Source organism: Actinoplanes sp. NPDC023714, from assembly GCF_040639855.1.
Lineage (GTDB): Bacteria > Actinomycetota > Actinomycetes > Mycobacteriales > Micromonosporaceae > Actinoplanes.
Map to the genome: position 1 here is coordinate 799196 of NZ_JBFAAR010000001.1, position 57671 is coordinate 856866.

Consider the following 57671-nt stretch of genomic DNA (forward strand, 5'->3'; position numbering starts at 1 on the left):
AGATCGAGGACCTGCCGGCCCAGTACGACCGGGTCCGCGCCGCCAGCGCCGCGATCGGCCGCACCGAGCCCCCGGCCTTCTCCGCCGCCGCCGTCCTCTGCGTGGGCCGCGACGACGCCGAGGTCCGCCGCCGCGCCGCCGCCATCGGCCGCGAGGTGGAGGAGATGCGCGAGAACGGCGGCATCGTGGGCACCCCCGCCGAGGCGGTGGAGACCATCAAGAAGTACGGCGAGGCCGGCGCGACCCGGCTGTTCCTGCAGGCGCTCGACCTCGCCGACATCGACCACCTCGACCTGGTGGCGGCCGAGGTCGCCCCGCAGCTCTGACCCTCGCCCCCGGGCCGGGGTGAGACCCGGCCCGCGGTGGGACCCGGGCCGGGGTGAGACCCGGCCCGCGGTGAGACCCGGCCCGCGGTGAGACGCGGCCCGCGGTGAGGCCCGCCCCGCGGTGGGACCCGGCCCGGACGGGTGACTCAAGCTCTCAACCGCAACCCCCGAGGTGTGGCCCGGAACCCCGCCGCCGTCAGCGCCTCCCGCAACGGCGAGGAGTTGACCGACTCGCCGTCGGCGCGTTCCACCGACAGCGTGCCCAGCGCGCCCGACCGCACGGCCCCGGCCAGCGCCGAGCCGGCCGCCGTGAGCTGTTCCGGATCGTCGGCGAAGGAGAGCAGCGTCTTGCCGCCGCGTTCGACGTAGAGCACGAGCTCGCCGGCGACCAGGACGACGAGCGCGCCCGCTTTCCGCCCGGCGCGGTGGCCGGCCTTCGCGACCGGTTCGCCGTCGCCGCTGTCGACGACCCGCTCGGGCCAGGGCAGCGCCGCGCCGAAGGGGTTGCCGGGATCGGTGGCGGCCAGCACGAGAGCCGTGGCGCCGGTGCGTTTGGCGAGCTCGGCCGGTTCGGCCAGGGCCCGCAGCCGGTCGACCGCGCCCGGCACCGCGAACTGCGCCGCCCCGAGCCCTTCGACGAAGTAGCCCCGGCGGGCCGCCCCGCGCTCCTCGAGCGCGGACAGCACCGGGTAGACCCCGGCGAACCCGCCGGTCACCCCCTCGGCCATCACGGCGCCGCGGGTGACCACCCCGTGCCGTTCGAGCAGCAGGTCGGCGAGCGCGGCCGCCCGGCGGGTCGGGTCGGGGTCGCGGTCGGGCAGCCGGGACCAGCGGCCGACCATGTTGAGCGGGCCGGTGCGGGACGGCATGGTGGGCCGACCGGGCCGGCGGTATCGCGAGCGGGCCGGCGCGGCCTTGGCCCGGTGCGCCCCGCTGCCGCCGAGCAGCGCCCGCAGCGGGGCGAGCGTGTCGTTGGTCAGATGACCGGCCCAGACCAGGTCCCACACGGCGGCGGCCAGATCGGTGTCGTCGGTGGAGCCGACCCGGTCGGAGAGGTTCCGGAAGAAGAGCGCCTGCCCGTCGTCGAGCGCCGCCAGGATCGACTGGTGCAGCGGGGTCGCCGCGAACTCGTCGTCGGGCGGGGGCAGCAGCAGGGGAGCGCTGTCGGCGTATGCCAGGGTCACCCACCCGTCGCCGCCGGCGATCGACCCGGACCCGGCCCAGAGCACCTCGCCGCCGGCGCAGAGCTCGTCGAGCTGCGGAGGGGCGTAGTCGGCGACCCGGGCCGGCAGCACCAGCCGCTCCCAGGCCGAGGCCGGCACCGCGACACCCTGGACCTGCTCGATCGCGGCGGCCACCGCGTCGACCCCGCGGGCGTTGCCGCCGACCTGCTGCCAGCGCGGCAGGAACGCGGCGAGCACCCGCGGCGGCACCGGCTCGATCTCCCGGCGCAGCGCGGCGAGCGACCGGCGCCGCAGCATCCGCAGCACCTCGGCGTCGCACCACTCGGTCCCGGCGCCGCCCGGGGTGAACTCGCCGGACGCGACCCGGCCGGTCGCGCTCAGCCGTTTGAGGGCCTGCTCCACGACGAACACGCCGAGCCCGAACCGGGCCGCGCAGGTGGCGGCCGGGAACGGGCCGTGCGTACGCGCGTAGCGGGCCACCAGGTCACCGAGCGGGTCGGCGACCGGCTCGAGGTAGGCCTCGGGGATGCCGACCGGCAGCGCCACCCCGAGCGCGTCCCGGTAGCGGCCGGCGTCGTCGATCCCGATCCACCGCTCCTCGCCGGCCACCCGGATCCGGATGGCCCGGCGCGCGGCCTCGAGGCTGACCGCCCACTCCTCGGGCACCCCACGGGTGGCGAGCTCGGCCGCCGAGAGGTCGCCGAGGAGGCGCAGCAGCTCGGCCGTGTCCTCGGCGTCGCGGGGCGTCCGCTGCTCGGTCCGCCACTGCAGCTGGAGCTCGGTCTCGGCGACCACGGCGGGATCGAGTAGCTCGCGCAGGTCGACCCGGCCGAGCAGCTCGCCGAGCAGGGTGGAGTCGAGGGTGAGCGCGGCGGCGCGGCGCTCGGCGAGCGGGGCGTCCCCCTCGTACAAAAAAGCTCCGACATATCCGAAGAGCAACGATCGGGCGAACGGTGACGGCCGCGGGGTCTCGGACTCGACGAGGCGCACCTTGCGTCCCGAGATCTCCCGCATCAGGCCGACCAGGCCGGGCACGTCGAAGACGTCGCGCAGGCACTCGCGGGCCGCCTCGAGCGTGACCGGGAAGTCGGCGAACTCGCGGGCGACGTCGAGCAGCTGCGCCGACCGCTGGCGCTGCTGCCAGAGCGGCTGCCGGCGGCGCGGATCACGGCGGGGGAGCAGCAGGGATCGGGCGGCGCACTCCCGGAAGCGGGACGCGAAGAGCGCCGACGTGCCGACCGACTCCTCGACGATCTGCGCGATCTCCTCGGGGTCGAACGCGACCAGGTCGGCGCCGGGCGGCTCCTCGGCGGTGTCCGGCAGCCGGACCACGATGCCGTCGTCGGAGGGCATGACCTGGCCGTCCACCCCGTAGCGCTCGCTCAGCCGGCGGCCGATCGCGAGCGCCCACGGCGCGTTGACCCGGGCGCCGAGCACGCAGTGCACGGTCATCCGCCAGTCGCCGAGCTCGTCGCGGAACCGCTCGACCACGACGGTCCGGTCGTCGGGCAGGTGGCGGGTCGCCTCCCGCTGCTCACGGAGGTAGGCCACCAGGTTGCCGGCCGCCCAATCGTCGAGACCGGAGTCCCGCAGGGTGGCCGTCGCCTTCTCGTCGCCGGCCCGGGCGAGCCCGCGCAGCCGCGCCCCGATGGCCCGGCCCAGTTCGACCGGCCGGCCGGGGGAGTCGCCCTTCCAGAACGGCATCCGGGCCGGCGCGCCGGGAGCTGGGGAGACCAGGACCCGGTCGGGGGTGATGTCCTCGATCCGCCAGGACGTGGAGCCGAGCAGGAAGACGTCGCCGACCCGGGACTCGTAGACCATCTCCTCGTCGAGCTCGCCCACCCGGGACGCCTTCTCCGAGCCGGCCAGGAAGACGCCGAAGGTCCCGCGGTCGGGGATGGTGCCGCCGCTGGTCACGGCGAGGCGCTGGGCGCCGGGCCGGCCGGTGAGCTCGTCGGTGCCGCGGTCCCAGACCAGCCGGGGGCGCAGCTCGGCGAAGGCCGTGGACGGATAGCGGCCGGAGAGCATGTCGAGCACCGCGTGCAGCGCCGAGTCGGGCAGCTCGGCGAAGGGCGCGGCCCGGCGGACCAGGGCGGCCAGCTCGTCGACCTGCCAGGCGTCGAGCGCCACCATCGCGACGATCTGCTGGGCCAGCACGTCGAGCGGGTTGCGCGGGTAGCGCAGCTCCTCGATCGCGCCCTCGCCCATCCGCTCCGCCACGACGGTGCAGGACAGCAGGTCGCCGCGGTGCTTCGGGAAGACCACGCCCCGGGAGACCGCGCCCACCTGGTGCCCGGCGCGGCCGATGCGCTGGAGGCCGGCCGCGACCGACGGCGGCGCCTCGATCTGCACCACGAGGTCGACCGCGCCCATGTCGATGCCGAGCTCGAGGCTCGAGGTGGCGACCACGGCCGGGAGGGTGCCGGACTTGAGCGCCTCCTCGATCTGCTTGCGCTCCTCGCGGGAGACGCTGCCGTGGTGGGCCCGGGCCACCACCGGGGGAGCGCCCTGGGTGGCGCCGGCCTGCGCCATGATCGCGGCCGGCAGCTTGGTGACCACCGGCGCCGGCTGCTCCGAACGCTCCGCGACCAGCTCGTTGAGCCGGGCGCAGAGCCGCTCGGCGCCGCGCCGCGAGTTCGTGAAGACGATCGTCGACCGATGGGCCTCGATCAGGTCGAGCACGCGCTCCTCGACGGCCGGCCAGATCGACGGCGAGTGCCGGTTGCCGCCCGGATCGTCGGCGTCGAGGTCGGGCACCTCGTCGAGGCGGGTCATGTCCTCCACCGGGACCTCGACCGCCACCTCGATGGTCTTGGCGCTCGGCGGCTGCACGATCTCGACGGCGTGCGCCCCGCCGAGGAAGCGGGCCGTCTCGTCGATCGGCCGGACCGTCGCGGACAGGCCGACCCGCTGGGCCGGGCGATCGAGCAGCGCGTCGAGCCGCTCCAGGGAGAGCGCGAGGTGGGCGCCGCGCTTGGTCGCCGCGACCGCGTGCACCTCGTCGATGATCACCGTCTCGACCCCGCGCAGCGAGTCGCGCGCCGCCGAGGTGAGCAGCAGGAACAGCGACTCGGGCGTGGTGATCAGGATGTCCGGCGGGGTGCGCGCGAAGAGCCGCCGCTCCTCGGCCGGGGTGTCGCCGGTCCGCATCCCGACGGTGATCTCGGGCGGCGGCAGCCCGAGCCGGCCGGACGCCTGCCGGATGCCGGTGAGGGGGGCGCGCAGGTTGCGCTCGACGTCGACCGCGAGGGCCTTGAGCGGGCTCACGTAGAGCACGCGGCAGCGCCGGCGGGCCTCCTCGGGCGCCTCCTCGTGCGCCAGCTTGTCGAGCGACCAGAGGAAGGCGGCGAGCGTCTTGCCGGAGCCGGTCGGCGCCACGACCAGCGCGTTCCGCCCCGCGCCGATCGCCCGCCACGCTCCGGCCTGGGCGAGCGTGGGCGCGGCGAAGGCGGCCGTGAACCACTCGCGTGTGGCCGGTCCGAACGTCTCGAGCACCTCTGGCATGCCGACCATCCTGCCCCGGGGGTGTGACAGAAAACCCGCGTCGGCGCCTTCCAGGCGATTCGGTTCCGCTTTCTCCTTTTGTACGAGGGGAGCAAAGGCCTTCGGTACGACGGGAGCACGCGCCCCGCCGGCCGAACCGCACGCGGGGACCGGGTGATCGTCATTCCTTGGGCGGTCTGTGGCTGATTATCCTGATACCCGACTTGATGGGTGGGTGCCGATGGCGGTCAGGCAGATGCTCGTCGCCGGCCGGTACCGTCTTCTGGAACCGGTCGGCGCAGGTGGAATGGGACGCGTGTGGCTCGCCCACGACGAGATGCTCCACCGGGACATCGCGATCAAGGAGATCGTCCCGCCTGACTGGATGAGCGGCGCCGAGCAGGACCGGCTCCGGGAGCGGACCCTGCGCGAGGCCCGCAGCGCGGCCCGGCTCAACCATCCCCACGTGGTCCGGATCTACGACGTGGTGCACGCCGCCGGCCTGTCCTGGATCGTCATGGAGTACATCCCGTCCCGCTCGCTGCACCAGGTCCTCAACGAGGAGGGCCCGTACGACCCGGCCGGCGCCGCGCGGATCGGCCTGGCCGTCCTCGACGCGCTCGACGCCGCTCACGGGGCCGGCGTCCTGCACCGCGACGTGAAGCCGCACAACGTCCTCATCGGCGCCGACGGCCGCGTCGTCCTGACCGATTTCGGTCTCGCCACGTTCGTCGACGACGGCACCGTCACGATGCCCGGCCTGATCGTCGGCTCCCCGCAGTACGTCTCGCCGGAACGCGCCCGCGACGGCGCCTCCACCGTCGAGTCCGACCTGTGGTCGTTCGGGGCGACGCTCTACGCGGCGGTCGAGGGCCAGTCGCCGTACGCCCGCGAGACGGCCATGGCGACCCTGGCGGCGCTCGCCACCGAACCCCCGGATCCGCCGCTCCGGGCCGGTCCGCTCACCCCGATCCTGCTGGGCCTGCTCCGCTTCGAGCCGGCCGCCAGGCTGACCGCCGCCGAGGTGGAGCGCGGCCTGCTCGCCGTCGTCGCGTCCGATCACCGCGGCACGCCACGCATCCCCGGCCAGCGGGACACGGGCCCGGCCCCCCGCCGATCCCCAGCCCCCCGCCGATCCCCGGCAGCCTTCGCTTTCGACGACGGCCCACCTCTGGCGGCGCCGAGCCCGTCCGGCCGCCCCGGCCTCGACTCCTCCGCCCCGCTCACCGACGTGTCGGGCGAGATCTGGTACCCCGCCGAGCCCGACCCGCCGCTCGACGACGGCCCGCTGAGCGTCGGCGACTGGCACACCGAAGACTCCGGGCTCCTGTGGTCCGGATCTTCTTTGCGGCGCGGCCGTCACCGAGAGGACCCGGTCGTCGAGGAACCGGCGGAGGAGAGATGGCAGGACATCCCCGAAACCGGCAGTGACCCCTATCTGACCGGCGTCATCTCCCTCTACGGGAATCCACCGGTCGCGGCCCCCATACCGGGGACGTTCCTGGTTCCCGCCTTCCCACCGGGAGCCGCCTCCGTCCCGATCACCCCGGTCGCGCCGGTCATCCCGGTCGCTCTGGCTCTTCCCGCTGCGCCAGTCCTTCCCGCCGCGCCGGCCGTCCCGGTCACGGACGACCCGGACGAGCACGCTCCCGACCCTTCGCCCGAACCGCAACGCTCTGAGCCCGTACCCCCGCTCGCGAAGACCGACCCCCCACCCACCGCGACCGACCCTCCCAGCCGGGAGATCGTCTTGGCGGTGCCCGCGCCGCCTTTCACCGGCACGATCCTCGAACACGACACCCCGTCGAGAGCCGCCCGAGCCCGGGCGAGATCGGCCATGGCGGCGGTCCTGATAGTCCTGCTGGGTAGCGGCATTCTCGCCGTCCATCTATCCCAGACCCGCGGCCCGGACCCGAGCGTCGTCCTGCCCCCGGCCAACACCGTGCTCCCGAACCAGTCACCCCCGTCCGGAAAGCCGTCCCCGCAGCGGTCCGCCCCACAGCAGTCAGCCCCGCAGCAGTCCGCCCAGCCGAAGCCAGCCCAGCCGAAGCCCGCCCAGCCGAAGCCCGCCCAGCCCGGCCCAGGCCAGCCGACGGCCACCCAGCCCGGCCCGGGCCGACCGGCGACCACCCAGCCCGCCCCGGGCCGGCCCACCACCGGGACCACCGCCGGCCCTCTCGCGACCGCCCCCATGACCGCGAGCCGCTCCGCCCCCGAAGGCCTGCCGAGAACCCCGGAGAAGGGCGCCGCCCGAGGCGTGAACGGCTGGACCCTGCCCGCCGGCTGGTCCTATTTCACCGACGGCACCGGCACCCACCTGGCCGTCCCCGACGGCTGGACCTATCAGCGCGCCGGTGCCACCTATTGCTTCCGCAGCCCGGACGGCGCCGGCGTCATCAGCCTCGACCTGGGCCGCAACCCGTCGGCCGACCCGCTCGAGGCCTTCCGCGCCGAGGACCAGCGCCTGCGCCGGGAGGGCGGGATCACCGGGTACGACACGGTCGGCATCGAGGCCGTCCCCCTGCTGTACCGGGCCGCCGACTGGGACGTCCGGTACCGCACCGGCGACGGCGTGCTCCGCCGCGCCACCACCCGATGGCTCACGATCGGCGACCGCGCCTACGCCATCGGGTGGTCACTGCCGGACGCCCAGTGGAAGAAGCGTCACGGCGAACTGGACATGGTCCGCACCACCTTCTATTCCACGACCCCACCGGCCGGCCCCGGAGCGGCGGCCCGCCGGGAATGACCGTTCCTGATCAACCCGCGCCGGCCGTGGCCAGCTTGATCCCGAACCCGACGAACAGCGCGCCCACCCCGGTGGCCGCGCCCGCCGCGAGCCGCCGCCGCTCCCGGAATTGGCCGGCCAGGAAGCGGCCCCCGAAGATCAGCGCGCTCAGGTAGAGCAGGCTGAAGAACTGCACGACCGCGCCGAGCACCAGGAACGACAGCTCCGGGTGCGGGTATCCCGGCTCGACGAACTGAATGAAGAACGAGATGAAGAAGAGGATCGCCTTCGGGTTGAGCAGGCTGATCACGGCGGCCCGCCGGAACGGGTGCCGCACCCCGGGCGGCTCCTCGGCCACCGACGCGGCGAGCGGCGCCGCGCCGGCCCGGTCGCGCCACCGCCGCCACGCGCTGCGGATGATGTTGACGCCGACGTAGGCGAGGTAGGCCCCGCCCGCGTACTTCAGCACCATGAAGACCGTCGGGTAGGTGTTGAGCAGCGACGCCACCCCGGTCGCCGACAGGATCATGAGGACCGCGTCGCCGACGAAGACGCCGCCGGCCGCGAGGTATCCGGCCCGGACCCCGCGCCGCGCCCCGACGGTCAGCACGAAGATCGAGTTCGGGCCGGGCAGCAGGATGATCGCCACCACGCCGAGCACGTAGGTCCAGAAGTCGGTGATGCCCAGCACGGTCATTCCCCTCGTTCCGCGGTCGCCAGGCGGTCGCGCAGCCGCTGCGCCGCGGCCGGCCACTCGTCCCTGGTCAGCGCGAACATCACGGAGTCGCGCCAGGTGCCGTCCGGGCGTAGCCGATGCCGGCGGATCACCCCGTCGCGGCTGGCGCCGAGACGCGCGATGGCCCGCTGGGAGCGCTCGTTGCGGATGTCGGTGTACCAGAAGACGCGCTCCGCGCCGAGAACGTCGAACGCGCGCTCCAGCAGCAGGAGCTTCGCCTCGGTGTTGACGCCGGTCCGCCACCACTTGCGGCCGATCATGGTGTGCCCGATCCCGAGGGAGCGCCGATCGACGTCGATGTCGTGGTAGCTGGTGGTGCCCACGACCGTGCCGCTGACCGGGTCGACCTGCGCCCACGCGGACCGGCCGCCGTCCCACTGGTCGCGCAGCGCCGTGGTGATGACGGCCTCGACACCGCTCACCCCGGCCGGCCGCGGAGTGGGGAGGTGCCGCCACACCTCCTCGTCGTCGAGGGCCTCGAACAGCCCCGGCGCGTGGCCCGGCGTCAGCGGCTCGAGCCGCACGTGACGGCCCTCCAGCACGACGGGCGTCTGCCACGCCGAGGGCGACCCCGGCAGGTAGGCCGGCGGCGCCTGGGTCACGCCCGGCTCGGTCAGCGGCGGGCCGGCCACCGTACGCAAAGGCAGCACCCCGGCCCAGTGCGGCAGATCCATGTCCTCGGGCTCGTCGATCACGCCCCCGGTCCGCTCCCGGACCGACACCTCCACCAGCGGCAGTGCCATGACGGCGGTCTGCGCGAGCTCGCGCCGATCGCCCGGACGGCTGTCGGCGGACCGGCCGGCGCCGATCTTGTCGGCCAGGGCGGCGAGCACCCGCGCCTTCTCCGCCTCGTCGGTCACCGGGCGGGCGATGCCGTGCACGACGACCGAGCGGTAGTTGGCGCTGTGGTTGAACTGGGACCGCGCGTAGACGATGCCGTCGAGCAGGGTCACCGAGACGCAGAGCGGGATGCCGCCGTCGCGCGCCGCCAGCCCGGTCCGCGAGCCGGTGGAGCCGTGCAGATAGAGGGTGCCGCCGATCCGGACGTGCAGGTTGGGCAGCACCCGGGGCTCACCGCCGACGACGAACCCGACCGCGCAGTCGAACGCCTCGTCGAGGACGGCGTGCGCCGTCTCCTCGTCATACCGCATCTTCTTGCGGTTGCGGAGAGGCGTGGTGCGCTCGGTCGGGGTGTAGAGGTCGGTCATCGGGGAGCCTCCTTGCGGCGAGCCCTGTGCTAGTACAGAATGGCGTCTGTGGCAGAACAGTATCAGGTCGAGGGCGAGAGCGCCGCCGAGATTTCGGCGAGCATCGAAGCGGGCGTCCTGCGCGGCGACTGGGTGTCCGGCGCGGCGCTCCCGCCGGTGCGGGTCCTGGCCGGCTCACTGCACGTCAGCCCGGCCACGGTGGCGAAGGCCTACCAGGAGCTGCGCCAGCGCGGCGTGATCGAGACGGAGGGCCGGCGCGGCACCCGGGTCCGCTCCCGGCCGTCGGTCGCGGTCCTCCGCGCCGACCTCGCCCCGCCGATCCCGGCCGGGGTCCGTGACGTCTCGTCCGGCGAGCCCGATGTGCGGCTGCTCCCGCCGCTCGGCCCGGCGCTGGCCGCGGTCGCCGCCGAGACCGGCCGGCCGCAGGGCTACGCGTCGGCCGTGACCATGCCCGAGCTGATCGAGGCGGCCCGTCCCCGGCTGCTGGCCGAGGGCGTGCCGGTGGCCGGCGCCGCGATCGCGGTGACCGCGGGCGCCCTCGACTCGATCGAGCGCCTGCTCGCCGCCCACCTGCGTCCCGGCGACCCGGTCGCGGTCGAGGACCCGGGCTGGGGTGGCCTGATCGACCTGCTCGCGGCCCTCGGCCTGCGCCCGCTCCCGGTCGCCGTCGATCGGGAGGGGATGGATCCGGCGGCGCTCGGGGAGGCGCTGCGGTCCGGCGCCCGGGCCGTCGTCGTGACGGTCCGCGCGCAGAACCCGACCGGCGCGGCCGTCTCGGCGGACCGCGCGGCCGCGCTGCGTGACCTGCTCGGCGGCCATCCCGACGTGCTGGTCATCGAGGACGATCACGCCGCCGAGCTGGCCGAGCTGCCACCGCACTGCATCGGCCCGGTGACCCGTTCGTGGGGTTTCGTCCGCTCCGCCTCGAAGCCGTTCGGTCCCGACCTGCGGATCGCGGTGCTGGCGGGCGACGAGACGACGGTGGCCCGGGTGGTCGGCCGGATGCGGATCGGGATGGGCTGGGTGTCCACGATCACTCAGCGCCTGCTGCTCCGGCTCTGGCGCGATCCGCAGGTCACCGAGCTGGTGGCCGAGGCGGCGTGCTCCTATGCCCGCCGCCGGGGCGCCCTCCGGTCCGCCCTGCTGGAGCAGGGCGTTCCCGCCTTCGGCGAGACCGGGATCAACGTCTGGGTCCCGGTCCGCGACGAGGCGCAGGCTGTGGGGGCGCTTCGCGATGCCGGGTACGCGGTAGCGCCCGGTTCCCTTTTCCGGATCCGTTCGGCCCCCGGGATCCGGATCACCGTCAGCACCCTGTCCGACGAGGAGATCCCGATTCTGGCCGGCGCGGTCGCGGTCGCCGTCCGGATGTCCGGCGCCGCCCTGCCGTTCCGCTGACGATGTCCCCCGTGAGGGTCGGCATTCTGTCGCACCGTACGGGTAGAACAGTCGGATGGCATCGACCGAACCGCCGCCCGGGGCACAGGAATGGGTGCCGCCGCACCCCCGGAGCATCGCCGAGCTGAAGGACGCGGCCGCCGGCTGCCGGGGTTGCGAGCTGCACGAGAACGCGACGCAGACGGTCTTCGGCCGGGGCGCCGAGCAGGCCCGGATCGTCTTCGTCGGCGAGCAGCCCGGCGACGTGGAGGACCAGCGCGGCCTCCCGTTCGTCGGCCCGGCCGGCCGGCTGCTGCGCGAGGCCGTCGACGACGCCGGCATCGACCCGGCCGAGCTCTACATCTCGAACGCGGTGAAGCACTTCCGGTTCGAGATGCGGGGCAAGCGGCGCATCCACCAGACGCCCGGCCCGGCCCACATCACCGCCTGCCGGCCCTGGCTGGTGGCCGAGTTCTCGCTGCTCCAGCCGGAGCTCGTGGTGGTGCTGGGCGCGACGGCGGCCAAGGCGCTGCTCGGCCCGTCGTTCCGGGTGACCCGCTCGCGCGGCCGGTTGATGCCGTGGCCGGCCTCGGCCGAGCACCCGGAGGACTTCCCGGTCGCCGAGATCCAGGTCCTCGCCACGATCCATCCGTCGGCGGTGCTGAGGGCCGACAGTCGTGAGATCGCTTACCGGGGGCTGGTCGACGACCTCAAGGTGGCGGCCACCGCCTGAGTACGCTCGTACGGTGCGGTTGACAGATTTCTGGGGACGTCTCGAGGAGACATTCGGGGCTGCGTATGCGCGGAGCATCGCGGCCGATCACGCCTTTTCGGCGCTGGGCGGGCGGACCATCGATCAGGCCATTGCACAGGGTGTCGAGACCGTCACGATCTGGCGAGCAGTGGTGGCCGCGTACCCCGATCGGGTGCCTTCCCGCCTGCGATGACGTTGTTTTCGTACGCCTGTTCTGGCGTGTCACTCGATAGTCGTACAGGTGTTCGGCTATTGTCCACAGCGGCTCGGTCATCCACAGGCCGGAGCGGGGTGGGAGATTTTTGTCGTACCCACCGCCTAACGTGTCGGCCGTGGTGAACAGAAGCTCTTCGGCGAAGACCGCGAACGCGAAGTCGAATACAGGGGTGGCGGCAATGGCAGGACAGGATCGGGAAAAGGCGCTCGAACTGGCGCTGGCACAGATCGACAAGCAGTTCGGCAAGGGGTCCGTGATGCGGCTCGGGGAGCGGCCGGTCGTGCAGACCGCCGTCATCCCGACGAGCTCGATCGCGCTCGACGTGGCGCTCGGCGTCGGCGGCCTGCCGCGGGGCCGCGTCATCGAGGTCTACGGCCCCGAGTCCAGCGGTAAGACGACGGTCGCCCTGCACGCCGTGGCGAACGCGCAGAAGGCCGGCGGCATCGCGGCGTTCATCGACGCCGAGCACGCCCTCGACCCGGAATACGCCCGTGCCCTGGGTGTCGACACCGACGCCCTGCTGGTCTCCCAGCCCGACACCGGTGAGCAGGCCCTCGAGATCGCCGACATGCTGATCCGCTCGGGCGCGCTCGACATCATCGTCATCGACTCGGTGGCCGCCCTCGTGCCGCGTGCCGAGATCGAGGGTGAGATGGGTGACAGCCACGTCGGTCTCCAGGCCCGCCTCATGAGCCAGGCGCTCCGCAAGATCACCGGTATTCTGAACAACTCGGGCACCACCGCGATCTTCATCAACCAGCTCCGCGAGAAGATCGGCGTGATGTTCGGCTCGCCCGAGACCACGACCGGTGGCCGCGCGCTGAAGTTCTACGCGTCCGTCCGTCTCGACGTGCGCCGCATCGAGAGCCTGAAGGACGGCACCGACGTGGTCGGCAACCGGACCCGGGTCAAGGTCGTGAAGAACAAGGTGGCCGCGCCGTTCAAGCAGGCCGAGTTCGACATCATGTACGGCAAGGGCATCTCCCGCGAGGGCTCGCTCATCGACGTCGGCGTCGAGCAGAGCATCATCCGCAAGTCCGGTGCGTGGTACACCTACGACGGCGACCAGCTCGGCCAGGGCAAGGAGAAGGCGCGGGAGTTCCTCAAGGAGAACCCCGACGTGGCCGCCGAGATCGAGAAGAAGATCCTGGAGAAGCTCGGCGTGGGCCAGACCACCGGCGATGCCGCGGGCGGCCCCGAGCTCCCGCCGGTCGACTTCTGATGCGGTGAGCCGTCATGGCAGGACGACGTGGTGCGCGGTCCGGGCGCGGGTGGGATGCCATCCCGCCCCGGCCCGCGGACGACTCCGAAACCGGCGCCGAGCCGAAACGCTCCCGCCGGCCCGCTAATCGGTGGGGCAACAAGCCCCGCCGCGCTCCCCGAGACGGCGAAGTCCCCGACTCCACCGTCTTCGGCGCCGACTCCTCCGAGCCCGCCGAGTCCGGGGGAAGCGGAGTCCCCGCAGACGACGGCCCGTCGCCGGCGGGCCGCTACTACCTGGGCGGCCCAGGCGGCCCCAACCCGGGCGGTTCCAGCGCCGGCGGCGGCCCAAACCCGGGCGGTTCCAGCGCCGGCGGCGGCCCAGGCGGCTACCACCTGGGCGGCCCCGTGGGCTCCGGCCGAGGCGACGCCGGTGGCTCGGGCGGCTATTACCTCGGCGGCCCGGGCAGTCCCGGCGGCCGTGGTGACCGTGACGGCTTCGGCCGCCGCGAGGGCTTCGGCGCTCGCGATGGCGCCGGCGGTGGTGCCGGCGGGCCGGGCGGTGGCGATGGCACGCGGGGGCGGGGCGGCGAGCGTCGTTCCGCGGAGCAGCAGTCCGAGCCGGAGCGGGCGCGGGAGATCTGTATCCGCCAGCTGGCGGTGCGTCCGCGCACGCGTGCCGAGCTGTCGAAGGTCCTCACCCGCAAGGGCATCTCCGACGAGGTGATCACCGAGGTGCTCGACCGCTACGACGAGGTCGGCATCATCGACGACGCCGCGTTCGCCCGGGCCTGGGTCTCCAGCCGGCATCACGGGCGCGGCCTGGCCCGTCGCGCCCTCGCGAACGAGCTTCGCCAGCGCGGGGTCGACGCCGAGGTGGCGAGCGAGGCCCTCGAAGCCGTCGACGACGAGGCCGAGGCCGAAGCGGCCCGCGCCCTGGTCGACCGCAAGCTCCGGACGGCCACCGGAACTCCCGAAGCCGTCTTCCGCCGCCTCGTGGCGATGCTGGCCCGCAAGGGCTACCCGGCCGGCATAGCGTTCCGCGCCGTCAAGGATGCGCTGGCCGCCCGCGACGCCGAGGCAGCCGAGTTCGCCGACGCCATCGACGAGGACGCCCTGGCCGACGAGGCCGGCCCCAGCGCCTGAGGCTCCACCGGGTGCCACCAGGTGAAGCACCCCGCGAGAGGGGAAGCGGCCGGGCGGAATGAGGCGCCCCGCCGTGCGATGGCGGCCGGGCCGCGTGAGGCGCCGTGCTGCGTGCAGGCGGCCGGGCCGCGTGAGACGCCGTGCTGCGTGCAGGCGAGCCGGGCCGCGTGAGGAGCCGGGCCGCGTGAGGCGCCCCGCTGGAGCGTGCCGGCCCACCCCGGCTAGCGCCCGCACATGGCGTTGATGGCGATACCGGAACCCCTCACCGATATAGTCCTGATGTGAGGCCTGAACCCCTTTCGCGGGGATCTGGGGGGCGGAACCCCGCGCCGTCACAGCTACGCAGAGCGACGCACGACCGCGGCGACGCCAACGACGATCATGTCGTCGGTTGCGAGTTGATAACGACGACCGAGGCGTCATCACACGGTACGTCGGAAATGTCCCGGAGAGATCGTGAGCTGGGCGTAAGCACGTCTGTGCCGTACGTCCTATCCGCTGCCGAATCATGAGTCCTTGACCGAAGCGGTGCTCGCGACCTAGCCTCGCGTTACACAAGGTTTGTTCGACCATCGCAAGCTACAGACACAACATAGATCGCATCACATTACGGCATCACTTGAACGCTTCACCCGCACTCGCCGGTGTCGTCACCGACCGCGACCCACGCGGCCGGCGACGAGGGCGGCAGGCGGCCCACAACTCCACACGCTCCGGCGGCGGCTGACACAGCCGGCTGCCTCACTGCCGATTCGTCCGATTCGGTGATCAGCGCCTCGGAACGCTGACCGCCGCCGCGGACGCGACCCCGGAGGCTCGTGACGAGCCGACCGGCGCCGAGCCGTACCCCGGAGAAGGCAGGGAGAGGAGACGTGGGCTGCGGGAGAGGCCGTCCGCGATCACTGCTTTGGTCGGGCATCCCGCAGGATGGCCGCGCGCGTTGACCACCGCGCCGGCGGCGAAGGGAGACGCGGCGAGATGACCCCCCTGGACTGGGTGCTCGTGATTGCTGTCATCGTGCTCGCCGCATCGGTGATAGCCGGGCTGGTCCTCGGGGCGCGTGCGCTGCGTCAGATGCAGTCCGAGCGCCACGACGCCCACGAGCGGCAGGAGCAGGAGGTCGGCGCCGCGCAGGCGAAGGTCGCCGACGCCAATGCCAAAGCCGCAACGGTACGGGCGGAGACCGCCGCCGCGAAGGCGGAGGCCGGGGCGGCGAGGGCCGAGGCCCGGCGCGTCCTGGAGGCCGCCCACAGCGAGGCCGACACGATCCTGGAGCACGCGCACCGGCAGGCCGAGGCCGACGCCGAGCAGTTGCGCACCCAGGCCCGCCGGTCCGGCGAACGCGAGATCGCCCTGCTCAACGCCACGGCGAAGGAGCAGGCCGCCGAGGTGGAGCGCCGGGCGGCCCGGATCGACGAGCGGGAGCGGCTGCACGCCGAGGAGGTGGAGCGCCTCGTCGAGCGGGAGCGCCGCCTCGCCGCGCTGGAGAGTGACCTGTCCACCCGGGAGGCGACCCTCACCAAGCGCGAGGCGGAGATCGCCAAGGTGGAGGAGACGAAGCGCCGCGAGCTGGAGCGGATCGCCGCGCTGACCGCCGAGACGGCGAAGACCGAGCTCATCGAGTCGATCGAGGGGCAGGCGAAGCGCGAGGCGGCGATCCTGATCCGGGACATCGAGATCGAGGCGAAGAGCACCGCGGACACCCGGGCCCGGCACATCGTGGTCGACGCGATCCAGCGGATCGCCAGCGAGCAGACCGCGGAGAGCGTGGTCAGCGTGCTGCACCTGCCGAGCGACGAGATGAAGGGCCGGATCATCGGCCGTGAGGGCCGCAACATCCGGGCGTTCGAGTCGACCACCGGGGTCAACCTGATCATCGACGACACCCCGGAGGCGGTGCTGCTCTCCTGCTTCGACCCGGTACGCCGGGAGGTCGGCCGGCTCACCCTGGAGAAGCTGGTCCTGGACGGCCGGATCCACCCGCACCGGATCGAGGAGGTCTTCGACAGCGCCAAGAACGAGGTGGAGGTCCTCTGCGACCGGGCCGCCGAGGAGGCGCTCGTCGACGTCGGCATCACGAACATCCACCCGGAGCTGGTGAAGCTGCTGGGCCGGCTGCGCTACCGCACCAGCTACGGCCAGAACGTGCTGAAGCACCTCGTCGAGACCGCCCACATCGCCGGGATCATGGCGGCCGAGCTGGGCCTGGACGTGCCGACGATGAAGCGGGCCGCGTTCCTGCACGACATCGGCAAGGCGCTCACCCACGAGGTGGAGGGCAGTCACGCCCTGATCGGCGCGGACCTGGCCCGCAAGTACGGCGAACACGACGACGTCGTGCACGCCATCGAAGCGCATCACAACGAGGTGCCGCCGCAGACCATCGAGGCCGTGCTGACACAGGCGGCCGACGCGTGTTCCGGGGGACGGCCGGGCGCCCGGCGGGAGAGCCTGGAGGCGTACGTGAAACGCCTTGAACGAATCGAGGAGATCGCCGGGGGCAAGGTCGGCGTCGAGAAGGTGTTCGCCATGCAGGCCGGCCGCGAGATCCGGGTGATGGTGCGGCCGGACGACATCGACGACATCGGCGCGGCGGTGCTGGCCCGCGACGTGGCGAAGCAGATCGAGGAGGAGCTGACCTATCCGGGCCAGATCCGCGTCACGGTCGTCAGGGAGTCGCGTGTGACGGAACTGGCCCGGTAGGGACGTCAGTCCCCGGCGGCCTCGCCGGTCTGCACCAGGCCGGCCGGAACCGGCTGCCCGGTGCCCCGCGGCGCCTTGCCGCCCCGCCGGGTCCGGCGCTCCAGCAGGCCGGCCAGAGCGGTCAGCGCCGAGTTCACCAGGATGAAGATGATCGCCACGACGATCGCGGCCTGGACCACGTTGCCGAAGTTCGCGGCCACGTTGTTCACGCCGTACTGGAGAAGCTCGCTGTAGCTGATGATGTAGCCGAGCGCCGTGTCCTTCACCAGGACGACCATCTGGCTGACGATCACCGGCAGCATCGACCGGGCGGCCTGCGGGACGAGGATCTCCCGCATCACCTGGCTCTTGCGCATGCCGAGCGCGTACGCCGCCTCGCTCTGCCCGCGCGGCACCGCGAGGATGCCGGCCCGGAACGCCTCGGCGAGCACCGACCCGTTGTAGAGGGTCAGGCCGATGACGACGGCCCAGAAGATCGACATCGGCTGCTCGGTGAGGAACGGCACGCCGAAGAAGATGAAGAACATCAGCAGCAGCAGCGGCACGGCCCGGAAGAACTCGACGACGACGCCGGCCGGGACCCGCACCCACCAGTGGTCGGAGAGCCGGCCCACCGAGAAGACGATGCCGAACGCCAGCGCGAGCAGCATCGCGACGGCGGCCGCGCCGAGGGTGTGCAGCAGACCCGGGATGATGTAGTCGGTCCACGTGCTGGCCTCGATGAACGGCTTCCAGAGGGCCGCCGCCCACTGGCCCTTCTCGTCGAACTTCGCGTAGATCCAGTAGAGCAGTCCCAGGATGGCCAGGCCGAACACGACCGTGAGGATCGCGTTCCGCCGTTTGGCGCGCGGGCCGGGGTGGTCGTACAGGACGGCGTCCGTGCTCATCGCTTCACCGCCAGACGGTTGGCCAGCCAGCCGAAGCCGTACCCGGCGGGGATCAGGACGATCGCGAACGTCCCGGCGAAGACCAGGAAGATCGGGATGACGGCGTCGCCGTTCGCGTTGATCAGTTCCTTCATCGCGTTCGACGACTCCATGAGCCCGATCGTGCCGACGATCGTGGCGTTCTTCGACAGGGCGATGAAGATGCTGCCGAGCGGCGCGATCACGGCCCGGCCGGCCTGCGGCAGGACGATCATCATGAGGGTCTGCCGGAACGACATGCCGATCGCGCGGGCGGCCTCGGCCTGGCCCGGCGGGACGGTGTTGATGCCGGACCGGATCGCCTCGCAGACGAACGCCGCCGTGTAGACCGAGAGGCCGATGACGCCGAGCCAGTAGTTGTTCAGGTCGATCTCGTCGGAGACCGAGAAGCCGAGCGTCGAGAAGAGCCCGAAATAGCAGAAGAAGATGATCAGGGTGAGTGGCGTGTTCCGGAACGTGTTCACCCAGGCCGCGCCGAAGCCGCGCAGCACCGGCACGGGGGAGACCCGCATGGCGGCCAGCAGCACGCCGAGCACGAGCGCGCCCACCGTGGATGCCGCGGTGAGCTTCAGGATCCAGAGGAACCCGGTCACGTACACGTCGACGTTGTAGGGATCGGAGAAGACGTCCATCGGCACCTTCAGGCAAAGGGAGAGCGGAGCCGGGGGAACCCGGCTCCGCTCAACTCAAGGAGAATCAGGAGCAGTTGGTCAGCTTGGTCGTGTCGAGCTCCGGCGCCGCGGTGCCGCTCTTGCCGAGCGTGTTGTCCCAGGCGGCCTTGTAGGAGCCGTCGGACGCGGCGGCCGTGAGGATCTCGTTGATCTTCTTGCAGCCCTCGCTGTCGTCCTTCTTCAGGCCGATGCCGTACGGCTCCTCGCTGAACGGCTTGCCGACCACCTTGAACTTGCCGGCGTACTGGTCCTGGGCGGCGTAACCGGCCAGGATGATGTCGTCGGTGGTGACCGCGTCGACCTGACCGCCGGCCAGCGCCGTCACGCACTTGGAGTACGAGTCGAACTGCTGGAGCTGGGCGTCCTTGTAGTCGGTCTGGATCCGCTTGGCCGGGGTCGAGCCGCTGACCGAGCAGACCTTCTTGCCCGCGAGGGCCTCCGGCCCGGTGATCGTCGAGTCGACCGGCACGAGCAGGTCCTGGCCGGCGATGTAGTACGGCCCGCCGAAGTTGACGACCTTCTTGCGCTCGTCGTTGATCGTGTAGGTCGCCACGACGAGGTCGACCTGGCCCTGCTGGATGTACGGCTCACGGTTCGCGGAGACGGTGGTCTTCCACTCGATCCCGCTCTCCTCGACGCCGAGGCCCTTCGCGATGATCTTGCCGATCTCGATGTCGAAGCCGGTGTAGGTGCTACCGGTCTGCAGGCCGAGACCCGGCTGGTCGGCCTTCACGCCGATGACCAGCTTCTTGTCGCTGGACGCCTTGCCGACGATGCCGGAGGCGCCACCGGAGCTGCCGCTCTCGTCGTCGCCGCCGCCGCATGCCGCCACGGCGAGCGCCATGGTGAGCGCGCCGAAGGTCGCTGCAAATCGGGTGATGCGCATGTTTACGCTCCTCGAAAATTGGTTCTTGGTCAGTGCGTCAGGATCTTGGAGAGGAAATCGCGTGCGCGTTCACTCTTCGGGTTGGCGAAGAACTCCTCCGGCGCCGCCTGCTCGACGAGCTGGCCGTCGGCCATGAAGACCACCCGGTTCGCCGCGTGCCGGGCGAAGCCCATCTCGTGGGTGACCACCACCATGGTCATGCCCTCCCGGGCGAGCGAGGTCATCACGTCCAGAACCTCGCCGACCATCTCCGGGTCGAGCGCGCTGGTCGGCTCGTCGAAGAGCAGCGCCTTGGGCTGCATGGCGAGCGCCCGCGCGATCGCGACCCGCTGCTGCTGGCCGCCGGAGAGCTGAGCCGGGTACTTGTCGGCCTGGTTCGCGATGCCGACCCGCTCCAGCAGCTGCATGGCCCGGTCGCGCACCACGGCCGGCTTCTCCTTGCGCACCTTGACCGGCCCCAGCATGACGTTCTGCAGGATGGTCTTGTGCGCGAAGAGGTTGAACGACTGGAACACCATGCCGACCTCGCTGCGCAGCTTGGCGAGCTGCCGGCCCTCGGCCGCGAGCGGCTGTCCGTCGAACGTGATCGTGCCGGAGTTGATCGGCTCGAGCCGGTTGATGGCGCGGCACAGGGTGGACTTGCCGGAACCGGAGGGTCCGATCACGACCACGACCTCGCCGCGCGCGACAGACAGGCTCACGTCCTGCAGCACGTGCAGGGGGCCGAACCACTTGTTGACGCTGTCCAGCACGATGAGTGCTTCGTCTGTCACCCCTGGTCCATCCACTCGTTGTCGGTTCACTCGAATGGACACACCCTAGGGGGCGGTCAGTATCGGATCGTGTCGAGAATGGTCACGGAGCGGTAACACAGCCTGTTCCGCGCCAGAGAGGTGTACAGCATGGTGAGCATGGCGGACGGCCTCTGGAACTGGTGTGTCGCCCAGCACATCGACGCCGACCGGGTGCGAGGCGCGCTGGCGGGCGCCCTGGAGCGCGGCGTCGGCGAGATCGAGAACGCCCTGCCCGGAGCCCTGATGGCGGACGTCTACCACGTCGGTGGCGACTTCCCGACACTCGTCGACGTCTATCTCGCGCCGGCGAACGTGGCCGAGGAGACCATCGCCAGCGCCGTCGCGGTCCGGCTGCACGCCGCGATCCTGCTCCCCGACGACACCCTCAACCCGACCCGGTACGTCCTGGCCGAGCCGGACGGCACTCTCCGTGCCGTGCACGTCACCGAGGTGGAGACCGACGACGGCCCGGAGCGCCGGGACGTGCGGCCGTGCACCGGCTCGGATCCGGCCTGTGCGGCCCGGGCGGGATGTGACCGTTCGCGGTTCCCTCCCGACCCGACGCCGGAGCGGCCCGCCGCCGCGTGAGGGGTAGCCTGGTCAATTGCCATGACTACCGAAATCCAGGGCAGCGCCCGCACCTACGACGTGCGCACCTACGGCTGCCAGATGAACGTGCACGACAGCGAGCGGATCTCCGGCCTGATGGAGGACGCCGGCTACGTGCGCGCCGCCGCGCCGGATACGGCGGACGTCGTGGTCTTCAACACCTGCGCGGTCCGGGAGAACGCCGACAACCGGCTCTACGGCAACCTCGGCCACCTGCGGCCGACGAAGCTGAAGAACCCGGGCATGCAGATCGCGGTGGGCGGCTGCCTCGCGCAGAAGGACCAGGGCGACATCGTCAAGAAGGCCCCCTGGGTCGACGTGGTCTTCGGCACCCACAACATCGGCTCGCTGCCGGCCCTGCTGGAGCGCGCCCGGCACAACGAGGAGGCGCAGGTCGAGCTCCTCGAGTCGCTCGAGGTCTTCCCCTCGACGCTGCCGACGAAGCGCGAGTCCACCTACGCCGGCTGGGTCTCCATCTCGGTGGGCTGCAACAACACCTGCACGTTCTGCATCGTCCCGTCGCTGCGCGGCAAGGAGAAGGACCGCCGCCCCGGCGACATCCTGTCCGAGGTCCGCGCGCTGGTGGCCGAGGGCGTGCTCGAGGTGACCCTGCTCGGGCAGAACGTGAACTCCTACGGCGTCGAGTTCGGCGACCGGCTCGCCTTCGGCAAGCTGCTGCGCGCCACCGGCGAGGTGGAGGGCCTGGAGCGGGTCCGCTTCACCAGCCCGCACCCGAAGGACTTCACCGACGACGTGATCGCCGCGATGGCCGAGACGCCGAACGTCTGCCACTCGCTGCACATGCCGCTCCAGTCCGGCTCCGACCGCGTGCTCAAGGCCATGCGCCGCAGCTACCGCCAGGAGAAATACCTCGGCATCATCGACAAGGTCCGCGCCGCCATGCCGGACGCCGCGATCACCACCGACATCATCGTCGGCTTCCCCGGCGAGACCGAGGAAGACTTCGAGCAGACCCTCGAGGTGGTCCGCCGGGCCCGCTTCTCCAGCGCCTTCACGTTCCAGTACTCCAAGCGTCCCGGCACCCCCGCCGCGATCATGGAGGACCAGCTCCCCAAGGCCGTCGTGCAGGAGCGCTACGAGCGCCTCATCGCCGTCCTCGAGGACATCACCTGGGCCGAGAACAGGAAGCTCGTCGGCGAGAAGGTCGAGGTCCTGGTCGCGGTCGGCGAAGGCCGCAAGGACGAGCGCACCGGCCGGATGAGCGGCCGGGCGCGGGACGGCCGCCTGGTCCACTTCGCGACCGGCCCCACCGCGCCGCGCCCCGGCGACATCGTCGAGACCGTGGTGACCTACGCGGCTCCGCACCACCTCAACGCCGACGGCGATCCGCTCTCCCACCGCCGCACGCGGGCCGGTGACGCGCAGGAGGCGGGCCGCACGCCCAAGCTCAAGGGCGTTTCCCTGGGCCTGCCGACCATCGGCGTCCCTGCCCCGCTTCCGCCGGCCGAGGGTTGCGCTCTCTAAGAAAACCCATTTCCGTACGAACTACCCGGTCCCCAACCGCATCAGCCGGGTCCCGTGGCGCACCACACCTGCGGCCACGTCCCCCCGGCGCGACCCGCCGCCGGCTCCGGCGTGCCCGCACGCCCCGAAGCGGCCGCCCACCGTGCGGTACAGCCACCCAGACCCGGCTGTACCGCACGGCTGTCCCCGCGCCCGTTTTGCCGCCCTGCGGTACAGCCGCCGATCCCGGCTGCACCGCACGGCTGCCTCCCCGCCCGTTTTGCCGCCCTGTCGTGCAGCCGCCGATCCCGGCTGTACCGCAGGGCTGCCTCCCCGCCCGTTTTGTCGCCCTGCGGTACAGCCGTCACAACGCCCGGGCGGCGGCCCTCAGGTGCGTGAGAAGGGCGGCCGTGGCGGGCGGATCCGGCGGGTCCCCGGCCACGGCCACCGAGATCCGGCGGGCCAGGCCGGCCAGCGGCACCACCCGGACCGACGGATTCCGGTGTGCCGCGAGCGCCAGGGCGGGCAGCGTCGTGACCCCCATCCCGGCCGCGACGAGGGCCTGCACCGCCACGTAGTCGTCGGTGGTGAACCGGATGTCCGGCGCGAACCCCTCCGCGGCGCAGGCGCTCACGAGCCGCACCCGGCACCGCTCGCAGCCGCCGATCCACGGCCGCTCCCGGTGATCCGCCAGCCGATCACCCTCCCAGCCGGCCGGCACGACCAGGCTCGTACCCTCCTCCAGCAGTTGCTCGTGGCGGAGGCCGTCGAGGTCCGGCGTCACGTCACCGGGATGGGTGAAGAGCAGCGCGGCGTCCACCTCGCCGCTGCGCAGCAGCCGGATCGCGGCGGGCGGCTCGGCCTCGCTGAACCGCAGGTCCAGTCCGGGGTGGGCGGCCGCGAACCCGGCCGCCGCGGCCGGCACGAACGTCCCGAGCGCGGACGGGAACGCCGCGAGCCGCACCCGCCCGCTGCGCAGCCCGGTGTGCGCGGCGAGTTCGGCCTCGGCCGATGCGAGCCGGCCCAGGATCTCCTCGGCCCGGTCGGCGAGCATCCGTCCCGCCTCGGTGAGCCGGACGCCCCGGCCGACCCGCTGGACGAGCCGGCTGCCGGTCTCGGCCTCGAGCCGGGCGAGGTGGTGGCTCACCGAGGGCTGGGCGTAGTGCAGGGCGCGGGCCGCGGCGGTGACCGAGCCGTGCCGGGCCACGGCCACGAGCACGGTGAGCCGGGTGACGTCGAGCATCGCGCCAACGTATCAACCGGGCCTATGGATCACCCAGAAACTAGGCATTGGATCTATGGCTGCCGAGCGAAGATGATCGGAGGCATGGATCTCACCTTCGCCGACATCAAGGCGGCCCGAACCGTCCTGGCCGATCACCTGCCCCCGACGCCGATGTGGTCCTACCCGCTGATCGACCGCCGGGTGAAGGCGAACGTCCTGGTCAAGCACGAGAACACCCAGCCGGTCGGCGCCTTCAAGGTGCGCGGCGGCCTGAACCTGCTGGCCGGCATGGCGGGGGAGAAGCTGGTCACCTACTCGACCGGCAACCACGCGCAGTCGCTGGCCTACGCGAGCCGGGTCTTCGGGGCGGACTGCACCGTCGTCATGCCGGCCGGCACCCCGCAGGTGAAGGCCGACCTGGTCGAGTCCTGGGGCGCCACGGCCGTCCGCACCGGCCCGTCGCTGGAGGCCGCCGAGACGTACGCCCGGGAGTTCGCCGCCATGACCGGGGCACGCCTGATCAGCCCCGGCGACACCCCGGAGCTGCTGGCCGGCGTCGGCACGCTGTACGTGGAGATCCTCGAGGCCCGCCCGGACCTGGACGCCATCGTGGTCCCGGTCGGCAGCGGCACCGGCGCGGCGGCCGCCTGCCTGGTCGCCGAGGAACTGGCCCCGAACTGCCGGGTCATCGCCGTCCAGGCCGAGGCCTCCCCGGCGGCCCACGACTCGTGGCGGGCCGGGACTCTGCTGAAGCGCCCGAACCGGACGACGGCCGCCGGCCTGGCCACCGGCCGCGGCTACGAGCTGCCGCAGCGGCTCATGGCCGGCCGTCTCGCCGACTTCCTGCTGGTCACGGACGAGCAGATCGCCGAGGCCCGGCGCGTGCTCGCGACGGCGGCGCACACCCAGGCCGAGGGCGCCGGAGCGGCCGCCCTCGCCGCGGTCCTGGCACACCCGGACCACTTCGCCGGCCGGAGCGTGGCAGTCGTGTGCACGGGCGCCAACACGGAGGAGTGACCCGTACACGAGAAATGGCGGCAGGCCAACGGCCCGCCGCCATCCCTCAATGAAGAACCGTCTAGTTGGCCTGCTCCGCGAGCGCCAGGAACTGACGCTTCGAAGCGAGGGCCTGCTCGGCCTCCTTGATCCGGCGCGTGTCGCCGGCAGCCTGGGCCCGGGCGAGACGCTGCTCCGCCTCGGCGACCTGGTCACGCATCTGACGCAGCAGCGGGTTGTCCTGCGGGCTGGTCTTGCGCCAGGCCGAGTCCATCGCCACCCGGATGCGCTCCTCGGCGGCCCGCCAGCGGCGGTCCAGCGACGCGGCCGCCTCGCGCGGCACCCGGCCGGCCTCGTGCCAGGCCGCCTGCGCGTCGCGGAGCTTGTTCTGCGCGGCGCGGGCGTCGGCGTCGACGTCGAGGGCCTCGACCTCGGCGAGGATGGCCTGCTTCTTCTCCAGGTTGCCCTGGTATTCCGCGTCACGGGCGGAGAAGACCTCGCTGCGGCGGGTGAAGAACGCGTCCTGCGCGGCCCGGAAGCGTTCCCAGAGGCGCTGCTCGGCCTCCTTCGCGGCGCGCGGCGCCGACTTCCACTCGGTCATCAGCTCCTTGAGCCGGTTGGCCGTGCTGGACCACTCGGTCGAGTCGGCGAGGCTCTCGGCCTCCTTGACCAGCTCCTCCTTGGCGGTCTGCGCCTGCTTGCGCTGGCCGTCGAGGGTCGCGAAGTGGGCGCCGCGGCGGCGGGTGAACCCGTCCCGCGCGGTCGCGAACCGCTTCCACAGCTCGCCGTCGGTCTTCTTGTCGACGCCGCGGATCGTTTTCCACTCGTCGAGGATCTCCTTGAGGCGGTCGCCGGCCGTCTTCCAGCCGGTCGCCTCGGCGGCGATCTTCTCCGCCTCCTCGACGAGGGCGGTCTTGCGCGCGAGCGCCTCGGTGCGCGCGACCTCGCGGGCGGCACGGGCCTCGCCCGCCTTCTCCTCGGCGAGGGCGGCGAGCCGCTCCAGCCGGGACGCCAGGCCGTCGATGTCGCCGACCACGTGGGCCTCGTCGAGGGTGGTGCGCAGGCGCTTGACGCTCGCCAGCGAGTGGGACGCGTCGGCCGCGCCGGACTTGAGGCGAGCCTCGACGAGGTCGACCTCGGTCACCAGGTCGGCGAATCGGCGAGCGAAGTGCGCCAGACCCTCCTCCGGCGTACCCGCCTGCCAGGAGCCGACCACCCGGTCGCCCTCGGCGGTCTTCACGTACACGGTGCCGTCGGCATCCACGCGCCCGAAGGCCGTCCAGTCGTTCATCAGCTCATCCTCGTTCTCCCGGCGCCGCCGGACCAAACCGGTCCTCGGCCACCGCCACAGCGCAGTGAATGCCAATCTTCCCACCGGCATTCTTTCTCGCGCATTGTCACAGGTCCAACCCGGTCAGGGGAAAGCTCCCGCCAACGACCGTGACCCAACGGTGTCCTACCGTTGGCCCGTGCCGTTCCCACCAGCTCGTCGCGTGATCACCGTCGTCGGCCCGACGGCGGCCGGGAAATCCGCTCTGAGCATCGCGCTCGCCCGGGAACTGGGTGGTGAGGTGGTCAACGCCGACTCCATGCAGCTGTACCGGGGCATGGACATCGGGACGGCCAAGCTGAGCGTGGCCGAGCGCGAGGGCGTTCCGCACCATCTGCTCGACATCTGGGACGTCACCGAGCCGGCCGCGGTCGCCGAGTACCAGCGCCTGGCCCGCGCCGCGATCGACGACATCCTTTCGCGCGATCGCGTGCCGCTGCTGGTCGGTGGGTCGGGCCTGTACGTGCGCGCGGTGCTGGAGGACTTCGAGTTCCCCGGCACCGACGCGACAATCCGGACAAGACTCGAATCGCGGGCGGAAGCCGAGGGACTTGCCCCACTATATGCGGATTTGTCGGAAAAAGACCCGGTGGCGGCCGCGAAGATCCTGCCCACCAACGGCCGCCGGATCGTCCGCGCCCTCGAAGTCATCGAGCTGACCGGCAAGCCCTTCACCGCCTCGCTGCCCGATCCGAAGCCGGTCTACGACGCCGTACAGATCGGTGTCGACCGGGACACCGCCGAGCTCGACGAACGCATCGCCCTCCGCGTCGACCTGATGTGGGAGGCCGGCCTGATCGACGAGGTGCGCCGGCTGGACACGCTCGGCATCCGGGACGGCCGCACGGCGTCCTGCGCGCTCGGCTACCAGCAGGCGCTCGCCCAGATCGACGGCGCGCTCACCGAGGAGCAGGCGAAGGAGGACACGACCCGCGGCACCCGCCGGTTCGTCCGCCGCCAGCGCTCCTGGTTCCGCCGCGACCCGTCGATCACCTGGCTGGACGGCGCCGCCCCGACGCTGGTGGCCGACGCGCTGGCGGTTGCGCGATGATGGGCGGCGTGCTTGAGACCTCCGCCACCGGCCTGCGTTTCACGAAGGGACACGGCGCCGGCAACGACTTCGTGATCCTGTCCGACCCCGACGGCGCGCTCGCGCTCACGCCGGAGCTCGTCGCGTCGCTCTGCGACCGGCGCCGGGGCATCGGCGGCGACGGCGTGCTGCGGGTCGTGCGCAGCGCGAAACATCCGGAGGCGGCCGGTCTCGCCGGCGAGGCCGAGTGGTTCATGGACTACTGGAACAGCGACGGCTCGATCGCCGAGATGTGCGGCAACGGCGTTCGCGTCTTCGTGCGCTATCTGCTGGAGAACGCTCTCGCCACGGCCGGCCCTGCGGGCCTTCCGGTGGCGACGCGAGCAGGGATCATGGTCGCGCTGGTCGGGGCGGAGACCATCAAGGTGCGGATGACAACCCCTGATCTGTACGCCGGGAGCACCGCGACCCTCGGACCTCTGACCTTCCCCGGTGTCGCGGTGGACGTCGGGAACCCCCACCTGGTCTGTGGCCTGCACGACGGGGTGGCGCTGGACGCGCTGGACCTCACTCGTGAACCGCTCTTCGACGCCGCCGTCTTCCCGCACGGCGTCAACATCGAGTTCGTCGAGGGAGCCGAGCCGGTCACCGGAGCCGACGGCCACGTCCGGATGCGCGTCCACGAGCGCGGCTCCGGCGAGACCCTGGCCTGCGGCACCGGCGCGCTCGCGGTAGGCGCGGTGGCCCTGCGCGACGCCGGCCTGACGACCGGCTCGATCGCCGTCGACCTGCCCGGCGGCCGCCTCACCGTCACCCACGACGAGGAGGGCGCCTGGTGGCTGGAGGGCCCAGCCGTCCTGGTCGCCGAGGGCGAGGTCCTGGCCTGATGCCGCACGCCCCCCTCTCCGGCGCGCGCGGGCCGGTGCCGCAGGCCGCCGTCTCCGGCGAGCGCGGGCCGGTGCCGCAGGCCGCCGTCTCCGGCGAGCGCGGGCCGGAGACGGCGGCCGCCGTTCCCGGCGAGCTCGCGCCGATGCCGTGGCGCGCCCGCTCCGGGGGTGTCCGCTGATGCTGCACCGCGTCGCGCACCGCGGCTATGCGGCCGCCGCCCCGGAGAACACCCTGCCCGCCTTCGAGGCCGCGATCCGGGCCGGCGCCACGATCGTCGAGTTCGACGTGCGGGTGACGGCCGACGGCGTACCCGTGGTGATCCACGACCGCACGGTGGACCGCACCACGACCGGGCACGGCCGGGTCTGGGACCTGGGCTTCGAGGATATCGCCGCACTGGATGCCGGCGTCCGGTTCAGCCCGGCCTTCGCCGGTGTCCGGGTGCCGGCCCTGGAGGAGGTCCTCGACCTGCTCCAGGCCTCCGGCGCCGAGCTGCTCGTGGAGATCAAGTCCCCGGCCACCCTGGACGAGGTCAAGTCGATCCTCGCCCACCTGGCCGGACATGACCTCCTCGCCCGCACGGTGGTGCAGAGCTTCGACCCGGACGTGGTCCGCAAGGCCCGCGAGATCGCCCCCGAAGTACGCCGTGGCCTGCTCCTCTTCCGCTTCGACGCGGAGACCGTCTCCCTCTGCCGCGAACTCGGCGTAGCGCTCTGCAACCCGCCGGTCGCCGACGTCCTCCGCTCCCCGGCGGTGATGGCCGAGCTCGCCGCCGCCGGCGTGGGCGTGATGCCCTGGACGGCGAACGACCGCTCCCTCTGGCCCTCCCTCGTCGAAGCGGGCGTGGCCGGCCTGATCACCGACCACGTAGGCGAACTGACCGGCTGGTCCACGGCCCGCTGACCCCGTCCCGCGCAATCCCGCCCCGCGGCGCCGGTCCCGCCCCGCGCTGGTCCCACGCCGCCCGTTCTTCCCCACGATCTTGTGAAGTCCCGCAGCAACGGTGTGGCCGAACTTCACAAGATCGCGGGTGGTGCCCGCCCCGTGCCGCCCCGGGTGGTGGTGGCAGCGTCGGAGCGGGTCGGTCAGAAGATGCCCTCGGGGGCTTTGTCGAGCTCCGACTCCGGGACGGCTGCCGGATTCGTCGGAACCGGCACCCCTCGCACGACAGCGCGAATCGCGGCCGCGACGGCGGGGGTCACGCGCTGGTCGAAGACGCTCGGGATGATGACTGTCGGGTTGAGCTTGTCCTCGCCCACCACGTCGGCGATGGCCCGGGCCGCGGCGAGCGCCATCTCCTCGGTGAACTCCTCGGCGCCGGCGTCGAGCATGCCGCGGAAGACGCCGGGGAAGGCCAGCACGTTGTTGATCTGGTTGGGCTGGTCGGACCGGCCGGTCGCCACGATCGCGGCGTGCTTGCGGGCCTCGCGCGGGTCGACCTCGGGGTCGGGGTTGGCCATCGCGAAGACGATCGACTTGTCGGCCATCTTCGCGATGTCGTCGCCGGTCAGCAGGTTCGGCGCGGAGACGCCGATGAAGACGTCGGCGCCGACGATCGCGCCCGGCAGGTCGCCCGCGTAGTTGTCCCTGTTCGTGTTGTCGGCGAGCCACTGCATCGACTCGTTCAGGTCGGACATGCCGCGGTGCAGGGCGCCCCGCCGGTCGTACGCGATGATGTCGCCCACGCCCTGGCGCATCAGCAGCTTCATGATCGCGGTGCCGGCCGCCCCGGCGCCGGACACGACCACCTTGACGTCCTCCATCCGCTTGCCGACCACCCGCATCGCGTTGGTCAGCGCGGCGAGCACGCAGATGGCGGTGCCGTGCTGGTCGTCGTGGAAGACCGGGATGTCGAGGAGTTCGCGCAGCCGGGCCTCGATCTCGAAGCACCGCGGCGCCGCGATGTCCTCCAGGTTGATCCCGCCGTACGCCGGGGCGATCGCCTTCACGATCGCGACGATCTCGTCGGTGTCCTGGGTGTCGAGCACGACCGGCCAGGCGTCGACGCCGCCGAACCGCTTGAAGAGGGCGGCCTTGCCCTCCATGACCGGCATGGCGGCGGCCGGGCCGATGTTGCCGAGGCCGAGCACGGCCGAGCCGTCGCTGACCACGGCCACGGTGTTGCGCTTGATGGTGAGGCGGCGGGCGTCGGCCGGGTTCTCGGCGATCGCCATGCAGACCCGGGCCACGCCCGGGGTGTACGCCCGGGACAGCTCGTCACGGTTGCGGAGCGCGACCTTCGAGCTGACCTCGATCTTGCCGCCCAGGTGGAGCAGGAAGGTGCGGTCGGAGACCTTGCGGACGTCCACGCCGTCCTGGTCCTCGAGCTGTTTGACGACCTGGTCGGCGTGTGCCGCGTCGGCGGTGTCGCAGGTAAGGTCGACGATCACGTGCGTGGCGTCCGAGTCGACCACGTCCAGTGCCGTCACGATCGCTCCGGCCTCGCCCACGCAGGTGGTGAGACGGCCGATGGACGAGGCGTCCGCTGTCACGGCGATGCGAATCGTGATCGAGAATCCTGCGCTCGGCAGGCGGGTGGTCACCACGGTGTCCCCTTCGACGTCAAGTGGCTGGTACTCCGTATTGTCGCTCTTGCGGAATAGCGGACGCCGCTGCGGTGGTTACTCAATAGTCAGTTTCCGACTGCCAGAACGTCCGACCCGGTTATGTGGATGCGCCGCGAGGCGGGACGTGCCACGATCGGGCCGGAGGAGGTCACTTTTGCGAAACATCCACCAGGCACCCGTGCTGGACGAACCCGACCTGACCACCGGCGAGCTCGAGCTCGAGGAGCGGCACTCGCTGCGGCGTGTCGCGGGGCTCTCCACCGAGCTGACCGACGTCACCGAGGTCGAGTACCGCCAGTTGCGACTCGAGAGAGTGGTGCTGGTCGGCGTCTGGACCGAGGGCAGCGTCGAGGACGCCGATAATTCGCTGACCGAGCTCGCCGCGCTCGCCGAGACCGCGGGCTCACAGGTCCTCGAGGGCCTGATCCAGCGCCGCAGGCAGCCGGACGCGGCCACGTTCATCGGCCGCGGCAAGGTCGACGAGCTCCGCGACGTGGTCGTCATGACCGGCGCCGACACCGTCATCTGCGACGGCGAGCTCTCGCCCTCGCAGCTGCGCAAGCTCGAGGAGCAGGTCAAGGTCAAGGTCGTCGACCGGACCGCGCTGATCCTCGACATCTTCGCCCAGCACGCCAAGAGCCGGGAGGGCAAGGCCCAGGTCGAGCTCGCCCAGCTGCAATACCTCCTGCCGCGTCTGCGCGGCTGGGGTGACTCGCTCTCCCGTCAGGGCGGTGGCGCGGGTGGCGGCGCCGGCGGCGGCGGTGTGGGCACGCGCGGTCCCGGTGAGACCAAGCTGGAGACCGATCGCCGGCGGATCAACACCCGCATCGCCAAGCTGCGGCGTGAGATCAAAGCCATGAAGACGGTACGGGAGACCAAGCGCTCCCGCCGGGCCGCGAGCGGCGTGCCGGCCGTGGCGATCGCCGGCTACACCAACGCCGGCAAGTCCAGCCTGCTGAACCGGCTGACCCAGGCCGGCGTGCTGGTCGAGGACGCGCTCTTCGCGACGCTCGACCCGACCACCCGGCGGACGGCCGCGGAGGACGGGCGGGTCTTCACGCTCTCCGACACGGTCGGCTTCGTCCGGCACCTGCCGCACCAGATCGTGGAGGCGTTCCGCTCCACGCTCGAGGAGGTGGCCCAGGCCGACCTCGTCGTGCACGTCGTCGACGGCGCCCACCCCGACCCGGAGGGTCAGGTCAGCGCGGTCCGCGAGGTTCTGGGGGAGGTCGGCGCCGACCGGATTCCCGAGCTGCTCGTGGTCAACAAGGTGGACGCGTCCGACGAAGAGACGATCCTGCGGCTCAAGCGGGCATGGCCGGACGCCGTCTTCGTCTCGGCGCGGTCCGGAGCGGGGATCAGCGAGCTGCACGCGGCCATCGCCGAGCGGCTGCCCCGGCCGGCCGTCGACATGACGGTCCTCCTGCCGTACGCGCGGGCCGACCTGGTGGCCAGGGTGCACCGGTCCGGTCAGGTGCTCCAGTCCCGACACCTGGACGACGGCACCGAGCTGCGGGTCCGGGTGGACGACGAGCTCGCCGCTGAGCTGGACGCTTTCCGGCTGTGAGGCCGGGCGTCCAGAAGGGCTCCGACCAGCGTTGATCCACACGTAATACCAACGGGCGACGCCGCATGCGACACTGTGCGGATGCGGCGTCTCGTCTTCTCGATCATCGTGGCCCTGGGCTTCGTGATGGTCGGTTCCTCAAGCGCGTCCGCCGAGGACCCGACACCCGCGCCGACGGTGAGTGCCAAGGCGACACCCGGCAAGAAGCTCTGCAAGATCACCGACAAGCGGCTCGACGAGATCTCCGGGCTGGTGGCGACGAAGACCGGGTACGTCGTGATCAACGACGGCACCGAGGACGCCACCAAGGAGAAGATCTTCTTCCTCGACAAGAAGTGCGCCGTCACCAAGGAGCAGGACTACAGCGGCTCCGGCCCGCTCGACACCGAGGACATGGTGCTGTCGGCCGACGGCAAGACGCTGTGGATCGCCGACATCGGCGACAACAACGTCCGCGGCGACGACCCGAAACCGCGTCCGGCCATCGCGGTCTGGAAGATGGCGGCCGACGGCGAGAAGAAGCCGACGCTCTACCGGATGACCTACCCGGACGGTGACGCGCACGACGCCGAGGCGTTGCTGATCGACGGCGACGGCCTCCCGCTCGTGGTGACCAAGGAGATCGGCGCGACCGCCGGGGTCTACAAGCCGTCCGCCCCGCTCGTCGCGAAGAGCACCGACGGCATCGCGATGACCAAGGTGGCCGAGCTCACCGTCAACGCGACCGAGACGGCCGGCAACGCGGTGGCCCGCATCGGCAACCGGACGATCACCGGCGGCGCTGTCGCTCCGGGCGGCGCGAAGGTCGCCCTCCGGACCTACACCGACGCGCTCGAGTGGGACGTCGAGAACGGCGACGTGGTGGCCGCCCTGAAGAAGGAGCCGCGCACCACCGGCCTGCCGAACGAGCCGTTCGGCGAGGCGATCTCGTACAGCTCGGACGGCAAGCGGTTCCTCACCGTCTCGGACATGAACGGCGACGTCGAGACCGTCAACAACATCCGGGAGTACGAGCCGGCCACCGAGGTCGCCGCGATCTCCAAGAAGTCCGGTCAGGACAACGCGGGCGCCGCCTGGTACACCGACCTGGACAACCTGACCTACCTGGTCGCCGGCATCGGCGCCCTGGGCCTGCTCCTGGTGGGCGCCGGCGTCTTCGGCATCGTGCGCTTCCGCAAGTCCCCGCGGGCGACAGCAGCGGCCGAGGCCGACGACATCCCGGGCGGCATCGACACCGGCGACCCGGAGACCGAGCTGATCGGGGTCGGCGGCCTGCCGCAGCGCACCCCGGCCTACGGCCGCCCCGGCGGCGGTGGCGTTGGTGGCGGTGGCGTTGGTGGCGGTGGCGGCCCGGTCTACGGCGGCGCGCAGGCGAAGGCCGGGTCCGGAGCGCCGGCCGGAGCACCCTCCGGCCCGCCGTCCGGTGGTCCCGGGGCGCCGCAGCGCGGTGGCAGCGGCGTCTACGGCGGAGCCCCGGCGGCGGCGCCGGCGGGGGCGGGGGCCGGGCAGTACGGCCGCCCGGCCGGCCAGCAGCCCCCGCGCGGTCCCCAGGGTCCGCAGCAGGGTCGTCCGCAGCAGGGTCGTCCGCAGCAGGGCCGTGGCCCGCAGGGTGGTCCGCGTGGTCCTCAGCAGGGTCGTCCGCAGCCTCCCCGTGGTCCTCAGCAGGGTGGTCCTCAGCAGGGGCGCGGACAGCAGGGCGGCGGCCAGCCTGGTCGTGGCCCGCAGGGCGGTCCCCAAGGTCGTCCGCAGCCTCCCCGTGGTCCTCAGCAGGGCGGTCCTCAGCAGGGGCGCGGCCAGCAGGGCGGTCCGCAGGGCGGTGGGCAGCAGGGTGGTCCTCGCGGTCCGCAGCAGGGACGTCCGCAGCAGCCGCCGCGCGGTCCCCAGGGGGGTCCGCCGCAGGGTGGCCCGCGCGGTCCGCAGCAGCAGCCTCCGGGCCGTGGTCAGCAGCCGCCCGGCCGTGGCGGGGTCTACGGCCGCCCCGACGAGCAGGACTACCAGCGGTAGGGGACTGCCGCTGTTCTTCGTACGCCGAAAGCTCTTGATCGTGAAGGCCGGTCCTGAAAAGGGGACCGGCCTTCGGCGTGGGACGGGTCAGACGCGACGCAGGACCGCGACGACGCGGCCCATGATGGTGGCGTCGTCGCCGGGGATCGGATCGAAGGCGGGGTTGGCGGGCATGAGCCAGACGTGCCCGTCGCGTTGCCGGTAGCTCTTCACGGTGGCCTCGCCGTCGATCATCGCGGCCACGATGTCGCCGGCCTCCGCGGTCGGCTGCTGGCGGACCACCACCCAGTCGCCGTTGCAGATCGCGGCGTCGATCATCGAGTCGCCCTTGACCTCCAGCATGAAGACCTCGCCCTCGCCGACCAGCTCGCGCGGCAGCGGGAAGAAGTCCTCCACGGACTGCTCGGCGAGGATCGGGCCACCGGCCGCGATCCGGCCGACCAGGGGCACGTAGGCGGGCTGGGGCCGGGCCGCGCGCAACGCCTCGTCGTCGACGAGCTCGCCGGGCGCGCGGACGTCCACGGCACGCGGCCGGTTCGGGTCGCGGCGCAGGTATCCCTTGGTCTCCAGCGCCTTCAGCTGGTAGGCCACGCTGGACGGGGAGACCAGGCCGACGGCCTCGCCGATCTCGCGGACGCTCGGCGGGTAGCCGTATTTCTCCACCCACTCGCGGATGAACTCGAGGATCCGGCGCTGGCGCGCGGTCAGGTCGGTGGCGATCGCCTCGGGGACGTGGCCGATCGGGGTGACCGAGCGCAGCTGCGGCGCGTCACCGCTGCGGCCCCGGCTCGGCGTGCGGCGCCGGACCGGCCCCGGGTCGGGTTGGTGCTGTTGGCTCGTGCGGTCGTCGGTAGGCACGTCCGCCCTCCCTGTCGGCCAGTGCCTTCCGGCACGTGGTGCGTCGCGGAGCCGGACGACGTCGTGGGGATGAACGTCGGGCCGGCTGACCCCTCTTGACGGAAAACCGTAATAGGGAGATGCGACATATTCAAACATCTGTACGACGTTTCTCCGGCGTGTCGCGCGTTCGGGGCTCGACTTCCGTACTCCTGTTCTGATAGACCGTCGTACGGACGTTCTATCGAACGCGTGTCCGAGAAGAGGGGTCGTCATGGTTTCCAGTGGGATGCGACACGCGGCGCCGCCGGTGCGGCTCACTCGCCGTGGCCGGGCGGTTCTGCTCGGTGCCTACCTCCTCCTCGCCGTACTGGCGAGTGTCGTGTTGTTCACCACCGCGTCGCAGGGCTGACCAGCAAGATTCAGTGTCCTCCGGTGGTCACCCGACGGATGGGTCGTCCGGTTCTCCGGCGCGTCGTGCAGCCCCCGGCCGCTGCGCCGAGTGATCGTGACATCACCCCAGGTGGTGAGCTTGAAAAACCGGCGCGTCGGCACGTTGCTGAACTTGCGCCGCCGTCCGCCGGGGCATAGCGTCTACCCCAACATCTAGTGGTTACACGGATGGAAGTCATCCACAGGTTGGGTTTCCCTCTCCCCGGTTATCCACATGTCGTCCACAGCGTCGCGTCGGTCCAGGCCATGGTCAAGACGGAGCGGGGCTGCGTTTCGGCGTGTCCGCTGACCGCCCGGGGAGGGATGTCGAGGGGGTTCTTGCGGTGCGCTGCCCGTACTGTCGCCACGCTGATTCGCGCGTGGTCGACTCGCGCGAGGCCGACGACGGTCAGCTGATCCGTCGGCGGCGGTCGTGCCCCGAGTGCGGCAAGCGCTTCACCACGGTCGAGGAGGCGGTCCTCGCGGTGGTCAAGCGCAGCGGCGTCACCGAGCCCTTCAGCCGGACCAAGATCATGAGCGGTGTCCGGAAGGCCTGCCAGGGCCGGCCCGTCGACGAGGACTCGATCGCCCTGCTCGCGCAGCGCGTCGAGGAGACCGTCCGGGCCCGCGGCGCCGCCGAGATCCCCAGCCACGAGGTGGGACTGGCGATCCTCACGCCTCTGCGTGAGCTGGACCAGGTGGCTTATCTGCGATTCGCGAGTGTCTACAAGGCGTTCGACTCTCTGGACGAGTTCGAGAAGGAGATCGCCGCGCTCCGCGACGCGCCCGCCGTCAGGGAACCCGGGACGCGACACGCCGTCGCGCCGCGGTCCGGCGTGCGAGCGCCAAAGCTCAACGGCTGATCGTCGGCCGGCAATTCAGCGTCACCTTTCCGCGGTACTACGAGGGGGAGCACATCCTTATGGCCGGAGACGGCATCACAGCAGGTCGCCAGCGCAGCCGGACGAGCGGCGGCACCGGCGCGGCGGCCGGGGGGCTGCGTGTGGAGCGGGTGTGGACGACCGAGGGCGTTCACCCGTACGACGAGGTGGAGTGGGAGCGCCGCGACGTCGTCATGACCAACTGGCGTGACGGCTCGATCAACTTCGAGCAGCGTGGCGTGGAGTTCCCGGCGTTCTGGAGCGTGAACGCCGCGAACATCGTCACGACCAAGTACTTCCGCGGTGCGGTCGGCACCCCGGAGCGTGAGCAGTCGCTGCGGCAGCTCATCGACCGCGTCGTGCAGACCTACCGCAAGGCGGGCGAGGAGCACGGCTACTTCGCGACCCCGGCCGACGCCGAGCTGTTCGACCACGAGCTCACCTGGATGCTGCTGCACCAGGTGTTCAGCTTCAACTCGCCGGTCTGGTTCAACGTCGGCACCAAGTCGCCGCAGCAGGTCAGCGCGTGCTTCATCCTCTCCGTCGACGACTCGATGGACTCGATCCTCGACTGGTACAAGGAAGAGGGTCTGATCTTCAAGGGTGGCTCCGGCTCCGGCGTCAACCTCTCCCGGATCCGCTCCTCGAAGGAGCTGCTCTCCTCCGGCGGCACGGCGAGCGGCCCGGTCAGCTTCATGCGCGGCGCCGACGCCAGCGCGGGGACGATCAAGTCCGGCGGCGCCACCCGGCGTGCCGCGAAGATGGTCATCCTCGACGTCGACCACCCGGACATCGAGGAGTTCGTCTCCACCAAGGCGCGCGAGGAAGACAAGATCCGCGCGCTGCGGGACGCCGGCTTCGACATGGACCTCGGCGGCTCCGACATCGTCAGCGTCCAGTACCAGAACGCCAACAACTCGGTGCGGGTCAGCGACGAGTTCATGCGGGCGTACGAGGAGGGCACCGAGTTCGGCCTCCGCGGCCGGCTCAACGGCGAGGTCATCGAGACCATCGACGCGCGCAAGCTCTTCCGCGGCATCGCCCAGGCCGCGTGGGAGTGCGCCGACCCGGGCCTGCAGTACGACGACACCATCAACGACTGGCACACGAACCCCGAGACCGGCCGGATCACCGCGTCCAACCCGTGCTCGGAGTACATGTCGCTGGACGACTCGTCCTGCAACCTGGCCTCGCTGAACCTGATGAAGTTCCTCAAGGCCGACGGCGGCTTCGAGGTGGAGAAGTTCGTCAAGAGCGTCGAGTTCATCATCACCGCGATGGACATCTCGATCTGCTTCGCGGACTTCCCGACCGAGAAGATCGGGATCACCACCCGCGCCTACCGTCAGCTCGGCATCGGGTACGCCAACATCGGCGCCCTGCTGATGGCGTCCGGCCTGCCCTACGACTCGGACGCCGGCCGCAGCGTCGCCGCCGCCATCACCTCGCTGATGACCGGCACGGCGTACCGCCGCTCGGCCGAGCTGGCCGGCGTCGTCGGCGCGTACGAGGGCTACGCCCGCAACGCCGACGCCCACCAGCGGGTCATGCGCAAGCACGCCGCCGCCAACGACGAGATCCGCCCCTCGGGCGTCGTCGCCACCGAGATCGTCCGTGAGGCCACCAAGCAGTGGAAGAACGGCAACAAGATCGGTGAGAAGAACGGCTGGCGCAACGCCCAGGCGTCGGTGCTCGCCCCGACCGGCACCATCGGCCTGATGATGGACTGCGACACCACCGGCATCGAGCCCGACCTGGCCCTGGTCAAGTTCAAGAAGCTCGTCGGCGGCGGCTCGATGCAGATCGTCAACCAGACGGTCCCGCGCGCCCTGCGCACCCTCGGCTACCCCGAGGAGCAGGTCGAGGCGATCGTCGAGCACATCTCCGACCACGGCAACGTCGTCGACGCGCCCGGGCTCAAGCCGGAGCACTACGCGGTCTTCGACTGCGCCATGGGCGAGCGGGTCATCGCGCCGCTCGGCCACGTCCGGATGATGGCGGCCGTGCAGCCGTTCATCTCCGGCGCGATCTCGAAGACGGTCAACATGCCGGAGTCGGCGACCGTCGAGGAGATCGAGGAGATCCACTACCAGGGCTGGAAGCTCGGCCTGAAGGCGCTCGCGATCTACCGCGACAACTGCAAGGTGGGCCAGCCGCTCTCGGCCGGCAAGGGCGCGAAGGCGTCTGCTCCGGCTCCGGCCGCCACCGAGGCCGCCCCGGCCGCCGCGGTCGAGAAGGTCGTCGAGAAGGTCATCGAGTACCGGCCGGTGCGCAAGCGCCTGCCGAAGAAGCGCCCGTCCGAGACGGTCTCCTTCTCGGTCGGCGGCGCCGAGGGCTACCTGACCGCGTCGTCCTACCCGGACGACGGCCTCGGCGAGGTCTTCCTCAAGATGTCGAAGCAGGGCTCCACCCTGGCCGGCGTGATGGACGCCTTCTCGGTCGCCATCTCGATAGGCCTGCAGTACGGCGTCCCGCTGGAGACGTACGTCGCCAAGTTCACCAACATGCGCTTCGAGCCGGCCGGCATGACCGACGACCCGGACGTGCGCATGGCGTCCTCGGTGATGGACTACATCTTCCGTCGCCTGGCGCTGGACTTCCTGCCCTACGAGACCCGCGCCGAGCTCGGCATCTTCACGGCGAAGGAGCGCACCGCCCAGGCCCAGGCCGAGGCGGCCGCCGAAGCCGCCGCGGTGGACCTGGCCGTGACCGGCATGGCCGCTTCCGCTCCCGCCGAGCCCGTGGCGCCCGCCGCCCCGGTCGTCTCGTCCACCCCGTCCACCGTGACGGTGGCCGAGGTCGCTGAGGCGAAGACGCCCTCCGCCGGCTCCTCCACCGAGCTGCTCGAGATCGTCACCGGCCACGCCGCCGACGCGCCGCTCTGCTTCACCTGCGGCACGAAGATGCGCCGGGCCGGCAGCTGCTACGTCTGCGAGGGCTGCGGCTCGACGTCGGGCTGCAGCTGACGCTGTCGCGAGTCAACCGCCCGGTCCCGATCAGGGGCCGGGCGGTTGCCCTTTCCGGCTAGGGTGGCGCGATGCGTTTCTCGATCGGGCTGGGGCAGGCGCTCGTCGCCTGGGCCGCCGTCGTCGCGGTGGTGATGGTGGTGCGGCAGCTCGCGCTCCTGTGGGCGCTCACCGCCGCGACCGTGGCCGGCGTGATCCTTCTCGGTCAGTGGCACCGGCGGAACGACCGTCGTGACGCTGCCGCGGGCGCCTTCACGGGCGTCGTGCTCTGGCCGATTCTGATCGGCCTGACGATCATCCTCGTCAATGTAGCCTCGATGGCACTGTCCGATTTTGAATAACGGTCAGCGGCTCGGGGAGCGGAGCCAGACGCCGAACTCGACGGCCGTGCGGACCCCGTCCTCCAGCACCGCCGTGCAGACCGCGTCGGCGCCCGGGTACTCCGGCCGCTCGTGCCACATCCGCTTGATCGCGAGGATCGCCTCCCGCTCCTCGCCGGTGAGGCGCGCCGCCAGGTCGCGATGCCACCCGGCGGGGTCCGGGCCGCCGTCCGGCCGGAGGGACAGCAGCACCCGCCACGCGCCGACGGTCAGCGTGACCTTGATGTCGTCGCCGGCGCGGTCGTACGCGAAACCGGTCAGGCCGGGGATCTCGACGGCCCGGGCGAACAGCGGCACCACGTCCGCCGGGCCGCCGTCCATCACCACGTCGATCTCGCGCGACACCATCAGGCCGGAGACGTAGCTGCCGGTGGCCACCAGCGGCCCCAGCGGCTCCAGCCGCGCCAGCACCTCCCGCGCCTCCACCGAAAGCGCCTCCGCCGAAACCGAAAGCGCCGCCGCCGAAACCGAAAGCGCCTCCGCCGAAACCGAAAGTTCCTCGGGCCGGCCCATCCTCGTCTCCCCTCCCGACCGGTGATCGCCGACCAGACATTGTCTGCTGTGGCCGGTTCCGATCATGAAGGGGGGATCAATTCATCGCGGCGTCAAAGGGGTCAGGAACTCCGTGACGATCGACGCGATGGCGGCCGGCTGCTCGATCACCATGGCGTGCGACGCGTCGGCGAGCTGGAGGTACCGCAGGTTCGGCGCCGCCTGCGCCTGCTCCACCAGGAACCGCCGGTGCGCCGCGTAGAGCTCGGCGAACGGCTCCTGCTCGGGCAGGCTGCGGGTTGGCAGGATGACCAGCTCGGGGCAGGTCGTCGCGGCGTAGACCGGGCCGAGGTCGAGCGAGTTCATCAGGGCGCGCAGCTCGGCCGTGGCCGGTCCGGACGGCCGGATCGAGGTCTCACCGTCCACATGGGCCAGATTGCGGCGGAAGCCCTCGATCCACACCTTCTCGTTGGCGCCCATGTCGCGGGCCGCCATCTGCTGGCGTTCCACCAGGTCGGGCAGCTGGTCGGCGGGGATGACCTGGCCCGCGGCCGCCTCGACGGCGTCGAACACGGCGTGCAGCCGGGCCAGCTCGGCCGCGGCCTTCTCCGGGTCGAGGCCGGGCAGGTGCTCGGGGCGGGTGGGCGGCGGGTTGCCGTCGAGGCTCACCACGCCGGGGGTCTCCGGGTGCCGCTGCGCCCAGAGCGCCGCGAGCATGCCACCGAGGGAGTGGCCGACCACGGCGGGCCGGTTCAGCTCCATCTGTACGCACACCGCGGCCAGATCGCCGAGCGCGGCGTCCCAGGTCCACGGCCCGTCGCCGGAGCGCCCGTGGCAGCGCAGGTCCACCGTGATGACCCGGTGGTGCGGCCGCAGCGCGCGGGCCAGCGTGGTCATGTGCGCCAGGTTCGCCCCGGCGCCGTGCAGGAGCAGCAGCGGCGGCTGGTCGCCGCCGAAGTCGCGGACGGCGAGCGGCAGGTCGCCGGCGTCGATGAGGCGGTCGTTGATCATGGGGACTCCCCGGTAGGTGGATGGTCGAGCAGGCGCTCGCGGATGGCGTTCACCGGAACGCCGCCGCCCGGATGACGAGGCAGCTTCCCGCGGCGCACCAGGTCGTGCACCCCCTGCCGGCTGATGCCGAGCATGGCGCCGGCAGTGGCGAGAGAAACAGCTTCCGCGTACGGGTGACCTACCGTGCGGAGGACCGCTTGCCCCAGCGGCGTCCGCCACCATTCGGGCGGCGGGGTGAACGCGTGCTCGTCCGGGTAGAGCGTCGCGATGATCCGGGCGATGGTGTGCACCGCCGCGGCGTGGTCGTTCTTCTCGATCGTCTCGGCCCAGACGGCCGCCCGGCGGCGCAGCACGATGCGCAGACCGCCGGGGATCTCGGCGTCCTCGAGCAGGATCTCCAGCGGGTCGAGCAGGCGCACGTCGACGAGGCGCAGCAGTTGCTCGGCCAGCGGGTTCACGCCCGCCATCCTCCGCCTACTTGACAGCGACCGTCAAGTGCACTGACCGTGACGGTCCGACAGCGATCCCGCGTCTTCCGCTCGCGCCGCTCCGCCCACTAAGGTGTGCGCGGACCCGGGAGGATCACTAGTGCGTACGCGTTTCGCCGTGCCGGCCGTCGTCGTGCTGCTCGCCGTCTCCGGATGCGGCCCCCGCGACGAGAAGCCGGCCACGTCCGCGCTGCCCCCGGTCGAGGTCGTCGCCCCGCCGGCGGCGTCGGCGGGCGGCGCCTGCATCCTCTGGGACTGGGACTTCATCGACGAGAAGATCGGCGTCCGGTTCTCCGTGGCGGCCTCCGACCAGGTCGACGAGACGTCCACCTGCGTGGTCCAGAACATCGACCAGGAGTGGCCCGACCTCTCACTCTCCGTGGTGGAGACGACGAAGGCGGACGCCGAGATCTTCCTCGACGAGCGCATGCCGGAGAAGGCGACCAAGCTCAAGAAACTGGGCAAGGCCGCCTATCGGCTCACCGCCAAGGCGAAGGACGGGCACGGGCCGTCCGTCGAGATCGGCTGGCTGAGCGAGGCGAAGCAGCTCCAGACGTTGAAGTACACCTTCGAGAAGGGCGCCGACGCGGCGACCGTGAAGGCCATGAACGGCAAGCTGTTCGCCCTCGCTCAGGCGATGAACACCACCGACGGCTGAGCCGCCTCAGTGGGCCGCCACGAAGACCCGCGACGCCACCTCGCGCGGCAGGCGGATCTTGTCGCCGGACTTGTCGATGGTGACGCCGTCGCGCTCCTGCGCCACGGTGACCGTGGTGCCCGGATCGATGCCGGCGGCGTGCAGCTGGCGCAGCACGTCGGAGTTCGTCTGCACGCTCTCGCAGATCCGCTGCACCACGACGCTCCCGGACAGGCCCGGGAAGGCGAGGTTGCGCTCGCCGACGATGTGCTCGGTGAGGGTCTCATCCGGCGCGCCCAGCTCCTCGAGACCGGGAATCGGGTTGCCGTAAGGAGAGCGGGTCGGCTTGTTGAGCAGCTCGTAGACGCGCTTCTCCACGGAGTCGCTCATCACGTGCTCCCAGCGGCAGGCCTCCTCGTGGGCCTCCTCGTAGGGCATGCCGATGACGTTCACGAGCAGGAGCTCGGCGAGCCGGTGCTTGCGCATGACGGCCACGGCGGTCGACCGGCCCACGTCCGTCAGGACCAGGTGGCGGTCACCCTCGACGGTCAGCAGACCGTCGCGCTCCATCCGGGCGACGGTCTGGCTGACCGTGGGACCGCTCTGGTGCAGGCGTTCGGCGATGCGGGCTCGGAGTGCGGGCACACCTTCTTCCTCGAGTTCGAGGATGGTGCGCAGGTACATCTCGGTGGTATCGACGAGATCGTTCACGATGCGGTCCTCCCAGCAGCGATAATACCGCGCGGCGGGGGGTTGACTTCCGCCCCGAGCAAGTGTCTGAAGACCCTACCCGACCCCGGAACACCTGTGCTAACGACACGTGGGGCACGACCGGGGGAAAGCACCCGTGGCAGCATGTCCCCATGGCGGACGAGACGACGGCTGTCGTGTGGGACAGCGCCCTGCTCGACTACGACATGGGCGACCATCCGCTCAATCCGGTACGGGTCGAGCTGACCATGGCGCTGGCGCGGGATCTCGGCGTTCTGGACCGTCCCACCGTACAAATGATCACGCCCCGTCCCGCGAGTGAGATCGATCTCACGCGGGTGCACCGGGCCGACTATCTCGACGCCGTGCGCCTCGCCCCCATCGATCCGTTCTTCACCGGCTGGGGCCTCAACACCCCCGACAACCCGGTCTTCGACGGGATGCACGACGCCTCGGCCCGGATCTGCGGCGCCACCATCGCGGCGGCCGAGGCGGTCTGGCGCGGCACGGCCCGGCGCGCCGTCAACGTGTCCGGCGGCCTGCACCACGCGCTGCCGGCCCGGGCCGCCGGCTTCTGCGTCTACAACGATCCCGCCGTGGCGATCGCCTGGCTGCTCGACCAGGGCGCCCAGCGGATCGCGTACGTCGACGTCGACGTGCACCACGGCGACGGGGTGCAGACCGCGTTCTGGAACGATCCGCGGGTGCTCACCGTGAGCCTGCACGAGACGCCGCTCGCGCTCTTCCCGGGCACCGGCTTCGCCGACGAGATCGGCGGGCCGGACGCCGAGGGCACCGCCGTGAACGTGCCCTTGCCACCGGGCACCGGGGACGCGGCCTGGCTGCGCGCGTTCCACGCGGTCGTGCCGTCGGTGGTCCGCGCGTTCGCCCCGGAGATCATCGTGAGCCAGTGCGGGGCCGACGCGCACCGCCTCGACCCGCTCGCCGACCTGAAGCTCTCGGTGGACGGGCAGCGAGCCGCGTACGTGGCGATCCGCGAGCTGGCCGACGAGGTCTGCGAGGGCCGCTGGGTGGCGACCGGCGGCGGGGGGTACGCGCTCGTCGAGGTGGTGCCCCGGGCCTGGTCGCACCTGCTCGCGGTGGCCACCGGGGAACCGCTGGACCCGGCGACCCGTACCCCGCAGGGCTGGCGTGAACTGGCGAGCCGGCGCTGTCCCGGAGCGGACGTTCCGGAGACGATGACCGACGGTGTGCCGCCCGTCCTGGAACACTGGTCGCCGGGAACGACCGATCCGGTGGACCGGGCCATCCAGGCGACCCGGACGGCGGTCTTCCCCCTGCACGGACTGGACCCGCACGACCCCAGGGACTGACGACGTGGCGAAGAGCGCAGACGTCCTGCTGGCCGACGGCTCGACCGCGCACCTGCGGCAGATCCGCCCGGAGGACGCACCGGCCATCGTGGACTTCCACTCCAGGATGAGCGACCGCACCCGCTATCTGCGCTACTTCTCGCCCTATCCACGGATCCCGGAGCGCGACCTGCAGCGCTTCGTCAACGTGGACCACCACGACCGCGAGGCGTTCGTGACGGTCGACGCCGGCGGCCGGATCACCGCGGTGGGCCGGTACGAACGACTCGGCCCGGACTCGCCGGACGCCGAGGTCGCGTTCGTGGTCGAGGACGCGCACCAGGGCCGCGGCATCGGCTCGGTGATGCTCGAGCACCTGGCCGAGGCGGCCCGGGAGAACGGGATGACCCGGTTCGTCGCCGAGGTGCTGCCGGAGAACGGCGGCATGCTGCGGGTCTTCGGCGACTCCGGCTTCCAGGTGCAGCGCAAGTACGCGGACGGCGTGGTCCACCTCAGCTTCCCGATCGCGCCGACCGAGAAGTCCCGCGAGGTGCAGGAGTCCCGCGAGCACCTCACCGAGGCCCGCTCGATCGCCCGGCTGCTGGCGCCGCGGGGCATCGCGATCTACGGCGCCAGCGCGAGCGGCCAGGGCATCGGCGCCGCGATGCTGGGCAACCTGCGCGACGGCGGCTACCCCGGCGCGGTCGTGCCGGTGCACCCCACCGCCGAGCGGGTCGCCGGGCTCACCGCGTACCGAAGTGCCTCGGACGCCGGTGTCCCGATCGACCTGGCCCTGATCGCCGTGCCGGCGGAGGCGGTCCCGGAGGCCGGGACGGATGCGGCCCGCGCCGGCGCGGGCGGCGTCGTGGTGGTCTCGGCGGGCTTCGGCGAGACCGGTCCGGAAGGCGCCGCCCAGCAGCGGCGTCTCGTCGAGGCCGCGCGGGCGGCGGGCCTGCGGGTGATCGGCCCGAGCAGCTTCGGGATCGCCAACACCGAGCCGGGCGTACGCCTCAACGCGACCCTCTCGCCGCGCCTGCCCAAGGCCGGCCGGGTCGGCTTCTTCGCGCAGAGCGGCGCGCTCGGCGTGGCCCTGCTCGCCGAGGCGGACCGGCGCGGGCTGGGGCTGTCGAGTTTCGTCTCGGCCGGCAACCGCGCCGACGTCTCCGGCAACGACCTGCTGCAGTTCTGGCAGGACGACCCGGGCACCGACGTGGTCCTGCTCTACCTGGAGACGTTCGGCAACCCGCGCAAGTTCGCCCGGCTGGCCCGCCGGATGAGCCGGGTGAAACCGGTCGTGGCGGTGGCGTCGGCGACCCGGCCGCCCGGCCTCGCCGGCGACGCGCCGGGACCGGACGCCAACGCGGTGACCGCCCTGTTCGCCCGTTCCGGCGTCATCCGCGTGGACACCGTCCAGGAGCTCTTCGACGTCGGCATGATCCTGGCCCACCAGCCGCTGCCGTCCGGCCGCCGGGTCGCCGTGGTCGGCAACTCCTCGGCGCTCGCCGAGCTCGCCGTGGTCGCCTGCCGCGCCGCCGGCCTGACCGTGGCCGACGGATACCCGAGCGCCGTGAGCCCCATCGCGACCGCGCACGACCTGGCCGACGCCCTCGCCGACGCGGCCGTCGACCCGCGGGTGGACGCGCTCGTCGTGGTCTTCGCGCCGCCGGTGCCCGGCCAGCACGCCGACGAGGACGCCGACTTCGCCGCGGCGCTGGCCAGCGTCGCGCTCGCGGGAGAGAAGCCGACCGTCGCCACCATGGTGTTCGGGCAGGTTCCGCCGCGGGTGCCGGCCTACTCGTCGGTCGAGGAGGCGGTGCGGGCGCTGGCCCGGGTGGTCAACTACGCCGACTGGCTGCGCCGCCCGCCGGGCGTCATGCCCGTCCTCTCCGATGTGGACGCGGTCGCGGCCGAGACGGCGTCGACCGCCGGCGAGCTGCTCTCCGCGTACGGCATCCCGGTCGTGCCGTCCACCCAGGCCGCCTCGGTGTCGGCCGCGGTCAGCGCCGCCAACGAGCTGGGATATCCAGTCGCGCTCAAGGCGGCAGGCGGTGGGTTGCGCCATCGGATCGACCTCGGCGCCGTGCGCCTCGCCCTGGGCGACGAGGACGACGTACGGGTCGCCTACCGCGAACTCTCCGCGGCGTTCGGGCCGGACGTCCTCGTGCAGACCATGGTCCCGCCGGGCGTAGCCTGCCGCATCGAAGTGGTCGAGGACCCGGCGTTCGGCCCGGTCGTCGGCTTCGGCCTGGGCGGCGTGGCCAGCGAACTCCTCGGCGACCTGGCCTGGCGCGCCGCCCCGCTGACCGACCGGGCCGCCGAAGCCCTGGTCGACGAGCCCCGCGCCGCCCCGCTCCTGCACGGCTACCGCGGCTCCACCCCGGTCGACCGAGCCGCCCTGATCGACCTCCTCCTCCGCGTAGGCCGGATAGCCGACGACCATCCGCGCGTCCGCTCGCTCACCCTGAACCCGGTGCTGGCCCGCCCCGACGGCTTCTCGGTCCTCCACGCGGCAGCCGAGTTCGGCGACGCGCCCGCCCGCCCCGACACCGGCCCCCGCCGCCTCCGAAGCGCCTGAATCCGCCCGCTCCTCCCCGCAATCTTGTGAATCCACGCAGGCCTTGTCCCCGCCCTTCCCCCTGCCCGATCTTGTGAATCTGCGCAGGCCTGGTGCCCGGCCTCCCTCTTCCCCGCGATCTTGCGAATCTGCGCAGGCCCGGTGCCGCGCGGATTCACAAGATCGGGCAGCGGGACGCCTGAAGAGCGAGCATCCGCCCGAAGCCAGGCCGCGCCGCCCGCCTGACACCGGCCCTCGCCGCACTCTCGACACCGACCCCGTGCGGCCCGCGCAGCGCCTTATCCCTCGCCTTCTGCCGCGATCTTGTGAATTCGCGCAGGACCGGTGCCGCACGGATTCACAAGATCGGGCAGGGGCAGGGACAGGTGCAGCGAGGCAGCAAGACGGCGGGGGCAGCGAGGCGGCGGGGCAGCGGAGCAGTGAGGCAGAGGTGCACGAGGACAAGGGACGAGAGCCGGCGGCGGACACGCGAAGGGCCCGCCCCGCCGCTCCCCCCGAAGCGGCCCGGACGGGCCCTGTGCCTGTGAACGTCAGACCGCGTACGCCTCGAGCCGCGACGCCCGCTCCGGGTCGCGCAGCTTGAGCATCGTGACCTTCTCGATCTGGCGGATGCGCTCGCGGCTCAGCCCGAACTCGCGGCCGACCTCGTCGAGGGTGCGCTGGCGCCCGTCGTCCAGGCCGAAGCGGAGGCGGATCACCGCGGATTCGCGCTCGGAGAGGGTGGCGAGCACGATCTCCACTTCGCTGCGGAGCTCGCCCTGCGCGACGCCCTCACCGGGCTGGTTCGGGTCGACGGCGGCGACGAAGTCGCCGAGGGCGCTCTCGCCGTCCTCGCCGACGGCCTGGTCCAGGCTGACCGGCTCGCGGTCGTACGAGATGAGCTCGATGACCTGGAACTCGGGCACGTCCATGGCCTTGGCGATCTCGCCGATGCCGGGTTCGCGGCCGAGTGAGGCGGCGAGGTCGCGGCGGCAGCGGACCATGCGGTTGACCTGCTCGACCATGTGCACCGGGATGCGGATGGTGCGGGCCTGGTCGGCCATGGCGCGGGTGATGGCCTGCCGGATCCACCAGGTGGCGTAGGTGGAGAACTTGTAGCCCTTGGTGTAGTCGAACTTCTCGACCGCGCGGATCAGGCCGAGGTTGCCCTCCTGGATCAGGTCGAGGAAGGCCATGCCGCGGCCGGTGTAGCGCTTCGCGATGCTGACGACGAGCCGCAGGTTCGCCTCGAGCAGGTGGTTCTTCGCGGCCTTGCCCTCGGCGACGATGATCTGGAGCAGGGGCGCGATCTCGGCGGGCGCCGCGGCGAGCTTCTCCTCCGCGTACAGGCCGGCCTCGATCCGCTTCGACAGGGTGACCTCCTCGACCGCGGTGAGCAGCCGGGTGCGGCCGATGCCGTTGAGGTAGGCGCGGACCAGGTCGGCGGAAACACCACGCTCGTCCGTCGCGTCCAGGTCGGCGAGCGTCTCTGCTTCCTCGACCACCATCTGCTCCGACGCCTTCATCTCCAGGACCACTCGAGTCCCCTCCCCGCGATCAACGTGTCGTGCGTACCAGCCGCTTTCGTGCCGGTGAAGCAAGCTTCGCCGCTGGCGCGTTAAACGGAGGTGAGGCCAGCCTCCAGGTGGCATGAATCAGGGAGAACCCTGACGTCGACAAGACGACAAGCGGGGTTTGCCGGACGCCGATACTGTGCTTGCACCGAGAAAGGGTGATGATCGTGGTCTTCAAACGCATGATGCAGGCGCTCGGTGTCGGTGGGCCTTCGGTCGACACCGTGCTCACGAACCCGAACACCTATCCGGGCGGGTTCCTCGAGGGGACCGTGCACGTGGTCGGCGGCGACCACGCGGTGGATGTCGAATACCTCGCGATCGGCTTGATCACCCGGGTCGAGGTGGAGAGCGGCGACAGCGAGTACCAGACCGATCAGGAGTTCCATCGGCAGCGCCTGACCGGCTCGTTCCGGCTCGACCCGGGCGCCCGGCACGACGTCCCGTTCAAGTTCGACGTGCCGTGGCAGACGCCGATCACCGAGGTCTACGGCCAGCACCTGCACGGTATGACGATGGGTCTGACCACCGAGCTCGAGGTGGCCCGCGCCGTCGACAAGTCCGATCTGGACGCCGTCGCGGTGCACCCGCTGCCGGCCCAGGAGCGGATCCTGGAGGCGCTGCTCCGCCTCGGTTTCCGGTTCAGCCGGGCGGATGTGGAGAAGGGCCGGGTCTACGGGGTGGACCAGCAGCTCCCGTTCTACCAGGAGATCGAGTTCTACCCGCCGGCGGCGTTCGCGAGCGGCATCAACCAGCTCGAGCTGACGTTCCTGCCCACCCCGCACAAGCTCCAGGTGGTGCTCGAGCTGGACAAGCGCGGCGGCGTCTTCACCGAGGGTCACGACGCGTTCGGCAGCTTCGACGTCGACTACGCGACAGCCGACCAGGTCGACTGGGCGGCCCGCCTGGACCAGTGGCTCCGTCAGTCCGCCCAGCGCCGGGGCCTCTTCTTCTAAAGATCAAGATCAAAGTTCCAGGAGCACCGTACGAGGACCGACGTTCACGCTCTCGACGAGCATGTGTGCCCGGAAGCGACCGGTTTCGACGGTCGCTCCCCGGGCGCGCAGCGCCGAGACGAACGCGGTGATCAGCGGCTCGGCGGTCTCGGCCGGCGCGGCCGCGTTCCAGGTGGGCCGGCGACCCTTGCGCGCGTCGCCGTAGAGCGTGAACTGGCTGACCACCAGGACCGGCGCGTTCTCGTCCGAGGCCGACCGGTCGCCGTCCAGGATCCGCAGCTCCCACGTCTTCCGGGCCAGTTCGGCGGCGCTCGCGGCGGTGTCGTCGTGGGTCACGCCGACGAGCACGAGCAGGCCGTCCTCGATCTTGCCGACGACCTCCTCGCCGACCGTCACGCTCGCCCGGCTGACCGTCTGAACCAATGCGCGCATTCCGGCTCCCTACCGTCGTGACCACCGGATCCGGACGGTAATCGAGCACTCTGGCCCCATCGGGACCGGGTGTCACCGCCGAGCAACGATTTCGGTGGATTTAACCCTGAACGGCCCACGCCCGGTGCCAGGATTTCCCTGGTCGGAGGGGCCGTCGACAGATGATCCGGCAATGACCGGACGGCGTGCTCCCGATCGCGGCGACTCGTTCCGCACCCCGCTTGCGTCGATCGACCGTTATCCAGTTGGGAGTCACCATGCCCCTCACCAGCACCTCGTCCGGGCGTGCCACCGAGGCCTCCCGCGCCCGCCCGGCCACCGCGCCCGCCGCGGCGCGGCCCGCCGGCCGCGGCGCCGATCCGGACGCGAACCGGCGGCAGGCCCGATCGGTGGCGAAGCAGCAGCAGGCCGCCGAGCGGATCGCCACCGCCACCGCGGAGATCTCCGCGCAGAACGCCCAGGCGGCCGAGGCCTCCCGCCAGCTCTCCGAGTCGATGCAGCAGATCGCCGCGGGCGCCGAGGAGGCGTCCGGCGCGACCCAGCAGAGCCTCGCCGCGATGAACCAGGTCGAGGAGCGGGTCGACCGGCAGGAGCAGACCACCCGTCAGGTGGCCGAGCTGAGCCAGGCTCTGCAGCTCCTGCTGAACGAGACCCGTACCGGGATCAGCAACCTGCTCAGCAACGTCGACAGCGCCTCGACCCGGCAGACCACCTCGGTCGTCACCATCACCGAGCTGGAGAAGCAGGCCGACGAGATCGGCGAGATCGTCAAGACGGTCGCGCACATCGCCGACCAGACCAACCTGCTGGCGCTGAACGCCGCGATCGAGGCGGCCCGGGCCCGGCAGCACGGCAAGGGCTTCGCCGTGGTCGCCGACGAGGTGCGCACCCTGGCCGAGACCAGTGAGCGCAGCGCCCGGCAGATCCGCGACCTGATCGACGAGGTGCGCAACAGCGTCACCGAGATCGCCGGGGCGGTGCAGACCTCCGCCGAGACGGCCCGGGGCGAGGTGGAGAAGGGCAAGACGATCACGTCGCAGCTCGAGACCATCCGCGCCGACATGGGCACGATCATGGCGGGCGCGACCGAGATGGCCGCCGCGGCGCAGCAGTCGAAGAGGTCCGCCGGCACCGCGAAGCAGCGGTCCGAGGAGATCGCGGCCGCCGCCGAGCAGCAGTCCGCCGCGTGCGAGGAGTCGCTGCAGACGGTGGCACAGCAGACCCAGGCGCTGCGGCAGAGCGAGCAGGCCGCCGAGTCGCTGGCCGAGGTCTCCGAGACGCTGCGGAACAGCACCGACATCGCGAAGAGCGCCGAGGAGGTCGCCTCCGCGGCCGAGGAGCTCTCCGCCGCGGTCGAGGAGATCACCCGGGCTGCCGGGCAGATCAACGTGGCGATCAACGAGATCAACACCGGGGCGCGGACCGCGGCCGAGAAGGGCCAGCAGACCGCCGACCTGGTCGCCCAGATCGAGCAGGGCGCCCAGCTGTCCGCCAACCGCGGCAGCAACGCCGTGGAGCGGGCCGACGTGATCCTGGAGCTGCTCGCCACCAACAAGGAGTCGGTCGACTCGATGATCGACGCGATCGGCACGGCGGCCCGCGAGGGCATCGAGAACGTCCGCAAGGTCACCGAGCTGGAGCAGATCTCCCGCCGGATCGACAAGATCGTGGACGCCATCGCGAACGTGTCGATCCAGACCAACATGCTCGCCGTGAACGGCTCGGTCGAGTCGGCCCGGGCCGGCGAGTTCGGCAAGGGCTTCGCCGTGGTCTCCACCGACATCCGCAACCTGGCCCGCGACTCGGCGGACAACGCCGACCGGATCAAGGATCTGGTCAAGTCGGTGCAGGACCGGATCGTCGAGGTGCGCGCCGACCTGGAGGAGACCAGCCGGCTCTCGCTCGCCGAGGTCGAGTCGGCGAAGGCCACCACCGCGCGGCTCGAGGAGATCGAGCGGGACATGCAGCAGGTGCGCGGCGGCAACGCCGAGGTGCAGGAGTCGGCGCAGCAGATCGTCAGCGTGCTCGGCGAGGTGAAGACCGGGCTCGAGCAGATCTCCTCGGCGGCGATCCAGGCCGAGCAGCTCGCCGGGCAGTCGTCCACCGCGGCCCGCGAGCAGGCGCAGGGTGCCGAGGAGCTCGCCGCCGCGGTCGAGGAGATCGCCGCGCTCGCCGACGAGCTCCAGAACGCCGGCTGACACCCGTCCGCAGAAGGGGAGGGCGTCCATGGATGCCGAAGAGGACCTCGCCGCCGACGAGTTCGACGAGGACACCGACTACGTCACGTTCGACATGCTGGGGGAGCGGTACGCGTTCCCGATGCGCCGGGTGCAGGAGATCATCCGGATGCCCGCCCTCGTGAAGGTCCCGCTCGGCCCGCCGTCCCTGGAGGGTCTGGCGAACCTGCGCGGGCGCGTCCTGCCCGTGGTCAACCTGCGCAAGTGCTGCGACATGGCCCAGGCCGCGCACGACGAGACCACCCGGGTGATCGTGGTCGACAGCGGGGTGCCGCTCGGCTTCGTGGTGGACCGGGTGGCCAGCGTCATCAGCATCGACCCGCAGTCGATGGAGCCGGCCGAGTCGGTGCAGAACACCGTCCGCTCCGACGTGCTGGTCGGGGTGATCAAGTCGGACGGCGGCGAGATGACCACCGTGCTCGACGTGGACCAGCTGATCGGCAGCCAGTTCGCCGGCCTCACCGCCGAGCGGCGCAGCGGCCGGGACGCGGCGTCGGCCACCCGGCTGCCCGCCGAGACGGACGCCGAGGCGGAGTCCGACGACACCCTGGAGCTGGTCAGCTTCGCGGTGGAGGGCCAGGAGTACGCGCTTCCCATCGATCAGGTCCAGGAGATCGTGCAGGCGCCCGAATCGGTGAGCCACGTGCCGAACGCCGGCAGCCGGGTGCTCGGCGTGATCGACCTCCGCGGCCGGCTGCTGCCGGTGGTGAGCATGCGGCGGGTCTTCGGCCTGCCGGTGACGCCGCTGGAGCCGCAGAACCGGATCGTCGTGGTCTCGATCGGCGGCGGCGTGGTCGGTGTCGTGATGGACACCGTGCGCGAGGTGCTGCGGGTGCCGCATCAGCTCGTGGCGCCGCTGCCCACCGTGGTGGCCGGGGATGGACGCAAGTCCGAGGTCGAGTCGGTGGTCCGGCTCGAGGACGGCAAGCGGCTCGTCTCGGTGCTGAGCGTGAACCGGATGTTCGACTCGCCCGAGGTGCGCGACGAGCTCGCCGACTATCAGGAGGACGACCGGGAGATGGCCGTGGAGCAGGAGAGGTTCGACGACGGGCGCGGCGACGAGGAGCTCTTCGTCGTGTTCCGCCTCGACGACGAGGAGTACGCCGTCGACGTCGACGCGGTCCAGGAGATCATCCGGGTGCCGGAGGCGCTGATCCGGGTGCCGAAGTCCTTCGACTTCGTGGAGGGCCTGGTCAACCTGCGCGGCACGGTGCTGCCGGTGGTCGACCTGCGGACCCGGCTCGGCCTCGGTCGCGGGGAGCGGGACGAGCGCCAGCGGATCGTCGTACTCATCATCGGTGGGGTCCGGACGGGGTTCATCGTGGATTCCGTCGCCGAGGTGGCGCGGGTCGGGCGCAACGTGCTCGAACCGGCGCCGGAGCTCTCGGCGGAGCAGGCCCGGGTGGTGTCCCGGGTGGCGAACCTGCCCGAGCAGCAGCGGATGCTCCTGCTCGTCCAGGTGGATCAACTGCTCGCCGCCGACCAGGCCGGTGCGGCCGCCGAGCTCTGCGAGGCGGTCGTCGAAGAGGCCCTCGCCGGAGTCTGACCATGGCGACCTCCGTCCTCGTCGTCGACGACTCGGCGCTGATGCGCCGCGCCCTCAAGGGGATCCTGGTGGACAGCGGCGAGTTCGACGTCCACACCGCGCGCAACGGCGTCGACGCGCTGGAACAGCTCGGCCGGGTGCATCCCGACGTGGTGACGCTCGACGTCAACATGCCGGAGATGGACGGGCTCACCTGCCTCGCGAAGATCATGGAGCAGCAGCCCACCCCGGTCGTCATGGTCTCCTCGCTGACCGAGCACAACGCCCTGGTCACGCTGGAGGCGCTGGAGCTCGGCGCGATCGACTACGTGCCGAAGCCGGGCGGCACCGTCTCGCTCAACATCGAGGACGTCAGCGGCGAGCTGGTCACCAAGGTCCGGGCCGCGGCGCGCGCGAAGATCAAGCGGGGGCCCGGCGGGCTGACCGCACGGGTACGCGCGCAGACCCGGCGGACCACCGCCGCACCGCCCGCGACGACCCGCCGGGAGCTGGGCAAGGTCGGCTCGGTCGACCTCCTGCTGATCGGCTCGTCCACCGGCGGGCCGGCGATCCTCTCCGACCTGCTGCCGGCCCTGCCCGCCTCGCTCGGCGCCCCGGTCGTGGTGGCGCAGCACATCCCGGCCTCGTTCACCGCGGCGCTGGCCCGGCGCCTCGACGAGGTCTGCGCGCTCCGGGTGCACGAGGTCGACCGGATCATGAATCTGCAGCGCGGCAACATCTACATCGGCAAGGGCAACGCCGACGTGGTGGTGGCCCGGCGCACCGACGGCCTGATCGTCAAGAGCGTGCCGGCCGCCGCGGAGTACCGCTGGCATCCCAGCGTGGACCGGCTGGTCGGGTCGGCCCGCCGCTACGTCGACCCGGAGCGCCTGGTCTGCGCGCTGCTGACCGGGATGGGCGACGACGGCGCCACCGAGATGGCCGCGGTCAAGGAGGGCGGCGGCCGGACCATCGCCGAATCCGAGGAGACCGCTGTGGTCTGGGGCATGCCCGGCGAACTGGCCCGGCGCGGCGGCGCCACGGCGGTGCTGCCTTCGTACGAGATCGCCGACCGGCTGGCCGACTGGGTCCGCTGACGTCGAGGAAGGGTGATCACGATGGGACTCGTCCGCAAGAAGGCTTCGGAACAACCCGAGGAGATGACGCCGGAGCGGCCCTCGGCGGATGCGCTGCGGGCACAGCTCGACGACCCCGACCCGGACTGCCGGCGGGAGGCGGCGCTGGCGCTGGACGGCGTCGAGGAGGCGATCCCGGACCTGCTGGCCCGGGTGACCGTGGAGACCGACGCCAACGTGCGGGACGCCGTGCTCACGACCGTGTCGGCGTACGACACGGACACCGTCGCGGGCGCCCTGGCCGTCCATCTGGCCAGCGACGACGCGGCGCTGCGCACGGCCGTCGTGGAGGCGCTGGCCCGGATGCCGCAGTCGATGCCGGCCCTGCTGCCCGACCTGATCGCGGCGCCCGACCACGATGTGCGGGTGCTGACCGCGATGGTGCTGGCCGACCTGACCCACCCGGACACCGCGGTCTGGCTGACCGAGATGATCCGCGACGACCCGCACCCGAACGTCGTGACGGCCGCGATCGACGCCCTGCTGCCGGTGGCCACCGCCGACCACGCGGAACTGCTGGAGGAGGCCGTGCACCGGTTCCCGGACGATCCGTTCCTCCGCTTCACCGTGCAGGCGGCGCTGCCCCGCCTCTCCGGGACGGCGTGATGGCCGGCGCGCCCGCCACCGGAGCCGGGCTCTCCGACGCCGACTTCGCCCGCTTCGTCGAGTACTTCTACAAACGGACCGGCATCCACTTCGCGGCCTCGAAGCGGTACTTCGTCGACAAGCGGATCGAGACCTGCATCCGGGAGTCGCCGTACGACTCGTTCAGCGGCTGGTTCGCCGCGCTGCGGGTGAACGAGAAGTCCGGGATGCTCCAGGACCTGATCAACCAGCTCACCGTCAACGAGACGTACTTCCTGCGCGAGGACTATCAGTTCGACGCGATGCTCAGCACGGTGCTGCCGAACGTGCTGCGCGACCGGGGCGGCGTGAGCCGGATCGTCGGGCCCGTCAAGATCCTCTCGTTGCCCTGCTCGACCGGCGAGGAGCCGTACTCGATCGCCCTTCGCCTGCTCGAGGAGTGGGACCAGATCGACCACGTGGACGTCGAGATCCACGGCGCCGACATCGACAGCGAGGTGCTCGCCAAGGCGGCGCACGCGAGTTACGGCGAACGCTCGGTGCAGCGGGTGCCGAAGCCCTGGCTGAACAAGTACTTCACGCCCGTCGGCTCCGGCCGCTACCAGGTCGACGAGGGCATCCGCAGCGCCGTGACGCTGCACCGGGTGAACATCTGCGACACCCTCGCGATGCGCTCCTTCCGCGACTTCGACGTGGTGTTCTGCCGCAACGTGCTCATCTACTTCGACGAGCTCTCCAGCCGCCGGGCCGCCGAGAACCTGTACGGCGCCATGCGTCCCGGCGGCTACCTCTTCCTCGGGCACTCCGAGTCGATGAGCCGGATCTCACCGATCTTCACGCCGTCCCGCCTGGCTGAGGGCATCGTCTACCAGCGACCCATCGGAGCGAAGTGATGACCGATACCGAGGCACCACCCCGGGTGCTCGTCGTCGACGACGCCGCCACGGTGCGGCTTTACCACAGCAGCCTGCTCACCGAGGCGGGGTTCCAGGTCGACGAGTCGGCGAACGGGCTGGAGGCCGTCGAGGTGGCGACCGCCGTGCCGTACGACCTGTTCCTGGTCGACGTGAACATGCCGAAGATGAACGGCTACACCTGCGTCGAGGCGCTGCGCTCGGACACGGTCGGCACCGACGCGCCGGTCGTGATGATCAGCACCGAGGACCGGCCCGGCGACGCCGACCGGGCCTACGCCGCCGGCGCGAATCTCTACCTGGTCAAACCGGTCGGCGGCGAACGGCTGATCCGGATCGCCTCGATGCTCACGGCCGGGAGGGGTGCACCGGCATGAATCCGCTGCTCGCACAGTTCCTCGCCGAGTCGAACGACCTGCTCGCCTCGGTCGACGAAGGCCTGCTCCAGCTGGAGCGCGACCCCGGTGACCCGGAGCTGGTCAACGAGGTGTTCCGGGCCGCGCACACCTTCAAGGGCTCGTCCGGCCTCTTCGACTTCCCCGAGCTGACCCGGCTCACCCACGCGGCCGAGGACCTGCTGGACGCGGTCCGCGGCGGCCGGCTCGGCCTCGACTCGGGCATGACCGACGACCTGCTCGCCGCGTTCGACCTGATCCGCGGCTGGCTCGCGCACGTCACCACGCACGAGCGGCTCCCGTCCAGCGCCGGCAACGACGCGGCCGGGCTGATCACCAAGCTGCGGGCGCCGCTCGGCGGCGAGCCGGTGGCGCACACCCAGGCCACCGTCGCGGCCGGGGTCACCGTGATCGACGCGGCGCCGGAGTGGATGGCCTGGTTCGACGCCGAATGGCTCACCGAGACCGCGGCCTGGCTGGAGACCACCGCGTCGACGATGCGGTTCGTCCGGTACACCCCGGACTCGGACTGCTTCTTCCGGGCCGAGGACCCGATCCACCTGATCCGCCAGGTGCCCGGCCTGGACAAGCTCGGCGTCGTGCAGCCGGAGCAGTGGCCCATCCCCGAGGAGTACGACGAGTACGTCTGCCTGCTCTCGTTCGTGGTCGCCACCCGGGCCGCGGTCGGCGAGCTGGAGTACCTCTTCCGGTACGTCCCGGACCAGGTGCAGATCGTCGAGCTGGACGCCGGCGCGATCACCCGGCACCTGAGCGGCGAGCCGCCGCTGAAGACCGAGGAGCGGGTCGTCGTCGCGGTCACCGAGGTGGTCGACTCCGAGCTGGCCGCGGACGCCCGGGCGGTGCTGCACGCCGCGGAGCGGATCCTCGAGCTCGCTCCGGCCGAGGGGGCGCACCTGCGGTCGGTGGCGCGATCCGTGTCGGCGGCGGCGCGGGCTCTCGGCGTACCCGAGGATCTGGCCGATGCCGGCCGCGAAGCCGTCGGCGCGGCAGTGGCCCGGCTCCTCGCCGAGGCCGCGCCCGCCCCGGTGGGCGCCCTGCCGGCGGCCGGGAGCCCGATCACTCCCGCACCCGCCGCCGTGGCGGCGCCACCCGAGCCGACCGGCCGGGCGGACGACCCGGGCGGCCAGGTCGGCACCAAGGTCCTCAAGGTCGACCAGGAGAAGGTGGACCGGCTCATG

Annotated in this window: 47 protein-coding genes and 1 pseudogene (2 of these 48 running past the window's edge); 31 read left to right on the forward strand and 17 right to left on the reverse strand. The window is 71.8% G+C overall.

The window, feature by feature from the left end:
- Positions 1 to 326 carry the final stretch of a TIGR03560 family F420-dependent LLM class oxidoreductase gene (locus AB0G10_RS03885; RefSeq protein WP_360916025.1) on the forward strand. It extends 601 nt beyond the left edge of the window, so 326 of the gene's 927 nt are visible here — the last part of the coding sequence; its start codon lies beyond the left edge, outside the window; its stop codon occupies positions 324 to 326.
- Between the two features lie 146 nt (positions 327 to 472).
- Here AB0G10_RS03885 and AB0G10_RS03890 read toward each other — a convergent pair whose 3' ends face one another.
- Positions 473 to 5023 carry an ATP-dependent helicase gene (locus AB0G10_RS03890; RefSeq protein ID WP_360916028.1) on the reverse strand — a complete coding sequence of 1517 codons (4551 nt, stop codon included), beginning with the start codon at positions 5021 to 5023 and terminating at the stop codon, positions 473 to 475.
- Between the two features lie 211 nt (positions 5024 to 5234).
- On the opposite strand from AB0G10_RS03890, the gene AB0G10_RS03895 reads away from it, so the two are divergent.
- The gene (locus AB0G10_RS03895; protein ID WP_360916031.1) at positions 5235 to 7742 is read left to right on the forward strand and encodes a protein kinase; all 2508 of its coding nucleotides are present in this window, start codon (positions 5235 to 5237) and stop codon (positions 7740 to 7742) included.
- Positions 7743 to 7752: 10 nt separating this feature from the next.
- Here AB0G10_RS03895 and leuE read toward each other — a convergent pair whose 3' ends face one another.
- Both leuE and AB0G10_RS03905 read right to left on the reverse strand, forming a co-directional pair.
- A complete protein-coding gene (gene leuE, locus AB0G10_RS03900; protein ID WP_360916034.1) occupies positions 7753 to 8418 on the reverse strand; it encodes a leucine efflux protein LeuE in 666 nt (221 codons plus the stop codon).
- The gene (locus tag AB0G10_RS03905) at positions 8415 to 9665 is read right to left on the reverse strand and encodes a bifunctional pyridoxamine 5'-phosphate oxidase family protein/GNAT family N-acetyltransferase (RefSeq protein WP_360916037.1); all 1251 of its coding nucleotides are present in this window, start codon (positions 9663 to 9665) and stop codon (positions 8415 to 8417) included. Before AB0G10_RS03905 ends, leuE begins: the two co-directional genes overlap by 4 nt.
- Before the next feature lie 48 nt (positions 9666 to 9713).
- Here AB0G10_RS03905 and AB0G10_RS03910 point away from each other — a divergent pair, with 48 nt between their 5' ends.
- The 6 genes and pseudogenes from AB0G10_RS03910 to rny all read left to right on the forward strand — a co-directional run bounded on the left by AB0G10_RS03910 (position 9714) and on the right by rny (position 17059).
- Positions 9714 to 11060: an aminotransferase class I/II-fold pyridoxal phosphate-dependent enzyme gene (locus AB0G10_RS03910; protein ID WP_360916040.1), complete on the forward strand. Its 1347-nt coding sequence runs from the start codon at positions 9714 to 9716 to the stop codon at positions 11058 to 11060.
- A gap of 55 nt (positions 11061 to 11115) precedes the next feature.
- Positions 11116 to 11772: a UdgX family uracil-DNA binding protein gene (locus tag AB0G10_RS03915; RefSeq protein WP_360916043.1), complete on the forward strand. Its 657-nt coding sequence runs from the start codon at positions 11116 to 11118 to the stop codon at positions 11770 to 11772.
- Positions 11773 to 11785: 13 nt separating this feature from the next.
- Positions 11786 to 11986 (forward strand): DUF3046 domain-containing protein, encoded by a 201-nt coding sequence (locus tag AB0G10_RS03920; RefSeq protein WP_360916046.1) that lies wholly within the window; start codon positions 11786 to 11788, stop codon positions 11984 to 11986.
- Positions 11987 to 12188: 202 nt separating this feature from the next.
- On the forward strand, positions 12189 to 13232 hold the full coding sequence (gene recA, locus AB0G10_RS03925) for a recombinase RecA (protein ID WP_360916048.1): 1044 nt from the start codon (positions 12189 to 12191) through the stop codon (positions 13230 to 13232).
- 596 nt (positions 13233 to 13828) lie between these two features.
- Positions 13829 to 14356, forward strand: a pseudogene (locus AB0G10_RS03930) (regulatory protein RecX); the annotation flags it as partial.
- Positions 14357 to 15334: 978 nt separating this feature from the next.
- A complete protein-coding gene (gene rny / locus AB0G10_RS03935; RefSeq protein WP_360916050.1) occupies positions 15335 to 17059 on the forward strand; it encodes a ribonuclease Y in 1725 nt (574 codons plus the stop codon).
- A gap of 5 nt (positions 17060 to 17064) precedes the next feature.
- On the opposite strand, the gene AB0G10_RS03940 is transcribed toward rny, so the two are convergent.
- From AB0G10_RS03940 to AB0G10_RS03955, 4 genes are all read right to left on the reverse strand, one after another.
- A complete protein-coding gene (locus tag AB0G10_RS03940) occupies positions 17065 to 17946 on the reverse strand; it encodes an amino acid ABC transporter permease (RefSeq protein ID WP_360916053.1) in 882 nt (293 codons plus the stop codon).
- Positions 17943 to 18617, reverse strand: coding sequence for an amino acid ABC transporter permease (locus AB0G10_RS03945; RefSeq protein WP_360916056.1), 675 nt, complete (start codon positions 18615 to 18617; stop codon positions 17943 to 17945). The genes AB0G10_RS03940 and AB0G10_RS03945 overlap by 4 nt, the downstream gene beginning before the upstream one ends.
- A gap of 64 nt (positions 18618 to 18681) precedes the next feature.
- Positions 18682 to 19542, reverse strand: coding sequence for a glutamate ABC transporter substrate-binding protein (locus AB0G10_RS03950; protein WP_360916058.1), 861 nt, complete (start codon positions 19540 to 19542; stop codon positions 18682 to 18684).
- 29 nt (positions 19543 to 19571) lie between these two features.
- Positions 19572 to 20315 (reverse strand): amino acid ABC transporter ATP-binding protein, encoded by a 744-nt coding sequence (locus tag AB0G10_RS03955; protein ID WP_360916061.1) that lies wholly within the window; start codon positions 20313 to 20315, stop codon positions 19572 to 19574.
- Positions 20316 to 20444: 129 nt separating this feature from the next.
- Between AB0G10_RS03955 and AB0G10_RS03960 the strand changes: the two genes are divergently transcribed.
- Entirely contained in the window at positions 20445 to 20924 is a 480-nt protein-coding gene (locus AB0G10_RS03960) for a hypothetical protein (protein WP_360916064.1), read from the forward strand.
- Positions 20925 to 20945: 21 nt separating this feature from the next.
- Positions 20946 to 22430 (forward strand): tRNA (N6-isopentenyl adenosine(37)-C2)-methylthiotransferase MiaB, encoded by a 1485-nt coding sequence (gene miaB, locus AB0G10_RS03965; protein WP_360916067.1) that lies wholly within the window; start codon positions 20946 to 20948, stop codon positions 22428 to 22430.
- Positions 22431 to 22773: 343 nt separating this feature from the next.
- Here the strand turns inward: miaB and AB0G10_RS03970 are convergent, their stop codons facing one another.
- Positions 22774 to 23652, reverse strand: a complete 879-nt coding sequence (locus AB0G10_RS03970) for a LysR family transcriptional regulator (RefSeq protein ID WP_360916070.1) — start codon at positions 23650 to 23652, stop codon at positions 22774 to 22776.
- An 84-nt stretch (positions 23653 to 23736) separates the two neighbouring features.
- Between AB0G10_RS03970 and AB0G10_RS03975 the strand changes: the two genes are divergently transcribed.
- Complete coding sequence (locus AB0G10_RS03975; protein ID WP_360916072.1) at positions 23737 to 24651, forward strand: pyridoxal-phosphate dependent enzyme; 915 nt, start codon at positions 23737 to 23739, stop codon at positions 24649 to 24651.
- 61 nt (positions 24652 to 24712) lie between these two features.
- Here the strand turns inward: AB0G10_RS03975 and AB0G10_RS03980 are convergent, their stop codons facing one another.
- Complete coding sequence (locus AB0G10_RS03980; protein WP_360916074.1) at positions 24713 to 25921, reverse strand: DUF349 domain-containing protein; 1209 nt, start codon at positions 25919 to 25921, stop codon at positions 24713 to 24715.
- 178 nt (positions 25922 to 26099) lie between these two features.
- Between AB0G10_RS03980 and miaA the strand changes: the two genes are divergently transcribed.
- From miaA to AB0G10_RS04000, 4 genes are read left to right on the forward strand one after another with little or no spacing between them, the layout of a single operon-like run.
- Positions 26100 to 27011: a tRNA (adenosine(37)-N6)-dimethylallyltransferase MiaA gene (gene miaA / locus AB0G10_RS03985; RefSeq protein ID WP_360916077.1), complete on the forward strand. Its 912-nt coding sequence runs from the start codon at positions 26100 to 26102 to the stop codon at positions 27009 to 27011.
- A gap of 32 nt (positions 27012 to 27043) precedes the next feature.
- Positions 27044 to 27877: a diaminopimelate epimerase gene (gene dapF / locus AB0G10_RS03990; protein ID WP_360917949.1), complete on the forward strand. Its 834-nt coding sequence runs from the start codon at positions 27044 to 27046 to the stop codon at positions 27875 to 27877.
- Positions 27877 to 28056, forward strand: a complete 180-nt coding sequence (locus AB0G10_RS03995; RefSeq protein ID WP_360916080.1) for a hypothetical protein — start codon at positions 27877 to 27879, stop codon at positions 28054 to 28056. The genes dapF and AB0G10_RS03995 overlap by 1 nt, the downstream gene beginning before the upstream one ends.
- On the forward strand, positions 28056 to 28781 hold the full coding sequence (locus AB0G10_RS04000; RefSeq protein ID WP_360916083.1) for a glycerophosphodiester phosphodiesterase family protein: 726 nt from the start codon (positions 28056 to 28058) through the stop codon (positions 28779 to 28781). Before AB0G10_RS03995 ends, AB0G10_RS04000 begins: the two co-directional genes overlap by 1 nt.
- A gap of 182 nt (positions 28782 to 28963) precedes the next feature.
- Here AB0G10_RS04000 and AB0G10_RS04005 read toward each other — a convergent pair whose 3' ends face one another.
- Positions 28964 to 30424 (reverse strand): NAD-dependent malic enzyme, encoded by a 1461-nt coding sequence (locus AB0G10_RS04005; protein ID WP_360916086.1) that lies wholly within the window; start codon positions 30422 to 30424, stop codon positions 28964 to 28966.
- A gap of 175 nt (positions 30425 to 30599) precedes the next feature.
- On the opposite strand from AB0G10_RS04005, the gene hflX reads away from it, so the two are divergent.
- Together hflX and AB0G10_RS04015 are read left to right on the forward strand one after the other, a co-directional pair.
- Positions 30600 to 32012 carry a GTPase HflX gene (gene hflX / locus AB0G10_RS04010; protein WP_360916089.1) on the forward strand — a complete coding sequence of 471 codons (1413 nt, stop codon included), beginning with the start codon at positions 30600 to 30602 and terminating at the stop codon, positions 32010 to 32012.
- A gap of 81 nt (positions 32013 to 32093) precedes the next feature.
- Complete coding sequence (locus tag AB0G10_RS04015; protein WP_360916092.1) at positions 32094 to 34016, forward strand: hypothetical protein; 1923 nt, start codon at positions 32094 to 32096, stop codon at positions 34014 to 34016.
- Positions 34017 to 34103: 87 nt separating this feature from the next.
- Here AB0G10_RS04015 and lexA read toward each other — a convergent pair whose 3' ends face one another.
- A complete protein-coding gene (gene lexA, locus AB0G10_RS04020) occupies positions 34104 to 34775 on the reverse strand; it encodes a transcriptional repressor LexA (protein WP_360917950.1) in 672 nt (223 codons plus the stop codon).
- An 854-nt stretch (positions 34776 to 35629) separates the two neighbouring features.
- On the opposite strand from lexA, the gene nrdR reads away from it, so the two are divergent.
- The 3 genes from nrdR (at position 35630) to AB0G10_RS04035 (ending at position 39473) form a co-directional block, all read left to right on the forward strand.
- The gene (gene nrdR / locus AB0G10_RS04025; RefSeq protein WP_360916095.1) at positions 35630 to 36148 is read left to right on the forward strand and encodes a transcriptional regulator NrdR; all 519 of its coding nucleotides are present in this window, start codon (positions 35630 to 35632) and stop codon (positions 36146 to 36148) included.
- A 59-nt stretch (positions 36149 to 36207) separates the two neighbouring features.
- Positions 36208 to 39132 (forward strand): vitamin B12-dependent ribonucleotide reductase, encoded by a 2925-nt coding sequence (locus tag AB0G10_RS04030; protein WP_360916098.1) that lies wholly within the window; start codon positions 36208 to 36210, stop codon positions 39130 to 39132.
- A 71-nt stretch (positions 39133 to 39203) separates the two neighbouring features.
- Entirely contained in the window at positions 39204 to 39473 is a 270-nt protein-coding gene (locus tag AB0G10_RS04035) for a hypothetical protein (RefSeq protein ID WP_360916101.1), read from the forward strand.
- 3 nt (positions 39474 to 39476) lie between these two features.
- Here the strand turns inward: AB0G10_RS04035 and AB0G10_RS04040 are convergent, their stop codons facing one another.
- The 3 genes from AB0G10_RS04040 to AB0G10_RS04050 form a co-directional block, all read right to left on the reverse strand.
- Entirely contained in the window at positions 39477 to 39938 is a 462-nt protein-coding gene (locus AB0G10_RS04040; protein WP_360916104.1) for a hypothetical protein, read from the reverse strand.
- Between the two features lie 168 nt (positions 39939 to 40106).
- Positions 40107 to 41015 (reverse strand): alpha/beta hydrolase, encoded by a 909-nt coding sequence (locus AB0G10_RS04045; RefSeq protein ID WP_360916107.1) that lies wholly within the window; start codon positions 41013 to 41015, stop codon positions 40107 to 40109.
- The gene (locus AB0G10_RS04050) at positions 41012 to 41473 is read right to left on the reverse strand and encodes a hypothetical protein (protein ID WP_360916111.1); all 462 of its coding nucleotides are present in this window, start codon (positions 41471 to 41473) and stop codon (positions 41012 to 41014) included. Before AB0G10_RS04050 ends, AB0G10_RS04045 begins: the two co-directional genes overlap by 4 nt.
- Positions 41474 to 41603: 130 nt before the next feature.
- Here AB0G10_RS04050 and AB0G10_RS04055 point away from each other — a divergent pair, with 130 nt between their 5' ends.
- Positions 41604 to 42161: a hypothetical protein gene (locus AB0G10_RS04055; RefSeq protein WP_360916114.1), complete on the forward strand. Its 558-nt coding sequence runs from the start codon at positions 41604 to 41606 to the stop codon at positions 42159 to 42161.
- A gap of 6 nt (positions 42162 to 42167) precedes the next feature.
- On the opposite strand, the gene AB0G10_RS04060 is transcribed toward AB0G10_RS04055, so the two are convergent.
- Positions 42168 to 42854 carry a metal-dependent transcriptional regulator gene (locus AB0G10_RS04060; protein WP_360917951.1) on the reverse strand — a complete coding sequence of 229 codons (687 nt, stop codon included), beginning with the start codon at positions 42852 to 42854 and terminating at the stop codon, positions 42168 to 42170.
- A 149-nt stretch (positions 42855 to 43003) separates the two neighbouring features.
- Between AB0G10_RS04060 and AB0G10_RS04065 the strand changes: the two genes are divergently transcribed.
- Together AB0G10_RS04065 and AB0G10_RS04070 are read left to right on the forward strand one after the other, a co-directional pair.
- Complete coding sequence (locus tag AB0G10_RS04065) at positions 43004 to 44185, forward strand: acetoin utilization protein AcuC (protein WP_360916117.1); 1182 nt, start codon at positions 43004 to 43006, stop codon at positions 44183 to 44185.
- Between the two features lie 4 nt (positions 44186 to 44189).
- The gene (locus AB0G10_RS04070; protein WP_360916121.1) at positions 44190 to 46739 is read left to right on the forward strand and encodes a GNAT family N-acetyltransferase; all 2550 of its coding nucleotides are present in this window, start codon (positions 44190 to 44192) and stop codon (positions 46737 to 46739) included.
- A 530-nt stretch (positions 46740 to 47269) separates the two neighbouring features.
- On the opposite strand, the gene sigB is transcribed toward AB0G10_RS04070, so the two are convergent.
- The gene (gene sigB, locus AB0G10_RS04075) at positions 47270 to 48244 is read right to left on the reverse strand and encodes an RNA polymerase sigma factor SigB (RefSeq protein ID WP_360917952.1); all 975 of its coding nucleotides are present in this window, start codon (positions 48242 to 48244) and stop codon (positions 47270 to 47272) included.
- 215 nt (positions 48245 to 48459) lie between these two features.
- On the opposite strand from sigB, the gene AB0G10_RS04080 reads away from it, so the two are divergent.
- The gene (locus tag AB0G10_RS04080) at positions 48460 to 49248 is read left to right on the forward strand and encodes a sporulation protein (protein ID WP_360916124.1); all 789 of its coding nucleotides are present in this window, start codon (positions 48460 to 48462) and stop codon (positions 49246 to 49248) included.
- Between the two features lie 9 nt (positions 49249 to 49257).
- Here AB0G10_RS04080 and dtd read toward each other — a convergent pair whose 3' ends face one another.
- Positions 49258 to 49680: a D-aminoacyl-tRNA deacylase gene (gene dtd / locus AB0G10_RS04085; RefSeq protein WP_360916127.1), complete on the reverse strand. Its 423-nt coding sequence runs from the start codon at positions 49678 to 49680 to the stop codon at positions 49258 to 49260.
- Positions 49681 to 49937: 257 nt separating this feature from the next.
- On the opposite strand from dtd, the gene AB0G10_RS04090 reads away from it, so the two are divergent.
- The 7 genes in view from AB0G10_RS04090 to AB0G10_RS04120 are tightly spaced (at most 28 nt apart) and all read left to right on the forward strand, a layout consistent with a single transcriptional unit that may run on beyond the window.
- Complete coding sequence (locus AB0G10_RS04090) at positions 49938 to 51878, forward strand: methyl-accepting chemotaxis protein (protein ID WP_360916130.1); 1941 nt, start codon at positions 49938 to 49940, stop codon at positions 51876 to 51878.
- 28 nt (positions 51879 to 51906) lie between these two features.
- On the forward strand, positions 51907 to 53463 hold the full coding sequence (locus tag AB0G10_RS04095; RefSeq protein ID WP_360916133.1) for a chemotaxis protein CheW: 1557 nt from the start codon (positions 51907 to 51909) through the stop codon (positions 53461 to 53463).
- Between the two features lie 2 nt (positions 53464 to 53465).
- A complete protein-coding gene (cheB, locus tag AB0G10_RS04100; protein ID WP_360916136.1) occupies positions 53466 to 54539 on the forward strand; it encodes a chemotaxis-specific protein-glutamate methyltransferase CheB in 1074 nt (357 codons plus the stop codon).
- 21 nt (positions 54540 to 54560) lie between these two features.
- Positions 54561 to 55184 (forward strand): HEAT repeat domain-containing protein, encoded by a 624-nt coding sequence (locus AB0G10_RS04105; protein ID WP_360916139.1) that lies wholly within the window; start codon positions 54561 to 54563, stop codon positions 55182 to 55184.
- Positions 55184 to 56056, forward strand: coding sequence for a protein-glutamate O-methyltransferase CheR (locus AB0G10_RS04110; RefSeq protein WP_360916142.1), 873 nt, complete (start codon positions 55184 to 55186; stop codon positions 56054 to 56056). Before AB0G10_RS04105 ends, AB0G10_RS04110 begins: the two co-directional genes overlap by 1 nt.
- A complete protein-coding gene (locus tag AB0G10_RS04115; protein WP_360916144.1) occupies positions 56056 to 56454 on the forward strand; it encodes a response regulator in 399 nt (132 codons plus the stop codon). Before AB0G10_RS04110 ends, AB0G10_RS04115 begins: the two co-directional genes overlap by 1 nt.
- Positions 56451 to 57671: the 5' portion of a chemotaxis protein CheA gene (locus AB0G10_RS04120; RefSeq protein ID WP_360916147.1), read on the forward strand. Its footprint extends 1143 nt past the window's final position; only the first 1221 of its 2364 coding nucleotides appear in the window; it begins with the start codon at positions 56451 to 56453; the stop codon falls past the right edge of the window. The genes AB0G10_RS04115 and AB0G10_RS04120 overlap by 4 nt, the downstream gene beginning before the upstream one ends.

What these genes read in the sequence shown, in the direction of transcription:
- AB0G10_RS03890 (WP_360916028.1), bottom strand. Translation starts at nt 5,023, where the DNA reads ATGGTCGGCATGCCAGAGGTGCTCGAGACGTTCGGACCGGCCACACGC.
- AB0G10_RS03895 (WP_360916031.1), top strand. Translation starts at nt 5,235, where the DNA reads ATGGCGGTCAGGCAGATGCTCGTCGCCGGCCGGTACCGTCTTCTGGAA.
- leuE (WP_360916034.1), bottom strand. Translation starts at nt 8,418, where the DNA reads ATGACCGTGCTGGGCATCACCGACTTCTGGACCTACGTGCTCGGCGTG.
- AB0G10_RS03905 (WP_360916037.1), bottom strand. Translation starts at nt 9,665, where the DNA reads ATGACCGACCTCTACACCCCGACCGAGCGCACCACGCCTCTCCGCAAC.
- AB0G10_RS03915 (WP_360916043.1), top strand. Translation starts at nt 11,116, where the DNA reads ATGGCATCGACCGAACCGCCGCCCGGGGCACAGGAATGGGTGCCGCCG.
- recA (WP_360916048.1), top strand. Translation starts at nt 12,189, where the DNA reads ATGGCAGGACAGGATCGGGAAAAGGCGCTCGAACTGGCGCTGGCACAG.
- rny (WP_360916050.1), top strand. Translation starts at nt 15,335, where the DNA reads ATGACCCCCCTGGACTGGGTGCTCGTGATTGCTGTCATCGTGCTCGCC.
- AB0G10_RS03940 (WP_360916053.1), bottom strand. Translation starts at nt 17,946, where the DNA reads ATGAGCACGGACGCCGTCCTGTACGACCACCCCGGCCCGCGCGCCAAA.
- AB0G10_RS03945 (WP_360916056.1), bottom strand. Translation starts at nt 18,617, where the DNA reads ATGGACGTCTTCTCCGATCCCTACAACGTCGACGTGTACGTGACCGGG.
- AB0G10_RS03950 (WP_360916058.1), bottom strand. Translation starts at nt 19,542, where the DNA reads ATGCGCATCACCCGATTTGCAGCGACCTTCGGCGCGCTCACCATGGCG.
- AB0G10_RS03960 (WP_360916064.1), top strand. Translation starts at nt 20,445, where the DNA reads ATGGTGAGCATGGCGGACGGCCTCTGGAACTGGTGTGTCGCCCAGCAC.
- miaB (WP_360916067.1), top strand. Translation starts at nt 20,946, where the DNA reads ATGACTACCGAAATCCAGGGCAGCGCCCGCACCTACGACGTGCGCACC.
- AB0G10_RS03970 (WP_360916070.1), bottom strand. Translation starts at nt 23,652, where the DNA reads ATGCTCGACGTCACCCGGCTCACCGTGCTCGTGGCCGTGGCCCGGCAC.
- AB0G10_RS03975 (WP_360916072.1), top strand. Translation starts at nt 23,737, where the DNA reads ATGGATCTCACCTTCGCCGACATCAAGGCGGCCCGAACCGTCCTGGCC.
- AB0G10_RS03980 (WP_360916074.1), bottom strand. Translation starts at nt 25,921, where the DNA reads ATGAACGACTGGACGGCCTTCGGGCGCGTGGATGCCGACGGCACCGTG.
- AB0G10_RS03995 (WP_360916080.1), top strand. Translation starts at nt 27,877, where the DNA reads ATGCCGCACGCCCCCCTCTCCGGCGCGCGCGGGCCGGTGCCGCAGGCC.
- AB0G10_RS04000 (WP_360916083.1), top strand. Translation starts at nt 28,056, where the DNA reads ATGCTGCACCGCGTCGCGCACCGCGGCTATGCGGCCGCCGCCCCGGAG.
- AB0G10_RS04015 (WP_360916092.1), top strand. Translation starts at nt 32,094, where the DNA reads ATGCGGCGTCTCGTCTTCTCGATCATCGTGGCCCTGGGCTTCGTGATG.
- AB0G10_RS04030 (WP_360916098.1), top strand. Translation starts at nt 36,208, where the DNA reads ATGGCCGGAGACGGCATCACAGCAGGTCGCCAGCGCAGCCGGACGAGC.
- AB0G10_RS04035 (WP_360916101.1), top strand. Translation starts at nt 39,204, where the DNA reads ATGCGTTTCTCGATCGGGCTGGGGCAGGCGCTCGTCGCCTGGGCCGCC.
- AB0G10_RS04045 (WP_360916107.1), bottom strand. Translation starts at nt 41,015, where the DNA reads ATGATCAACGACCGCCTCATCGACGCCGGCGACCTGCCGCTCGCCGTC.
- AB0G10_RS04065 (WP_360916117.1), top strand. Translation starts at nt 43,004, where the DNA reads ATGGCGGACGAGACGACGGCTGTCGTGTGGGACAGCGCCCTGCTCGAC.
- sigB (WP_360917952.1), bottom strand. Translation starts at nt 48,244, where the DNA reads ATGAAGGCGTCGGAGCAGATGGTGGTCGAGGAAGCAGAGACGCTCGCC.
- dtd (WP_360916127.1), bottom strand. Translation starts at nt 49,680, where the DNA reads ATGCGCGCATTGGTTCAGACGGTCAGCCGGGCGAGCGTGACGGTCGGC.
- AB0G10_RS04090 (WP_360916130.1), top strand. Translation starts at nt 49,938, where the DNA reads ATGCCCCTCACCAGCACCTCGTCCGGGCGTGCCACCGAGGCCTCCCGC.
- AB0G10_RS04095 (WP_360916133.1), top strand. Translation starts at nt 51,907, where the DNA reads ATGGATGCCGAAGAGGACCTCGCCGCCGACGAGTTCGACGAGGACACC.
- cheB (WP_360916136.1), top strand. Translation starts at nt 53,466, where the DNA reads ATGGCGACCTCCGTCCTCGTCGTCGACGACTCGGCGCTGATGCGCCGC.
- AB0G10_RS04105 (WP_360916139.1), top strand. Translation starts at nt 54,561, where the DNA reads ATGGGACTCGTCCGCAAGAAGGCTTCGGAACAACCCGAGGAGATGACG.
- AB0G10_RS04110 (WP_360916142.1), top strand. Translation starts at nt 55,184, where the DNA reads ATGGCCGGCGCGCCCGCCACCGGAGCCGGGCTCTCCGACGCCGACTTC.
- AB0G10_RS04115 (WP_360916144.1), top strand. Translation starts at nt 56,056, where the DNA reads ATGACCGATACCGAGGCACCACCCCGGGTGCTCGTCGTCGACGACGCC.